The organism is Silvimonas sp., from assembly GCF_031291215.1.
Classification (GTDB): domain Bacteria; phylum Pseudomonadota; class Gammaproteobacteria; order Burkholderiales; family Chitinibacteraceae; genus Silvimonas; species Silvimonas soli.
This window is the reverse complement of the sequence record NZ_JARLJK010000063.1, coordinates 1-57,671: the sequence shown is the minus strand read 5'-3', so window position 1 is coordinate 57,671 and position 57,671 is coordinate 1. Positions and strand designations below refer to the sequence as shown.

Here is a 57,671-nt window from a genome sequence, read left to right as displayed (position 1 = left end):
GGCAAGCGTGGCGTGGAAGGCAAGATTCGCGCAGTGAAATACGCTCGCGAAAACAATATCCCGTATCTGGGTATTTGTCTGGGCATGCAGATTGCCTTGATCGAATACGCACGTGATATCGCCAGCATGCCGGGCGCCAATTCCACTGAGTTTGATCTCGAAACTGAATACCCGGTCGTGGCGCTGATTGACGAATGGGTTAATCACGACGGCAAGATCGAAACACGTGATGCCAATTCCAATATGGGCGGCACCATGCGTCTGGGCGCACAGGAATGCCGTCTGGAAGAGGGTTCGCTGGCCGCAAAGATTTACGGCGAAGGAACCATTACCGAGCGCCATCGTCATCGCTATGAAGTGAATAACTACTACCTGCCGCGCCTGGCTGCAGCGGGCCTGAAAATCAGCGGCAAATCCACCGGCGCCGAACAACTGGTAGAAACCATCGAACTACCAGGTCATCGCTGGTTCTTTGCTTGCCAGTTCCACCCGGAATTCACTTCTACACCGCGTGATGGCCACCCGTTGTTCAAAGCCTATATCGAAGCAGCCATCGCCTATGCTCGTGAGCATGGCCGTGAAGGCGTAAGTTGCTGATTCATCCGTGAAGAGGGCGGGCAGGCCAGGCAATTCTGGCCACCCGCCGTCTCACATCTCACTGGAGCAATTCCATGAAGCTTTGCGGATTTGAAGTCGGGCTGGACCAGCCCTTTTTTCTGATTGCCGGCCCGTGCGTTATCGAAGGCGAGCAATTTTCCATTGATGTTGCCGGTCAACTGAAAGAAATCACCACCGAACTGGGTATCAACTTCATTTTCAAGTCCAGCTTCGACAAGGCCAATCGTTCGTCGGGCAAGACCTTTCGCGGCTACGGCATGGACGAAGGCCTGCGCATTCTGGCCAAGGTCAAAGAACAGGTTGGCGTGCCGGTGTTGACCGACATCCATGAAATCGACCAGATCAAACCGGTGTCGGCCGTGGTCGATGTTCTGCAAACCCCCGCTTTCCTGTGCCGTCAGACCGATTTTATCCGTGCCTGTGCCCAGTCTGGCCGCCCGGTCAATATCAAGAAGGGTCAGTTCCTGGCGCCTGGCGACATGAAAAATGTCATGGATAAAGCCCGCGAAGCCGCTCTGGAAGCCGGTCTGCCGGAAGATGTCTTCATGGCTTGCGAGCGCGGCGTGTCATTCGGCTATAACAACTTGGTGAGCGACATGCGCAGCTTGTCGATCATGCGCGAAACCGGTTGCCCAGTCGTGTTTGATGCCACGCACTCAGTACAGTTGCCTGGCGGTCAGGGCACCAGCTCCGGCGGTCAGCGCGAATTCGTGCCGGTATTGGCGCGCGCTGCAGTTGCGGTCGGTATTTCTGGCCTCTTCGCTGAAACACATCCGAACCCGGCCGTGGCCAAGTCCGACGGTCCGAATGCATGGCCATTGGGCCGCATGAAAGAATTGCTGACTACGCTGCAAACCATTGATGCAGCAGTAAAAGGCAAGCCGTTCATCGAACAAACGCTGTAATACAAATGGGCTATGCTGATAGCCGCAGTCACCACTGGGTCAGAAGTTGCAGTTTTAAGATCAACCACCTACAGAGGTAATGCCAATGAGTGCCATCGTTGAAGTCATCGCCCGCGAGATTCTGGATTCTCGCGGCAATCCGACAGTCGAAGCAGACGTGTTGCTGGAATCGGGTGTCATGGGCCGTGCGGCTGTGCCGTCTGGCGCATCCACCGGCGAGCGCGAAGCACTTGAACTGCGTGACGGTGACAAGAGCCGCTACATGGGCAAGGGCGTGCTGACTGCCGTCGAAAACATCAATACCGAAATTTGTGAAGCCATCATTGGTCTGGACGCTGCCGACCAGGCCTTCATCGACAAGGCCATGCTGGATCTGGATGGCACTGAAGACAAGAGCAAGCTGGGCGCCAACGCGATCCTGGCTGTGTCGCTGGCTGTAGCCAAGGCTGCCGCTGACGAAGCTGGTCTGCCGCTGTACCGCTACGTAGGCGGTTCGGGCCCGATGGCACTGCCAGTGCCAATGATGAACGTAGTGAACGGTGGCGAACACGCCAGCAACAGCCTGGACTTCCAGGAACTGATGATTGTGCCGGTTGGCGCTCCGACTTTCCGCGAAGCACTGCGTTACGGCGCGGAAATCTTCCATAACCTGAAGAAGATTCTGCACGGCAAGGGCATGCCAACTCAGGTGGGTGATGAAGGCGGTTTTGCGCCTGATGTTGCCAACGCTGAAGAAGCACTGGATCTGATCCTGGCCGCGATTGAAAAAGCTGGCTACAAGGCTGGCGAGCAAATCTGCATTGCACTGGATTGCGCTGCGTCGGAATTCTTCGACAAGGCTACCGGCAAGTACGTGTTCAAGAAGAGCGACAAGCGTGAACTGACTTCTGAACAAATGGTTGATTACCTGGAAAGCCTGGCCAACAAGTACCCGATCATCTCGATCGAAGACGGCATGGGCGAGCGCGATTGGGACGGCTGGAAGGTTCTGACCGACCGTCTGGGCAAGCGCGTTCAACTGGTTGGCGATGACCTGTTTGTGACCAACACCAAGATTCTGGCTGAAGGCATCAAGAAGGGCATTTGCAACTCGATCCTGATCAAGGTTAACCAGATCGGTTCGTTGTCTGAAACCCTGGCTGCGGTTGATCTGGCCAAGCGCTTTGGTTATACCTCGGTGATGAGCCATCGCTCCGGCGAAACCGAAGACAGCACCATTGCTGATCTGGCCGTGGCTACCAACTGCATGCAAATCAAGACTGGCTCGCTGAGCCGTTCTGACCGTATCGCCAAGTACAATCAGCTTCTGCGTATCGAAGAAGAACTGGGCGATGCAGCTTACTACCCGGGTATTGACGCGTTCTATCAAATCCGCAAATAAGCGATACGGCGAAATGACGCACTTGTGAACCTGTCATTAGGTTTTCAAGTGCCGCTGTAGTAACATCCGAAACCGGAGCGCAAAGCTCCGGTTTTCTTTTACCTTCCCCCCAAATACATGCGAACACTCGCGATAGCTCTGGCGCTGCTGATTCTGTTGCTGCAATGGCCCCTATGGATCGGCAAGGGTAGCTGGCTGCGCGTCTGGCAGCTTGATACGCAACTTGCGGATCAACGCACCAAAAACGAAAAGCTAAAAGAACGCAATGACGCGCTCGAAGCCGATGTGGTCGATCTGAAAACCGGTACGGCCGCCATAGAAGAGCGTGCCCGAAATGAATTGGGTATGGTTCGCCAGGATGAAGTGTTTTTCCAGATTCTGGATAGCCGCAAACCAGCCCCTGCCGTCGCGAGTGGCGCGCTGACTGCCAGCCCGGTTGCGGTAGCGGCCTCAGCTGCGCAGTAAACAGCCCAGCTGTTAGCTAAACTGTTACCCCTGAGTGCTCTCATTTTTTCGATTTTCTAAAACTGTTCTGTTTTTTGCCTGGCCGCGATATAGTGGAGTTGATATTCCAATGGAATCGACGCCATGAACGACATGACCTTCGCCAGCGGGCGACGCAAGCCCGATACGCTTTACCATCAACTGGCTGAAGAGTTGGCGCAAGCCATTCTGGCGGGGCGGCTCAAGGCGGGCGAAAAATTGCCGTCGGTACGCAAGATGTCGGCACAGCGGCAACTGAGTCTGTCTACCGTAATGGAGGCGTATCGTGAACTGGAAGATCGCGGACTGATCGAAGCCCGGCCGCAGAGCGGTTTTTATGTGAAAAGCACATCGGCTTTTGGTTCGCCTGTGCTGACCCAACCTCCGCAAACCCCCTCAGAAGTAACGACACGCGCCGAATTCTGGCCGTATCAATCCAGTCAGACCACCGAGGTCAAAGTTGAATTTGGTCTGGCGATTCTGAGCCCGGACCATTTTCCGCTGCAACCGCTGCAGCGCTTGTTATCGCAAGTTTCCCGGCATGAGCCCGCCTTGCTGGCCGATTATGGCAATCCGCCCGGCGAGCCCGAATTGCGTCGTCATATTGCCCGCCGGGCGCTAGCCTGGGGCGGCCAGTTTGAGGCTGACGAGGTCATCGTCACGCATGGCTGTCTGGAGGCGCTCAACCTATGTTTGCGGGCCGTAACCAAACCTGGTGACGTGGTGGCGATCGAATCTCCGGCGTATTTTGGCTTGCTGCAGATACTGGAAAGCTACCAGCTAAAAGCACTGGAAATCCCTACGCATCCGCAAACCGGTATTTCGGTGGAAGCACTGGAATTGGCGACGCGCGACGGCCAGGTTAAAGCCGCATTGTTGCTGCCCAATTTCTCCAATCCGCTGGGTTGTTTGATGCCGGACGAGAACAAACGGCGCATGGTCGAGTTGCTGGCAGAACGCAATATCCCACTGATTGAAGATGACCTGTACGGCGAGTTCTTTCATCACGGCGAGCGTCCGCGACCAGCCAAGGCCTTTGATAAAACCGGCAACGTCATGCTGTGTTCGTCGTTCACTAAAACGCTGGCGCCGGGCTTCCGGATCGGCTGGATCGTGGCCGGGCGCTGGCGGCGTGAACTGGAAAAGCTCAAGTTCATCAGCACCTATTCCACCTCAACCGTATTGCAGAAAACCGTCGCTCGCTTTCTGGAAAACGGCGGCTTTGATCACCATTTGCGCAAACTGCGACGAGCCATTGCCGATCAAGTAACCTGCGGTGTGGCGGCTATTCGGCGTTATTTCCCTGCTGGCACCCGGCTCAATATGCCGGCCGGTGGCTTTGTGTTGTGGGTTGAGTTGCCTGTGGGCATCGATACGATGGAGCTATTGCGTCGCTCCATGCTGGAAGGCATTGTGTTTGCGCCGGGAGAGTTGTTTTCGCCCAGCCGCAGTTACCGCAATTGTCTGCGTATTTGCTGCATCGAAACCTGGACGACCCGGCACGAGCGCGCCATTCAACGCCTGGGGCAACTGGCGCAAGCGCTGCTGGACGAGCGCAAACAACCTGCGCCAGCGTTTGCGATTCCAGCGGCCTGACAACCTATAGCCGAGCTAGATGCCTTGGGTGCTCGCCGCAAGCACATCAGGGCTGTCTTGCTGGTCGGTGTCCGCGCTGTCAATGGTGCCCATCACCATCACGCAACTATCCGCCGTGTTGTTCTGGATTTCTTCGCAATAGGGCGAGTAGCTCATCATGCAGGGCGGAAGCTTGTGCTCTTGGTCGACCCAAATAACCTCAAAGCGCTGACCGCAAACGCTATCAAGAATGGCTTCGAGGGTGGCGACATCATCGATCATATCGGCATGGGCCGGGGCCATCAGACTGGCGCACAGCATGCCCGCAAGGGAAAGACGGCATAGCATACAAGCCTCCTTCACCGGCCCGGGAGGGGGAGTCGGGCACGTTTGAAATAGGACCGTTATGCCAATGTCAAGTTTCCACCCCCAGGGGTTTTCATTAGCCAATCTTCATGCGTAACGACGAACGGACGGCCTGTGACTTGAACGGCGACTGCCAGCCATTGAACCAGCCTGAACTCGGCGTAACCAGACTGAAGCGGGCGTCATTCACCCCTTCAATGAGCACCGTACCCGCGTGCGCTGCTTTCCAGCTTTCGCCTGCCCGCAAAATCACATCCTCGCCCGGCACCGACAACCACAACTGACCGCGCTCGCAGCGAATGGTCACCCGACCGGCGCGCTTGAGACTGACAAGGCTGCTACAGGCAATCATGGTGGCTTTCATGGCGATCTCCGGGTGGGGTGTGAGCCTTCCCAGATTAAAGAGAGTACACAATCGCCGAAAGCCACATTCTCTGCCGGACTGCACCCCCGCAGTTGGCTAAATCCTCAAACTGTTATGCTGTTTGATTATGGATTCTGTAATAAGGCAGTACAGATGTCAGGCGTCTTGATCATCATCGTCACTATCGTCGGCAGTGGACTCCAGCGGCCAAGGCGAACCTTTGCGCATGGCGCGCAGCAGAAATCGCGCAGGGTCGATGGCATCCAGCAATGCGCGCTCGAGCGGTGCGGGCTCTGCGTTCAGCTCCGCCGCTAGCACTTCGGCACACAGACTGGCATAGGTCAACCCACGCGAACCCAATCCCAGCAAACCATACAAACCGGCCTGACGCTTGATGTGAAACAGTTGGTGTACTGTGCCTTGCTCGGCATGAGCTTGTGGCAATTCACCCACTAATGGCATGCGATCAAGCGAATTGGGGCGTGCGCACAGTCTGGTGCCGCCGGTTGGCAGATTGACCACTGCCGTTTGGGCAAACAATTGGCCCAGCGCCTGGAGGTTGGCCGATTCCGCCGTCATGACTTCGCCCGGCTTGGCCGCAGCGGCACCGATGCAGTGCCAGCCATCCAGCTGTGGTGTGACGTAACCCGAACCAGACAGACCCGCACTCATCTCGGGCAACGCGCCGGCCGCCACCAGCGTGGTACTGCGCAGCGATGAGGACAGCGGCAATTCCTGCGCCTGCGGCAATTCCAGTGCTGCGGTGGCTTGGGCCAGGATCACGATGGGTGCGCTGGCCAGTTCGTTGCCGGATGCGTCCAGCAATTGCCAGCCGTGTTCAGTGCGCTTCAGTTCCGCAACGTGCGCATTGGTGACCAGACGAATCAGTTGCGGAAAGCGCGCCAGACTGGCGCGGCACAAGCTGGCTGGCCTGGCCCAGGCGCCGCGTGCAAACCACCAGCCACCCCATGGGGCCGCTACGCCAAATTGCGTTTGGGCTTGCGCGGCATCGCGCCAGTCCAGCAAATCGGCTGGCCACTGTTGCGACTGGACAATTGCGGCCTGCGCCTCTGCTTGTTCGGCCGATTTGGCCACCTGAAAGACGCCGGACAACCCCCAAAACGAAGGCACTTGAGTGGTCGCGGAAAAACCGGTCAGATGGCGCAAAGTGTATTCACTGCCCGCGCGGGTTAGTCGAGCTTGCAGATTGTCGTCACGAGAAAAATGCGCGTGCATCAAGCCGACATGATTGCCCGAGGCGGCTTGCGCAGGAGCGCTTTCTTTATCCAGCACCGTCACCTGCCACCCGCGTGCGGCCAATCGCTCGGCAGCAGCGCAACCCGCCATTCCAGCACCAACGATTACTGCCTGACGCGGTCCGTCGTAGACAGGTGCACGGCGTGGTGCGCGCTCAATTTGTCCGGCCAGGCGCTGTCGTTTGCGACCGAACCCGACTTCTTTGCGTACTGAGAAACCAGCCACAGTCAACTCATCGCGCACTGCGCGGGCAACGGTGTAACTCGCCAGCGTGGTGCCCGGCCCACTATTACGCCACAACGCGCGTATGACCGGACCGGACCAGATGTCGGTGTTTTTATCCGGCGAAAAACCGTCCAGGTAGATGGCGTCAATCCGGGCGGTGAGTTGCTGCAACATATCCGCCGCTTCGCCAAACAACAGGGTAAGCGTAACCCGGCCACCATCCAGGTGCAGTCGATGAAAACCTGGGGTGAGCAGCGGCCATTGCGTCAGCAATTCTTGCGACAAGGTGGCCAGCTCCGGATAACGCGCATGCAGTTTAGCCATATCTGCAGCGGTGAACGGGTGCTTCTCCACCGATACAAAATGCAACCGGTCAGAGCGTTGCGGATCATTCTGCCAGGCTTGCCAGGTCACCAGAAAACTCAAGCCCTGACCAAAACCGGTTTCGACGATCGTGAAACTGGACCGCTCCCGCCAGCGCTCGGGCAGGCCGTTGCCCGCCATGAATACTGATCGGACCTGCTCTTCGCCGCCATCATCCGAGTGATAAACATCGCCGTATATGCTGGAATACGGGATGCCGTCGGGCGAAAAAACCAGTTGCGCAGGAACGAGGGCGGGGTAAGGCATGGTGCGGTTACAAGTCCGGCAAAAGTGAAAGGCGGATTTTACGCTGCAGCATCGGTCTCGGCGTCGCCTTGCGCGGTTTGTTTGTGTTTACCCCAGCCCATAAAGCGCATCAGCGTAAGAACGAACGCCACGCCGGTAACCAGGAAGCCAGCCGCAAACCACTGCTCACCGCCAACACGGTAAATGGCCTTGAAGACTTCAATACCCACCGCATAAATCGCCATCATGATCAGCCCCAACGTGGCCGAAACGGTGCCCTTGGCAATTTCGCTGGAGAACAAGGTGAGACGGAAGATCCCGGCGTTGCCCAATCCCAAGCCAAAGGCATACAAACCAAGGCCAATTGCCATACCCTGGAAACGCGTTTCAAACAGCAGGGTAAGCGCAAAGGCGAGGATGGTTCCGGCTGCCACCAAGCCGCCACCCACCGCAATAACCCGGTGAATGGCAAAACGCTGGCCGATGGTGGCCAGGGCGATATTGCCGGCGATCAGTGCGCCAAATACCGGCAATTGCCACAGGCCGTAATCCAGCGCGCTGTGATGCTCGCCTTCCATGATGATCACGGGCGATTGGCCAATCCACGCCAGTAGCGGCAAGCCCGCCAGCGAGATGGCAAATACACCGGCCATAAAGCGTCGATTGGCCAACACGGCGCGGTAGTCATGCCAGACCGATTTGAACGAGAAGGGCGCTTTGCTGCGCGGCGCGGTTTCCGGCATGGTCATGTATAGACCCACGCCAGCCATTGCCGCCAATACGGCGATGGCAACGAAGATCATGCGCCAGGTAGTAAACGCCATCAGCGCCGCGCCAGTCAGCGGGCCAATCAATGGCGCCAGTAACGCCACATTCGCCATTAATGCGGTGACCTTGATGGCGGTTTTTTCTTCAAATGCTTCCTGAATGGCGGCGTAGCCTACAGCCACCAGAAAACACATACCCATGCCCTGCAACACGCGCAGCGCCAGGAACATACCCATGTTCTGTGCTACGAGCGCAGCCAGGCACATCAGCACAAACCAGACGACACCACCAAGCATGACCGGACGTCGACCAATGCGGTCCGACAATGGCCCCAGCAGCCATTGCAGCGAGGCACCGCCGATCATGTACGTGGTCATCGAGGTTGGCACCCAGGCCGAACTGGCATTGAATTCCTGCGTTACGTGCAGCATGCCGGGCAGGATCATGTCGTTGGCGATGTAACACGAGAATTCATACAGCACCAGAAACAGCGGAAACAGCATTACCCGCCAGTGCAGATTGGAAATAGGTTTATGTTTCATTCTTCAATTCAGCCAGCCAGATGCCCGGTACGCATCTGGCACAAAAGTAAAAGGCCCGCGCGGATCGCACGGGCCTTGAGATCAAGCCAGCAACCAGCTTCAGTCTTCGCGCCGCATCTGCGGGAACAAGATCACGTCGCGGATGCTTGGCGCATCGGTCAGCAACATCACCAGACGGTCAATGCCGATACCGCAGCCGCCTGTGGGTGGCAGGCCGTATTCCAGCGCGCGAATGTAATCCGCATCGTAGTGCATGGCTTCGTCGTCGCCTTTATCTTTCAGCGCAACCTGCGCCATAAAGCGCGCGGACTGGTCTTCCGGATCGTTCAACTCGGAGTAGCCATTGGCGTGCTCACGACCGACCATAAACAACTCGAAACGTTCAGTGATGCCGACGTCAGTGTCGCTGGCGCGTGCCAGTGGCGACACTTCGGCTGGGTAGTCGATGATGAAGGTCGGTTCCCACAGTTTTTCTTCTGTGGTTTCGTCGAACAGGCTCAGTTGCAGACCACCAATGCCATCCGTCAACACCGGCTTGGCACCCAGACGAGCCAGTTCGGCTTTCAGGAACGCACGATCATTCAGCTGTTCGCTGGTGTAATGCGGGTTGTAATGGCGAATGGCTTGCTCAATGGTGAAGCGGGCAAACGGCTTGGACAAATCAACTGTCTTGCCCTGATATTCGACCACGGTGTGACCACACACTTCTTTGGCGGCGTAACGGATTACGCCCTCGGTCATGTCGATCATGCGATGGTAATCGGCGTACGCCTCGTAAAACTCCATCATGGTGAATTCGGGATTATGCCGCGTGCTCATGCCTTCGTTGCGGAAGTTGCGGTTGATCTCGAACACACGCTCCATGCCGCCCACAACCAGACGCTTGAGATACAGTTCCGGCGCCACGCGCAGGAACAACGGCATATCCAGAGCATTGTGATGCGTTACAAACGGTTTGGCCGTAGCGCCACCCGGAATAGGGTGCATCATCGGGGTTTCGACTTCCAGATAACGCTCGTTCGTCATGAACTCACGGATTTTCTGGACGATGCGCGAGCGCTTGATAAAGGTGTCGCGTGACTGTTCGTTGGTGATCAGATCAACATAACGCTGGCGTGCGCGTTGTTCCAGGTCGGCCAGGCCGTGGAACTTGTCCGGCAGCGGGCGCAGCGATTTGGTCAGCAAACGCAACTCGGTAACCTGAACCGACAATTCGCCGGTTTTGGTCTTCATCAGCGTGCCTTTGGCACCGACGATATCGCCCATATCCCAAGTCTTGAACGAGGTGTAAATCTCTTCGCCCACGCTGTCGCGCGAAACGTAAAACTGGATGCGACCGGATACATCCTGGATGGTGGCGAAGCTGGCTTTGCCCATCACGCGCTTGAGCATCATGCGGCCAGCAACGCTGACTTCAACGGCTTGTGCTTCGAGTTCTTCTTTTTCTACTTCGCCAAATTTGGCGTGCAGATCACCAGCGAAATCCACGCGTTTGAAGTCATTCGGAAAGGCCGGACCTTTTTCACGCAGCGCGGCAAGTTTGGCACGGCGTTCGGCCATGATCTGGTTTTCGTCTTGCTGAATGACTTGCTCTTGTTGGTCGCTCATTTTGTTTTCCGTTTATGCAAACAACGCGCTCGCGGCGCGACAATGATTCTGGATGGGCCTCAGGCGGGCAATTACACGCCTTGTTTCAGGCTGGCTTCGATAAAGTCGTCGATATCGCCGTCCATCACGCCTTTCAAATTACCGACTTCGTAACCGGTACGCAGATCCTTGATCCGGCTCTGGTCGAACACGTAAGAACGAATCTGGTGGCCCCAGCCGATATCCGATTTGCCCGCTTCCAACTGTTGCTGGGCTTCCATGCGCTTGCGCAATTCCAGCTCATACAACTTGGCGCGCAGCATTTGCCAGGCTTCATCGCGGTTGCGGTGCTGGGAACGGTCGTTCTGACACTGCACCACGATATTGGTCGGAATATGGGTCAAACGTACTGCGGAGTCAGTCTTGTTAATGTGCTGACCACCTGCGCCCGAAGCGCGGTAGGTGTCGGTACGAACATCAGCCGGATTGATTTCAATCTCGAAACTGTCATCTACCTCAGGATAGACGAAGACCGACGCAAACGAAGTGTGGCGGCGGGCGTTGGAGTCGAACGGCGAAACGCGAACCAGTCGGTGCACGCCGGTTTCGGTGCGCAAGAAGCCGTAGGCGTATTCGCCAGACAGTTTGATGGTGGCGCTGGAAATACCGGCGACTTCACCATCAGACACTTCCATCACTTCAACGTTGAAGCCTTTGCGCTCGCCATACCGCACATACATGCGCAGCAGCATGGACGCCCAGTCTTGCGCCTCGGTGCCGCCCGCGCCCGCCTGAATGTCCACAAAACACGGGTTCGGGTCCATCGGGTTGGAGAACATTCGGCGGAATTCAAGCACGCCGATTTCGTTTTCCAGGGCGGTCAGGTCAGCATCGACGGAAGAGATGGTGTCCCAGTCTTCTTCGCCACGGCCCATTTCAAACAATTCTTTGGCATCCGCCACGCCATTGACGACGGTATCCAGCACCACCACGACCGACTCCAGCGCTTTGCGCTCGCGGCCGATTTCCTGGGCCTTTTTCGGGTCGTTCCAGGTGTCTGGATCTTCAGACAGACGCACCACTTCTTCCAGCCGGTCTACTTTGGCGGGGTAATCGAGGTAACGTTTGAGTTCGTCGGCGCGTTCACCCAGAGCGGTGAGACGGTTTTCGATCTGGTTAAGCTGTTCGGCTTCCATGGTCGATCAATTCAGTTCGGAAAACCTGACATTCTAACAGGGAAGCGCCGTCTGGCCGACGTGCAAGATGCATAAAAATAAAAAAATCCGGTAGCGAGCCACCGGACAAAAGGGTGTGGGCCACCCGTTTCCTTGCTGAAACTGCTAGTCAAACCGGTCACGCGGGGCGTTCTGTGCTGACGGCTTGACCAGCAATCTCAGGCTGGATTCGCATTAATCAATCGCCCATCAGGCGGTGCCGGGCCTCGCGCAACGCTGCGGAAATCATGGCCAGATCTGTCGCGCTGGTTTTAAGGTCTTCCAGCATGCGCTGCCACGCTTGCACCGGTAGCTCGTGAGCGGATTGCCACTGAGCAATCCGCTCCGCTGCCGCACCGGTTCCGGCATTCCACGCCTGATCGACCAGACTGGCATGCAAGCGCTGCAAATCATCACGTGAAGCAAGGCGCGCCAATGCTTGCCAACGGTTGTCGCGCGGCAAACCTTCAATAGCGGCAGCCATCCAGTCAAAGCCCAGCAAGCCATCCAGCTGCAGATACAATTGCAGTCGCTCGGTGAGCGCGCCACGCAAACCGGTGTCGCGACCAAGTTCCAGTAGCGGCCCGGCGTATTCGATGGCCAGCACTTGCGCAGCCAGCTGCACCGGCACGCCACTGGCAATCAATTCATCGCGGCGGGCGTGGATGTGTTCCGGATCGCCCAGCCATTGCGCCAGTCCGGCCAGTGCCGAATGCACTGCCTGGCCAAATGCAGCCTCTGCGGCGGCGTCAGGCGCCTGCAATACCCAGCGCGTGGCACGCTCTGTTTGTCGACGCAAGATTTGCAGCAACGCATATTGCACTTGCGCGCTGACGTTGCCCGGCAGCGCTTCGACCTGCTGCGCCAGTGCTTCGCTACCCAGCAAGCCTTCCGCTACAGCCAGCGCCTTGATGACCAGTGCCGGGTGGCGCTCCGCCTCTTCACTCAGGCGAAAGGCAAAGGTAATACCTTGGCGATTGACCGCATGATTGGTGAGCACCGTTGCCACAATCTCGCGGCGCAGCGGATGCTCAGCCAGTCGCTGGCCAAATTGCTGCGAAAGCGTGAAGGGGAAGTAGCCCTGCAGCAGATTGTCCCACTGTGGTTCGTCTGGTAGCTCACTGGCCTGCAGGTCTTCGCTCAGCACCATCTTGGCGTAGGCGAGCAGCACGGCCAGTTCCGGCCCCGTCAGACCTGCGCCGGCTTGCTGGCGATCAAGACACTGGCTGTCAGTAGGCAGATATTCCAGGCGGCGCGACAGCTTGCCGCGAGACTCCAGTTGCTGCATGAAGCGCTGATGTACCGACAGCAGCGACGGAGCCTGTTCGGCCTCCAGTGACAGCGCCAGTGTTTGCAGCTCGTTATCACGCAACACCAACTGGCCGACCTCATCGGTCATTTCTGCCAGCAAGATATTGCGTTGTTTAAGCGTCAGATCGCCGCCACTCATGATCCGGTTCAGCAGAATCTTGATATTGACCTCGTGATCGGAACAATCCACACCGGCCGAGTTATCAATCGCATCGGTAAATACGCGGCCACCGGCCAGTGCAAATTCGATCCGCCCCAATTGGGTCATGCCCAGGTTGCCACCTTCGCCGAACACCTTGCAGCGCAATTCGCGACCGTCGACACGCAAACCATCATTGGCGCGATCATTGGCTTCGGCTTGCGATTGCGTTGAGGCTTTGACGTAAGTGCCGATGCCACCGTTGTACAACAGATCAACGGGCGCTTTGAGCAACAACTGAATCAGCGTGGTCGGATCCAGTGCCTCGGCATCCACTTGCAGCAGGGATTTCATCTGCGCAGAGAGCGGAATGCTTTTTACATTGCGCGGCCACACCCCGCCGCCTTCCGAGATCAGCCGGGCATCGTAATCCGCCCAGGAAGAACGGGGCAGATCGTAGAGACGTTGGCGCTCTTTAAAGGAAAGCGCGGCATCTGGCGTTGGGTCGATAAAGATGTGGCGATGGTCGAACGCGGCGACCAGTTGCGTGGCTGGCGAGCGCAACAGGCCGTTACCAAACACGTCGCCAGACATATCGCCAATACCAATAACTGTGAATGGCTGAGTGGCGACATCAATCCCCAGTTCGCGGAAATGGCGAGTGACTGAAACCCAGGCACCACGGGCGGTAATGCCCATTTTTTTGTGGTCGTAACCTACAGAGCCACCGCTGGCAAAAGCGTCATCGAGCCAGAAGCCATATTCCTGAGCCAAACCATTGGCGATATCGGAGAAAGTGGCCGTGCCTTTGTCTGCCGCAACCACCAGATAAGGGTCATCTTCATCGCGCCGATGCACTCCGGCTGGCGGCACAATTTTGCCGTCGACGAGATTGTCGGTCAGGTCCAAGAGCCCACGGATAAAGCCCTTGTAGCACTCGACGCCTTTGGCCAGATACGCTTCGCGCTCGGTAGGCGGATTTTTGACGATGAAACCACCTTTCGAGCCGACCGGCACGATCACCGTATTCTTGACCATTTGGGCTTTGACCAAACCAAGCACTTCGGTGCGGAAGTCGTCGCGCCGATCAGACCAGCGCAGACCGCCACGCGCCACTTTGCCGCCGCGCAGATGCACGCCCTCCACCTCGGTGGAGTAAACAAATATCTCAAACAATGGTGCAGGCTGCGGAATGCCGGGCACTTTGCCGGAAGCAATCTTGAGCGAGAGATGTCCACGCGGCTGACCGTCAGCATCTGACTGGAAGTGGCTGGTGCGCACGGTTGCCTCAATCGCCGCACGGAAAGCACCCAAGGCTTTTTCATCATCCGCGATCGGCAGGGCGCTGATTGCCGCGAGCAATGTTGCGCTGAGCGCATCCGCAGCTGCGTCATCAATATTGGCCGGGTCGTGGCGCAGGTAAAACAGCCGCACCAGATCGCGAGCGATGGCGGTGTGATTCAGCAAGCAGTCGGCCAACGTATCGACCGCATTGCGCAGACTGATCTGCTTGAGCCAGCGGGCGTAGGCGCGCAGCACCAATACTTCACGCCAGGCTAGACCAGCGTGAATCACCAAGCGATTAAAGGTGTCGTTTTCACTGCGGCCATTGAACACCGCGCGGAACGCCTCCAGGAAGCGCTGCCGGGCAGCGGTGTCTTCCAGGGCACCCGCCAATGGCAACTGAATGCCGATATCGATAATCCAGGCTTGGGTGCCACCATCAAATTTCAATGCGTACGGGCGCTCATCCAGCACCCGCACGGCCAGATTTTCCAGCAGCGGAATGTAGTCAGAAATGGCGATGTCGCTGCCGTGAAACAGCTTGATGCGCCATTGACGGGTGTCGTTATGGCTGGCGGGAGTCAGTGTGGCGGCCAGCGGATTGGTCGGGGTGATTTCTTCCAGCGCATCGACGTCGTACACCGCCACACGCGCACCAAAGTCGCTGGTGTAGGCGGGCGGGAAGGCGCGTTGATAACGTTGATAGCGGGTCGAACCAATCTCTTCGCCACTATGCTGCAACAGGCTCAGACGCAACTCGTCTTGCCAGCGCTGGGCGATCAAAGCGATTTCGGCCTCGATGGCGCGCGCATCGTAGACCGGGCAAACGCCATGCGGCAGACGCACAATGAAATGGATGCGTGCCAGCGGTGAGTCCGTCAGCAAAACATTGAAATCGCAGCTTTCGCCACCCAGTCTTTCCAGTAGCAATTGCTGGATGCGGCTACGTACTTCAGTGGTGTAGTTGTCACGGGGCACATAGAACATGACCGAGACGTAGCGCCGGTAAATATCCTCACGAAAGAACACGCGAACCTGGTTGCGTTCGTGCAAACCCACTACGGCAGAAACAATGCGGGTCAGATCATCGACGCCGGTCTCCATCAGTTCGTCGCGCGGCCAGGTGTCCAGCACGTTGAGCATGGCTTTACCGCGATGACCAGACAGGTCTACGCCGCTCTTTTTGAGCACGGCATCAATCTTGCGGCGCGCCACTGGCACGGCGCGCGGCGGCAGGGTGTACGCACTGGCGGTATAGAGCCCAACCACGCGCAGTTCGCCCGTAACCTTGCCGCTTTGGTCGACTTTCTTGATTACTACGACATCCAGATAAGCCGGACGATGCACGGTCGAACGGATATCTGCCTTCGTCAAAATCAGCAGACTTTTCGGGTCATAAGCCAGAGTGCGCAATTCCGGCGAAAGCGCGGCAAATGCGCGCGACGGGCCACTGGCATTGCCATTGCGCAGCAAACCAAAGCCGGAGCCGGGCTCGCTATCGAGCGTATCACCGTGCTCCCCAAGCCGGTAATCGCGGCAACCCAGGATGACAAAATGGTCGTCCAGCAGCCAGTCCAGAAAAGCGCGGGTTTCGGATAGTTCTTCGGCAGCCACTGGTGGTGGATTGCTGGTGAGTTCATCGCGGCAAGCTGCAATGCGGGCGCTCATGCCGGGCCAGTCGGCCACGGTGGTTGTCAATGTTTTGAGGGCTTGCTCAATCGCTGACTGCAGTTGTTGCAAACAACCCGCGTCTGTTTCCCGGTCGATTTCAAAATGCATCCAGGACTCGGGCTCACCATTGGCACTCAACGCCTTGAATTCGCCACGCTCATCACGCTGCACATGCAAAACCGGATGCAGCAGCAAATGCACGGTGTAACCCAGCCTGGCGATAGCCATGCCCACGGTGTCCACCAGGAAAGGCATGTTGGGCGCAACCAACTCGATGATCGTGTGGGTGGATTGCCAGCCGTGTTCGGGCGGAGTGGGATTGTAGATGCGAATGAGCGATTCATCCTGCTGCCGACATTGCCCCAGTCGCCGGTGGGCCTGCGTTGCGCCAAGCCAGTCTTCAGGCTGATGTGCGGGAAAATCGTCTTCCGGCAAGTCAGCGTAATACGACGCAAGAAAAGGGCGCAGCGCTACATCGTCGTTTGTCAGCAGGAGTACACTTTCCAGCATGCCGGCAGCATTAACTGGAGAGGGTTTATTCAAAGTCATTGCAGCCATCCTTGATCAAAGCAGGACTGTCCTAGTTTTGGAGTATCCCGCAGCCGGGTGCCAAACCACGGGATGTGGCTGACTCTATACTTGGGTGCGGCATGCGCCAAGCGGGTATTCCGCATTGGGAATAGTCCTGATTCGATCTGGATTCAAGCTGGCGGATAGTTGCCGACCCGCTGTATTTGCAAAAACACGGGATTACCGCTGACAACTATCAAAACAGGATGAATGTGCCTTACGAGTCGCTGAGTGGTTAGTGCCCAGAATATAACAATGGGCTAATATGCGTACCATTGCCTGAAACTGTATTCGGAGTGCCCCAATGAATTCCGCCCGCGAGGCCCGGACTACCAATGTTCCCAATAACGACACGCTGGTCGCGTGCCGTGACATGGCATTGCGTCTGCTCTCGCAATCGATGGATGGGTTCTTCACGCAGCTGGAAGAAACTTTCTTCACGCTGGCAGAAAACACGCATGACATGAAATTGCGTGACACCTATTATGCGGCGCGTGCTGAGTCTCAAGCCAAGCGCACGGTGATCCTGTCGGCGTTCCGGCAGCAGTTTCTGGAAACATTTGCCCAACGCATGGAAGGCAAGGGCGGCAATAGCGGCTTCTTCAAGGTTAGCCATTCCCCGGCAGAATTGAGCCTGGTGGCCAACGACGACTACGAAGAAAGCCTGACCGCTACCGGTGTCGCCAATTCGCTCAAGAACATGGGCGGTGACACGCTGCAGCAACTGGAGCAGCGTCTGGCACGGCTTATGCCGCTCAGCGATGACGCTTCCGCCTCCAATCCACTTAGCCCGGACGTGATTTGCGAAGCCGTAATGGCCGCCTGCCGGGTCTTTGAAAGTGGCATTGGCGCTCGTCTGGCCGCCATGAAGGCGTTTGAAACGTCGCTTTCCGGCCAGATCACCCAGGTTTATCAGGATCTGAACCAGTTCCTGATTCAGAAAAACGTACATCCAGCGCCGCCGCGTGTAGCCAATCGCTATCGCGGCCCAGCCAGCCAGAACCAACAGAGTTCACAGGAACAAAGCCAGTCCGCCGACGGCAACTTTACCGGCGCTGGTTATGCCCCTGAACAATACCCCGGCGCCTATGGCAACGCCCAGCAAGGGCAGGCACCGTATGGCAGCGCAGGTTATGGCCAGCAACAGCAGCCGGGCTATGCCATCACGCCCGAGCTGGTTGCCCACTTGCAGCAACTGGCTGCCGGCAATATGCAAGCCCAGGCCCGCACTTCGCTGCGCCCGGACTGGTTCAGCTTCCTGAACAATCTGCAGCGCGATCCACCCAATGCCGGAATGGCTCCCGGCGGACAGCCAGAAAACCTGCTGAGCGTATTGCGTTCAACCCGCTGGGTGAATGAGCTTAACCGCGTTGATACCATGACTTTCGATCTGGTATCCATGCTGTTCGACCGCCTGTTTGAAGATCCGCGGCTGCCCAATGCGGCCAAGAGCCTGCTGGCGCGACTGCAGATTCCGGTGCTGAAAGTGTCGATGCTGGATGGCAGCTTCTTTGCCCGCAAATCGCACCCAGCACGGCAATTGATCGACTTGGTAGAAGACGCCTTCCTCGACTGGGATGGCGAACCCGACGAAACCGATCCGAAATTTGCCAAATTCAGTGATGTGGTTGCCTGGGTAACCACGCACTTTGAAGATGAAGTTGGCGTGTTTGACACCGCCCTGGCCGATATCAAGCGCTTCCTGGCTGAAGAAGCCCTGGAAGTCGAACAAAAAGCCAGCGCCGCCGCCGACGACCTGTTGCAAACCGAGGTTGCGGAAATCGCCAACGCCACCGCGTCGTCATTGGTGCAAGCCAAACTGGCCCGCGCCGGTGAGGTACCGCAACTGGTGACCGATTTCCTGCAGCAATGGTGGGCGCCCGCCATGGCCAAAGCATGGGGCCCGAACGGCGAGGCCGATCCGGTATTTGCCCAGCGCCAGAAATCGCTAGACGATTTGCTGTGGAGCCTGCAAGCCAAGCGCGGCCCGGAAGAACGCCTGCAACTGGTAAACTTGCTGCCAGGCATGCTCAAGGTGCTGGAGAAGGGCGTTACCGATGTCGGCATGGATCAAACCGAATCGCGCGCATTTTTCTCTGAGCTGGTGAATTGCCACGCTTCTGCCATTCGCACCGGTCTACGCCAGTCGGCTATGGGTGTGCCGCCGGTTGAAACCGCTTTGCCAGCACCTTCTGCGCCGCAAGCTGTGGGCGCCAGCGTGTCCATGCATCCGGTGCCACATGCGGTCGAAGCACAGCAATTGCCTACACTGGAAACCATCGAGATCGAAGCTGCGCCTGCAGTGGCACAAGTGGCTGCCGAGGCAGAAACGATCACCAATGATTTCCTGCCAGCCCGTGGTGAATGGGTGCTGTGGCAAGCCGATACTGGCGAAGAGCGTCGTTTGCGCTTGTCGTGGATCAGCCCGCTGGGCACACGCTATTTATTCACCAACCGGCAAGGCGAGAACGGCTTGGCATTGACTCGCGCTGACCTGGAAACACACCTGGAAAGTGGCCGCCTGCAACGACTGCAGCGCGATGGCTCCGCGACCGAGCGCGCACTGAACCAGTTGCTCGCTGCCTGATTTTCGGCGGTTCCGTTCATCCAAAGCCCGATCCATTCGGGCTTTGTCTATTCTGGCCCGCACCACGCACTGCAACATCGCCCGCGTGGCAGGCCGACCATCTGATAAAATGCCGCAATGATACGACTTAAATCCCTGACCTTACGGCGCGGCACCAAAGTTCTGCTGAATCGCGCCGACCTTACCCTTTATCCCGGCAGCAAAGTGGGCATCGTTGGCGCCAATGGCGCCGGTAAATCGAGCTTCTTTGGCTTGCTGCGCGGTGAATTGCATCCGGACGCCGGTGATCTGGAAATGCCGCCACGCGCCACCATCGGCCACGTTGCCCAGGAAACACCCGCACTGTCGTGTTCCGCGCTGGATTACGTGCTGGATGGTGACGCCGAATTGCGCGAAGTGCAGCATCTGCTGGAGCACGATACTGAAGACGGCCTGCGCCACGGCGAATTACTGGCCAAGCTCGATGCCATTGATGGCTACACCGCTCATTCCCGCGCATCCAAGCTGCTGGCCGGTCTGGGTTTCTCGCAAGATGAAATGACCAAGTCGGTTTCGGAATTCTCCGGCGGCTGGCGTATGCGGCTGAACCTGGCACAAGCGCTGATGTGCCGCTCCGACGTTCTGCTGCTCGACGAACCAACCAACCACCTGGACCTGGAAACCGTGGTCTGGCTGGAAAACTGGTTGCGCAGCTATCAAGGCATGTTGCTGGTGATCTCGCATGATCGCGACTTCCTCGATGCCACCATCAACGCCATCTTGCATGTGGGCGACGGCGCATTGACGCTGTACACCGGCGACTACGCCGACTTTGAAAATCAGCGCGCGCAGAAGCTTTCGCAGCAACAACAAGCCTTCGACAAACAGCAGCGCGAAATCGCCCACTTGCAAGGGTTTGTGGACCGCTTTAAGGCCAAGGCATCCAAAGCTCGCCAGGCGCAGAGCCGGGTCAAGGCGCTGGAACGGATGGAGAAGATTGCCGCCGCGCACGTGGATTCGCCATTTACCTTTACCTTCCGTGAACCCGAATCCAGCCCCAATCCGCTGGTGCGCGTGGAAAACGGCAGTGCCGGTTACGATATCGCCTCGCCGATTTTGTCCGAGTTGAACCTGAGCCTGGAAAACACGGCTCGCCTGGGTTTGCTGGGCGTGAACGGCGCAGGTAAGTCGACGTTTATCAAAACCCTGGCGGCAGATCGCGATCTGTTGAGTGGCGAGCGTATCGAAGGCAAGGGCCTGAAGATCGGTTATTTTGCCCAGCATCAGGTGGATGAACTGCGGCTGGATGAATCGCCGCTGTGGCACATGCAAAAGCTCGACCCGAAAACCCGCGAGCAAGAGCTGCGTAATTATCTGGGCGGTTTTGACTTCCGTGGCGACATGGCTTCTACGCCGGTTGGCCCGTTCTCCGGTGGCGAAAAAGCCCGTCTGGCGCTGGCCTTGCTGATCTGGCAAAAGCCCAATCTGCTATTGCTGGATGAGCCAACCAACCACCTGGACATCGAGATGCGGCAAGCGCTGACCCTGGCGCTGCAGGATTTTGAAGGTGCAATCATTGTGGTTTCGCACGATCGCCACTTGTTGCGAGCGACGGTTGATAACTTCTGGCTGATCGAAAACGGCACTGTACGGCCGTTTGACGGCGACCTGGATGATTACACGCGTTACAGCCAGGAAGTGCGTGCGGCCCAACAGGCCGGCGCCAACGAAGCCGCTACCCCTGCCAGCAACGAGCCGAAGGTTGATCGGAAAGCGCAGAAGCGAGCCGAGGCGGAAGCACGGCAACGTTTGGCCAATCAGCGTAAACCAGTCGAGCAAAAGCTGGCCAAGCTGGAAAAGCAACTCGCCACCCTTAACACCGAGAATGACGAACTGACCGTCAAATTGGGCGCTGAAGATCTGTACGAAGCCGCCAACAAAGACAAGCTGCAAGCGGCTTTGCTGCGCAAGGCGGATATCAAGGCACAGATCGACGAGATTGAACTGACCTGGCTAGACCTGACCGCACAACTGGACGAAATGATGGCTGAGTAACAACAGACGTCAAAACATTCTGTGCAACATTGCGGCGACTTGAGTAATCAGGTCGCCGCAGTCACATTCGGTTGCACAACTGTGAACTTGCTTACCGCATCCATATCAACGCAACCCCGCCAGAACCGTTAATTGACTATATCCAGGCAATTAAAAAAGGGGCTGGCAATGACCAAACTACAACGTCTGCTGCACGAATTTGTTCTGCTCGCCAGTTTACTGGTCAGCGCCGCTTGGGCCGATGATCCGCCATCACAAGTTGCCCGTCTGAGTGCGGTCGAAGGCTCGGTAACGTTCGCTCCGGCAGGCAGCAACGAATGGGCCTACGCCCCAATCAATCGCCCAATGACCACTGGCGACCAGTTGTGGGTGGATAAAGCCGGTCGCGCCGAACTGCACCTGGGGTCTACTGCTTTGCGCCTGGGCGACCAGACCAGCTTGTCTTTTCTGGCGCTGGATGATCAGAACACCCAACTCAAAATAACCCAAGGCACGCTGAATCTGCGTGTACGCACGTTGCTCAGCGGCCAGCAAGTTGAAGTCGATACGCCCAACCTGGCATTCGTGGTGAACGGCGCTGGGGATTATCGACTGGATATTGACCCGAACAGCAATACCACGCGAGTGACGGTCTGGCATGGCAATGGCAGCGCGCTGGGCAGCGCCAACAATAGCTTCTCGTTGCATGATGGTGACCAGATTACCTGGTCCGGTACCGATTTACAGGAACAGTCTGCCATTGCAGGTCCGGGCGAGGATGAGTTTGATCGCTGGGCGCTGGCCCGCGACCAACGAGAAGACAATTCGGTCTCCGCGCATTATGTTTCGCGTGAAGTAACCGGCTACGAAGCGCTGGACGACAATGGCTCCTGGCAGACAGTGCCGCAATACGGTGCGGTGTGGGTGCCACGGACAACCATTGTCGGCTGGGCGCCTTATCACTACGGTCATTGGGTCTGGATCGCGCCCTGGGGCTGGACCTGGGTGGACGATGCACCGTGGGGGTTCGCGCCTTTCCATTATGGTCGCTGGGCTTATCTGGGCAGTAGCTGGTGCTGGGTGCCTGGCCCGGTACATCCGCATCCGGTGTACGCACCAGCGTTGGTGGCGTTTGCCGGCGGTAATGCTTTCTCACTGCATGTCTCAGTAAATAGCGGCCCCGGTGTGGCCTGGTTTCCGCTGGGGCCGGGAGAAGTCTATCGACCTGCTTATGGCAGTAGCGCCAACTACATCACCAACATTAATCGTACAACCGTGGTTAACAACACGGTGATCAACAACGTGACCGTCAATAAAGCGGTGTACGTAAACCAGAACGCGCCCAATGCGATTACCGGCATGGCTGCAAGCGCGTTTGTAAAAGGTCAGCCGGTGCAAGGCGCTGCGGCGACAATCAAACCACAGCAACTAGGTCAGGCCCAGTTTGAAAGCGCGCCCCGTATTGCGCCAGTCAACCAGAGCCTGGTTGGTTCGGCCAAACCCGCACCTGCGTTCAGCGGCGGCAATTTCAACAGGCCAGTCATCAGCACCCGCACACCACCACAGCCATTTGCCGCGCACGATGAACTGGCAGGGCGGTTCGCCGCGCATGGTCAAGCTGTTCCAGGTGCAGGCGCACCGCTGACTCAAGTGCGACCCGCGGCAGTACAGCCCCAAGTCAACGTGGTTCACACGGCGATGCCGCGCGCAGCCGCACCGGTTCCTGTTAACGGCAACAGCCAGAGCAGTGGTAATCAGCCCAAACCGGTGGCACAACCGGTGCGCGTGCCGCAAGGACAATCACCAAAAATTGCTCCGCAACCTGATACTCGCGAGATAAACGCCAACGCTGTGCCGCACCCGCCAGCCGGGCGCGCGCCACAACAGGGGTGGCAACAAAATACTGGGCGGAACATGGAGCCCCGCGCAAATCCGCCGATTGCTCCGCATTATGAAAATGCGCCCAACCAGGCACGCGGTCAGCCTGAGTCGGGGCAACAGCTTGCGCCACAGCGTCCGGCGACCATGGAACAGCAACCGGCGAACTACAACCGGAGCGTGCCCGCGCAGAATTTTGCGCCGCAAAAGACGCAGAACAGATCGCAACCCACTCAGTACCCACACGCCCACAACCCACCGACCGGACATCCGGAGCACCAGCACAAACCAGATGAACAGCATCAACAGAAGGACGAGCAAGCTCGTTGAGGCAGGATGACCGGCTGGCGTCGCTATCAGTTGCGTGGCGACGCCAGATAGACCCCGAGCATGGTCAGAGCGATACCCGCCAGCATGAAAGCAGACAATTCATCGCCAAAACACAGCCAGGCAATAACGGCGGTGGTGGGCGGTACCAGAAAAAACAATCCAGATACCTGGCCAGCCTCGCCATGACGCAGTAGCCATAACAGAATGCCAATGGCGCCGATGGATACCACAACAACCACCCACAGTAGCGAGAAAATGAACTGCCCATTCCAGTGGATAGAGCCACTCTCGAACAAGGCAGCAAGCGGCAACAGGATCAGCAACGACACCGCACACTGAATGATCGACGTTGCCACCACATCTACGCCGTTACAAAACCGTTTCTGATAGACCGTTCCCAGGCTGATGCTTACCAGCGCGACAAAGGCCAGCGCGACGCCAAGGCCAGTCACATTGCCGTGCCCCAGCTTGTTCTGGATCACCATAAATACACCGGCAACGCCCAGCGCTAGCCCGATCCACTGCAGGCGGTTGCGTCTTTCGCGCAGCACCAATCCGGCGAAGATACTGACTATAACCGGTTGCAATCCGGCAATCAGCGCCACCATGCCTGCTGACAAACCGGTGTGCATAGCCATAAACACGCAAGTGAAATAGCCGGTCTGCACCAGAAGTCCAGCCAGTGCGGTATGGATAAGCAATTGATTTCGCGGCCAGGTAACGCGCAAGAACGGCGCGGCGGGCAGCATGATCGCCAATACGGCAGCAAAACGGGCCACCAGAAAATGCAAAGGAGGCGCCCACGGCATGCCGAATTTGGCGCCGACAAAACCACTACTCCAAAGCAGCACAAACAAGGCGGGGGCGATCCGGGCAAAGCGATGGGTAGTCACAAACCAGTCATTCAAAGGCGGGCGGGGCATTGATCGTATCAAGACTGTCGGCAAACGCTAATGGTTTTGCCGTCAACAAGACACAAACGAAACAACTGTGAGCTGGTTTGCGTAAAACGCGGACATAAAAAAGGCCCCGACTAATGTCGGAGCCTTTGATTTCAGCACAACGGACAAATTACTTGGCAGCTGCCTTGGCCGATGCTTGTGCCTTGGCGACCACTTCTTCCACCACGGTTTGATCACGCTCGTAGGCCTCTACATAAGCGCGGCCGTAGTAGCTGTCCAGCAGCAGTTGCTTGAGTTCGGCGATCAGCGGATAGCGCGGGTTGGCGCCAGTACACTGGTCATCAAACGCTTCTTCTGCCACGGTTTCGAGCTTGGACAGGAAGATATCTTCCGGCACACCGGCAGCCTGAATGGAGGCCGGAATACCCAGCGTCTTCTTCATGCCATCAATCCACTCGATCAGTGCTTCGACCTTTTCGTCGTCATTCTTGCCTTTCAGGCCAAGATGTTCGGCGACATCGGCGTAACGGCACTTGGCCATCGGACGATCGTACTGACTGAATGCAGCTTGCTTGGTCGGGATATCCACCGAGTTGTAACGCACCACGTTCGAGATCAGCAACGCGTTGGCCAGACCGTGGGCCAGACCAAACTCGGCACCAATCTTATGAGCCATGGAGTGACACACGCCAAGGAAAGCATTGGCAAAAGCGATACCGGCGATGGTGGCTGCGTTGTGCACAGCTTCGCGTGCTTTCGGGTCTTGCGAGCCGTTGATGTACGACGAAGGCAGATACTTTTGCAACAGCTTCAGCGCTTGCAGGGCTTGCGCATCCGAGTACTCGTTTGCCATCACCGAAACATAAGCTTCCAGTGCGTGAGTTACCGCATCGATGCCACCAAAAGCGGTCAAGCTCTTGGGCATGTCCATGACCAGATTGGCGTCAATAATGGCCATGTTCGGGGTGAGTTCGTAATCGGCAATCGGATACTTCATGCCGGTTTTTTCGTCAGTAACCACTGCGAATGGTGTGACTTCAGAACCCGTACCGGATGTGGTCGGAATCGCTACCAGTTCAGCCTTGGTGCCCATTTTCGGGAACTTGTAGATGCGTTTACGGATATCCATAAAGCGCAGCGCCAGGTCTTCGAAGTGGACTTCAGGATGTTCGTACATCACCCACATGATCTTGGCGGCATCCATCGGGCTACCACCACCCAATGCAATGATGACGTCCGGCTTGAACGTGTTCAGGGCATGCACGCCTTTACGCACCACTTCAAGGGTTGGATCGGCTTCAACTTCATAAAACACTTCAACTTCCATGCCCATCTGCTTGAGAATACGGATGGTTTCGTCCGCATAGCCGTTGTTGAACAGATACGGGCCGGTCACGATAGATGCACGTTTTTTGCCAGACAAATCTTCCAGGGCAAATGGCAAGCAACCACGACGGAAGTAGATGTTCTTCGGCACTTTGTGCCACAGCATGTTTTCAGCCCTCTTGGCCACGGTCTTCTTGTTGATCAAGTGCTTCGGACCAACGTTTTCCGAGATCGAGTTACCACCCCACGAACCGCAGCCCAGCGTGAGCGAAGGTGCCAGTTTGAAGTTGTACAAGTCGCCGATACCACCTTGCGAAGACGGGGTGTTGATCAAGATACGGGCGGTCTTCATCTTGTCGCCAAAGTAGGCAATGCGATCGCCCTGCAAGTCCTGGTCGGTATACAGCGCAGAGGTGTGACCAATCCCGCCCAAGGCAACCAGGGCTTCAGCCTTGGTTACAGCGTCGTGGAAATCTTTGGCGCGATACATGGCCAGCGTTGGCGACAGTTTTTCATGGGCAAACGCTTCTTCTTCGCCCACCGATGCAACTTCACCAATCAGCACCTTGGTATAAGGCGGGACCTTGATGCCAGCCATATCGGCAATCTTCAAAGCCGATTGACCAACAATGCCAGCGTTCAGACCGCCATCAATCAAGATAACCTTGCGCACGGCTTCGGTTTCTTTCTTGTTGAGGATATAACCACCCGCTTTGGAGAAACGCTCTTTCGCGGCTTCGTAGACTTCATCAACAATGATGACGGACTGCTCGGATGCACAAACCACACCATTATCGAACGTCTTGGACATCAAGATAGATGCCACCATGCGCTTGATATCGGCGGTTTCGTCGACCACAACCGGAGTATTACCAGCACCCACCCCAATGGCTGGCTTGCCCGAAGAGTAGGCGGCCTTCACCATGCCAGGACCGCCGGTCGCCAGAATCAGATTAACGTCTTTGTGATGCATCAGTTGATTGGAAAGCTCAACTGTCGGAGCGTCGATCCAGCCAATGATGTCTTTCGGTGCACCAGCGGCAACTGCAGCCTCCAGCACCAGACGAGCGGCTTCACACGTGGCTTTTTTGGCACGCGGGTGTGGGCTGAAGATGATGCCGTTACGGGTTTTGAGAGAAATCAACGCCTTGAAAATGGCGGTAGAGGTGGGGTTTGTGGTCGGCACAATCCCGCAAATGATGCCGATAGGCTCGGCAATGGTCATGGTGCCGTAGACATCATCCACCGACAGCACGCCGCAGGTTTTCTCGTCTTTGTAAGCGTTGTAGATATATTCAGAGGCAAAGTGGTTTTTGATCACTTTGTCTTCCAGCACACCCATGCCGGTTTCGGCCACTGCCATCTTGGCTAGCGGGATACGCGCATCGGCCACGGCCAATGCAGCGCAGCGGAAAATTTCGTCAACTTGTTCCTGGCTGTAAGTGGCAAACCGTTGCTGAGCCTGTTTGACCCGTGCAACCAGTTCGTTGAGTTCCTGAAGATTGGATACTGCCATTGTGGATCTCCTGAAGTGAAATTCTCTGCAGCAATAATGCGCCGATATGCGAAATGCATGCTGCCAACTATTTACGGGCCTTTGTATTGAATAGTGGCAAACCGCAGGTTCAGCCACCCCAGACCGACAAATAGTCAAATTGAGATATACGATAACGTCATTAGGACAATGGGAAGTTGATTTCGCTCAGAAGTTTCCTGGTTAATTATCGTTTTGGCAGCCAGACGCAACCCATGACTCGGGGCGAGATTTATACTGGTCAGTTTTGCTGAAAAACCGTGATGGCAGGCGGGGAGAAATACAGGGGAATGCGCAGCAGAAATAGCGCGGGGCAGAGTATTCACTCGTGCCCCTGCTGGCCGCAATGGAAAGAGTTGGGCTTTTGTGCAGCGCAATACCGTTATATGTGACGAATGCAGTCAGGCCTGCCTGGGGAGCCCGCCCAACACCTTGTCCAGAGTGATCGGGTAATCGCGCACCCGCACCCCGCACGCGTTATAGATGGCGTTGGCCACGGCGGCACCCGCGCCACAGATACCCAATTCACCAATCCCCTTGATCTTGAGCGGATTGGCCTTGTCATCCACCTCGGGCAAGAACACCACTTCCAGCGCTGGAACGTCCGCATGGGTTGCCACGTGATACTCGGCCAGATCATGGTTTGCAAACAGGCCAAGCTGGTCATCTACAACCAGCTCCTCAGTCAGCGCCGCGCCAATGCCAAAGGTCATTCCGCCTAAAGCCTGCGAGTGGGCCATTTTCTGATTGAGGATGCGGCCAGCGGCAAACACCGACAGCATGCGGCGCATACGGATTTCACCGGTATCCATATCCACGCCCACCTCGACAAAGTGGGCGCCGTAGGCCTGCTGTGAATATTTTTTAGCCAGATCACCAGGCTGGATATCGCCATTGGCCTGTACACCATCCGACCCGGCCAGAGCCGCTAGCGACTTGCTTTGCTGTCCGTTACTGATCTGGCCATTTGCAAAAATGGCCGTGGCCGCATCGAACCCGGCCAGCACGGCCAGTTTGCTGCGCAACGCGTCACACGCGACATACAAACCCGAACCGGCACTGGCCGCACCAAATGAGCCACCAGAACCGGCCGCGGCCGGAAACTCCGTATCACCCAACAACATTCTGACCCGCTCTGGCGCAACGCCGAGCATTTCGGCCGCGATCTGGGTAAACACTGTGTAACTACCGGTGCCGATATCGGTCATGCCCATTTTTACAGTGACGATGCCGCTACCATCAATGGACACCTGGGCATGCGAAGGGCGCAAAAAATTGCTGCGTATCGCCGCAGCCATACCCATACCCACCAGCCAGCGACCGTCGCGCTGCTGTGCGGGCCGAGCCGAACGCCGCGCCCAGTCAAAACGGCGAGCACCTTCATCCATGCACGGCACCAGTTGCCGCACCGAATAGGGCACGTGTTTTTCCGGGTCTTCGGCGGGTTCGTTGCGACGACGCAATTCAACAGGATCAAGCTGCAGCTTTTCGGCCAATTCATCCATGGCGCACTCGATGGCCAGCAAACCCACGGCCTCGCCAGGCGCGCGCATGGACGAAGCAACTGGCAGATCCAGCGTACTCAGGCGATGCGCCGTTTTGCGATTTGCTGCAGCGTAAAGCGAGCGTGTTTGCGCGGCTGCGGATTCAAAAAATTCCTCGCCTGAGGTATTGCCGCTCCAGCTTTCATGCGCAATCGCCTGCAAATGACCATCTCGATCTGCGCCCAGCCGAATGCGCTGGATGGTGGCGGTACGGTGGGTGGTTGCATGAAAAACCTGTGGGCGCGTCAGCGCCACTTTTACCGGTAGCTGCAGCTTGCGGGCCGCCGCCGCAGCCAGGATAACGTCCGCCTGGATTTGCAACTTACTGCCAAAGCCGCCACCAATATAACGGCCGATCACCCGCACTTGTGCCGGTGGCATTTGCAGGGTTTTGGCGACAGTGTCTTGCGCCTGGGTCAACATCTGGTTGGAGGTATACAGCGTGAGATGATCGCCATGCCAGACCGCAAGCGTTGCGTGCGGCTCCATCATCGCGTGCGACTGATGCGGCGTGGTGTAGGTCTCATCCAGCTGAACGGCCGCGGCGGCAAATGCGCTATCAAACTGACCTTGAGTGCTATCCGCTGGCTGAATGCCGGGCTTGGGCATACGCGCTTGGGACAGTGCCTTGGCAAGGTCATATACGCCAGCCTCTTGCTGATAAACCGGCTGCACCAACGCCGCTGCTGCGCGGGTACGCTCAAAGCTATCTGCCACCACAAACGCGACCGGTTGGCCGTAATGGGTGATCTTTTCATCAACCAGTTGCGGCGAGCTTTCCTTGCTCTTGGGAGCTTGATCCAGCATGTTTTTATACGTCAGTACCAGCTTGACCCCGGGCGCACGTTCGGCGGCGCGGGTGTTGATGTCGCTGATCCGGCCCTTGCTGATGCCTGAGCCCACTACATACCCATACAGTGGCTGACCCGCGTCGGCGTATTCATAAGCGTAGGTCGCTCTACCAGTTACCTTGAGACGACCATCCACGCGATCCAGCGGCTTGCCGATCAACCCTTGGCGGTTGTCGTCAATGGGGTTATGCGGGGCAGGGCTGGACATTTCCATGGACGGCTCCTCAGGCGCGCTGGCTGGCAGCGAGCACCGCTTGCAGGGTGCGGCGGGTCAAATCGATTTTGAAGTTGTTATGGCCATGACCAGTTGCACCCGCCAGGACCGCGTCGGCCGCACGATCAGCACTCACTGCAGTACCAGGCGCCTCGTGCAACGCTTGTTCTGCCGCCGGCACCCGCCAGGGCTGCGGGGCGAGGCCGCCAAACGCCAGTCGTGCACTATTGATCTGATCGCCGCTGCGCTCTATCACCGCCGCCACCGACACCAAGGCAAATGCATATGAAGCGCGGTCGCGTACTTTACGATAAAGGTGCACACCACGAACGGGCGGCGGCAAGGCCACCGAAGTGATCAATTCGCCAGCTTGCAGATTGTTCTCCAGGTGCGGGGTGTTACCCGGCAAGCGATAAAAATCGGCGATCGGGATCACCCGGCGTTTGCCCTCGCCATTCATTGTTTCGATTTGCGCATCCAGCACCCGCATGGCCACGGCCATATCGGACGGATGGACCGCAATACACTGATCACTCGCGCCGACGATGGCATGCATCCGGTTAAACCCCAGCAACGCAGAGCAGCCCGACCCCGGATCGCGCTTATTGCAGGGTAAACCTGGCGTGTAAAAGTAATAACAACGCGTGCGCTGGAGTAGATTGCCGCCGGTGGTGGCCATATTGCGCAGCTGGCCAGAGGCGCCAGCCAGCAGCGCCCGGCTCAGTACAGCGTAATCGCGGCGAATGCGTGTATCCGCGGCCAGATCACTATTGCGGACCATGGCGCCAATGCGCAGGCCGCCTTGTTCCGTGGGTTCAATCCGGTTGAGTGGCAAGTGCGTGATATCAATCAAGTGCTGCGGTTTTTCAATTTGCAGTTTCATCAGATCCAGCAGATTGGTGCCACCCGCGATGAACTTGGTGTTGCTGTTGCCAGCTGCGGCGCGCGCAGCGGCGGCTTCGTCGGTGGCACGCTCGTAGGTAAACGGAATCATGAGTGCTCTCCCGCAGCATCCTGAATGGCGGCGACGATATTGGGGTAGGCCGAACAGCGACAGATATTCCCGCTCATACGCTCGCGAATCTCCAGCGCGGTGAGTCGCGGTTGCGCGGTTAGATCAGCACTGACATGACTAGGCATGCCGCTGCGGACCTCATTGAGCATGCCCAGCGCAGAGCAAATCTGGCCCGAGGTGCAATAACCGCACTGAAAGCCATCGTGCTCAATGAACGCCTGTTGCAGCGGATGAAGTTGATCGCCGTGCGCCACACCTTCGATGGTGGTGATTTCGTCGTCGGTATGCATCACCGCCAACGTCAGACAACTGTTGATACGCCGTCCGTTAACCAGCACCGTACAGGCGCCGCACTGACCGTGATCGCAGCCTTTCTTGGTTCCGGTCAGATGTAGATGTTCCCGCAGCGCATCCAGCAAGGTGGTACGCGTATCCAGCGAGACATCCATCCGATGGCCGTTGATCGACAAGCGCACTGGCATGGCCGGCGGCGTGGGCACAGCAGGGTCACCAGCTGCCTGCGCCGCCTGTGCTGGCGTTAACTGCAATGCGCCGGGCACGCCCAATGACGCGAACGCAGCGCCTGCCTTAAGCAGCGAGCGACGGCCAGGGTCGGTGTTTTTTGGGGAAAATGCGCTCATCGAATCATCCCTTCATGCCCATTGACGTAGCTGCGCTGGATTGATGCAGACGGCGTATCCGCATTGAGTGTCGTACGCTCGTCATAACGCGCCAGATCAGCCAGAGTATCAATATCCAGATGAATGCCCGAATCATTCACCGGCACGTACTGCGCCAGATGCGCATCCTGCTCGATCAATGCTCGCGCGCCAGTGTCACCCTGCAAGCCAGCCAGCTGCCCGAAATAGTGATGAGCAAATCCCACCGGGTGGCCACGCTTGCCGTTATACGTGGGGAGCACCAGTGCGCCGCCGTTCGCCAGTCGCCGCGCCACCAGCCGGATGGTAGATGGCTCAATGAAGGGCATATCAGCCAGCGCAATCACCCAGCCAGCGGCGTTGTGCGTGTTGCGAATGGCAAAGGCCAGGCTCTCGCCGATACCCAAATGGGCGTTCTCGCATTCCAGTACGTGCAATCCGGCCGCTTGCAGTAACGACTTCAACAGCACGCGCTGGGGTGACACCACGGCGACCGACCAAGGCAAGGCATCAATCAGGTTGAGCGCGCTTCTGATGCCCACGCGACTCCCATCCGCCAACGCATGCAATAACTTGGGCGAACCAAAGCGACTGGATGCACCTGCCGCCAGCAGCAAACCGACAATGCGTTGTTGATTGGCTGGCTGCCAACGTGGATCGCTTAGACTCATGCGGTAGTTTCCATGGTCATGGGCGAGTGAATCGCGCCGGAGCGACGCAGCAACATGCCGCCATCGCGCCCGCTGATCGCGGCTTTGATTTCGGCCAGTATCGCCAAGGCGACCTCTTGCGGATTGTCCGCGCCGATATCCAGCCCCACCGGGTAATGCAAAACACCCGCGTCGATCAGCGTCCGCGCCTTGCTGCGCGCACCAATCTCATCGAGCATGCGTTCGGTACGACTGCGCGGGCCGAGCTGGCCGATATAACGGGGCTGAACTTCCAGTAGTTGTTCCAGCAGGCGTTGATCTTGTTCATAACTGTGGGTCATCAGCACCACCACGCTTTGCCGGGTAACCCCGCAATCGGGCAGCGCATCATCCAGATCGGCCACGATGACTTGATCCGCCATCGGAAAGCGATCCGCCCGGGCGAAATGTGAGCGCCCATCCGCCACCGTGACATGCCAGCCCAAGTCGTGGGCCATTTGCGCGAGTGGCACAGCGTCCAGCCCTGCGCCAAAGATCACAAGTTGTGGTGGAGGGACGATGACTTCCAGGAAAAATTCAACCTCGCCGCCATCTACAAAGTACGCGTACTGGCGGGAAGAGCCGGTTGTGAGCGCTTGTGCCAGATCGGCAAACACCCGGATTTGCAGATTGCGGTCGGACAATTCACCCACCTGCGTGCCATCCGCCGTGATAAACAACCGCTGTCCGACATCAACGCTGCCGATGCCGGTTCGGGCAATTACCACTGCGCAGGCGGCCGGGCGGCGCAGTTCGGCCACCTGGCGTAACCAATGAAGTTGTGGGGAGTGTTTATCTACGTGCTCCAGCAAGATGTTGATTGCGCCATTGCAACCCAAGCCAAATGCCCATTGCGCCTCTGCGCCCGCGCCGGTGTCGTAACGACAAACTACCGGTGCGCCGCCGGAGGTCAGCCACCATGCCTTGCGCACAATTTCGCTTTCGAGGCAGCCACCACTGACAGTGCCGGCATGCTGACCATCGGCACACACCAACATACGGGCGCCTGGCCGACGATAGGCAGAGTTTTCCACCTTTACCACCGTCGCCAGCACCACTTCTTCGCCTCGCGCCAGCGCGTTATCAATGGCCTGCACAACCCCGGGAACAGTATTCACGGCGCAACCCCTGCAAATGAGCGCACTCACCGGTGTACCCAACAGCTTTACTCTGTGCTTTTACGGTGGCTGCTTGCTGTAATCCCGCTACGGGGCTTGTTGTAGGTTGATTCCCACGGGTGCAACCAGGTGCTTGCGCTCGTCGGTTGCGACGGCAATCCAAGCCCATGTTTTATGCCTTTCTGCTACCATCCAGAACGTTCGTTCTAAATGCCGTCGTAGCACCAACAAGGGTTGAAATGAATGCAGTTGTTTTTCCAGCGGCCAAACGCACACTTGATGATCCGTTCTATTACCTGAGCAATTTCAAACGAGTTCTGGACTGGATCGATACGCGTTATGCCGACCTGCTTGAGGCGGATGAACTCGCCTTTTTGCAGCAATTTGCGCAACTACCCCAATCCGCCCAAGCGCTATTGGTGCGGATGGTGATGCGCAAAGGCACGTTGTTTCGCCGCAGCAAACTGCGTTATCCAGAAATAGGCTGCATAGATACGGCCATTGCCGCTTTGCTGGCGCAGGGCTGGGCGAAAAGGCAATCCGAACTGGATGCTTCCCAGCTATTCGGCCTGTTCATCAAAACCGAACTCACTCCATTAACTCGCCAGGCGCCCGCCAATCTGGCCCGCAAAGACCAGCTTCGCGACTGGGCCATGGCAAATGTGCCCGCTGCGCAATCCTTGGCCGCATGGGGCCTCGCGATTGAGGACGATGTGTACCAGCTGCAAGTCGATGCCTTCTGCGAGCGTTTGCGTTTGATGTTTTTTGGCAATTTGCGGCAAGACTGGTCCGAGTTCGTGCTGGCTGACCTGGGCATCTACAGCTATGAGGCAGTCGAAATTTCCCTGCAGAGCCGGGCATTTCAAACCCGCAAAGAAGTGGATCTTTATCTGCAGTTGGCGCAATGCCGTGAACAACTGGAAGAGGGCGCCGCACCAGCGGATATCTTGCGAGAACTGGCCACACTCAGCAGTGACAATCCGTGGATTGAGCGCCGTCGTTGCAAACTGGTTTTCCAGATTGCACAACAACTGGAGCGCGCAGGAGCATTGCATGAGGCATTGCGGCTATACGGCGAATGCGATTACCCAGGCGCACGCCATCGTGCCGTACGCGTACTGGAAAAACTCGGGCAACCCGCCGCAGCCTGGCATCTGGCCGAGCAAGCATTGAGCGCGCCGGAAAGCGAAGCAGAGCTGCAGCAATTGCAAAGGATGCAGCCACGGCTACAACGTGCACTGGGATTGGCTCGACCCAAAGTCGCCCCGCCAACGGCAGTGGAAACACTGAATCTGGCACTCGCGCAAATTCCGGGGGCATCCGTTGAGTGCGTGGTGCGTGATCACTTGAGCACTACCGAAGCGCCGGTTTTTTATGTTGAGAACATCCTGCTGAATGGCTTGTTTGCGTTGTTATGCTGGCCCGCCATTTTTCATCCCATGCCGGGCGCGTTTTTTCATCCATTTCATCACAGCCCAGCCGACCTCAACAGCCCCGATTTTTACCCGCGTCGTGCCGAACAATTTGCGGTGTGCCTGGCTGAACTGAATAGCGGCAGCTATCGGCAAACCATACTTCAACGCTTTGCCCAAAAATTTGGCATCCAGTCCAGCTTTGTTGCCTGGTCGTGGCTTGATCAATCGCTACTCGAACTGGCCTTGGCCTGCATTCCGGCTACGCATTTGCGCAGCATATTCGAACGCATCCTGGCCGATATCCCGGCCAACCGCGCCGGCTTGCCCGACCTGATCCGCTTCTGGCCCGCCACCCGGAGCTACCAACTCATTGAAGTGAAAGGGCCGGGCGATCGATTGCAGGACAACCAGGTACGCTGGCTCAGTTACTTTGCGCAGCACGACATTCCAGTCGCCGTTTGTTATGTGACATGGGCAGAAGGCGCCCAATGACCTACACGGTTGCAGTGCGTGAGTTGTGCGAGTTCGTCGCCAAACAAGGGGATCTGGATTTGCGTTTTACCCCGGCACCCACCGCACAGGAGGGCATCGCCGGCCACAACACGGTGACTGCACGGCGTAGCGCGGGCTACCAAAAAGAAATCGCCCTGAGTGGTACCTACCAGCAACTGCTGGTGCGGGGGCGGGCGGATGGCTACGACCCGACACGCAATCAACTGGAAGAAATCAAAACGTTTCGTGGCGACCTGGCGCGCATGCCGGAGAACCACCGCCATTTGCATTGGGCGCAGGTGAAGATTTATGGCTGGTTGCTATGCCAGCAATTGCAGCTTTCCGAGCTGAATGTGTCGCTGGTTTATTTTGATATCGTCACCCAGAAAGAAACGCTGGAATGCGAAAGTCACAGTGCATTGGCGCTGCAATCTTTCTTTGAGCAGCACTGCAGCACATTTCTGACGTGGGCAGAGCAAGAACTGGCGCATCAGCAAACGCGCAATCAAGCGCTCCAGGTACTTGGTTTTCCGCATCCCGCATTCAGAGCGGGGCAGCGTGTACTGGCGGAAAACGTATACAAGGCGGCCCATACCGGGCGCTGCCTGATGGCTCAAGCACCGACCGGCATCGGCAAAACCATGGGAACGTTGTTTCCGCAGCTGAAAGCGGTTGGCGCGAACAAACTCGACAAAGTGTTTTATCTGGCGGCCAAAACATCGGGCCGGGCGCTGGCGCGCGAAGCTATCGGCAAACTAGGTCACGCCAATCCAGGCTTGCCCCTGCGCACATTGGAGATGGTGGCACGAGACAAAACCTGCGAGCACCCGGACAAAGCCTGCCATGGCGAATCATGTCCGCTGGCCAAAGGTTTTTATGATCGGCTACCCGCAGCGCGCCAGGCCGCACTGACGCTAACGCAAATGGATCAACCCAGCCTGCGCGAAACCGCTTTGGCGCACCAGGTTTGCCCGTATTACCTGAGTCAGGAAATGGCGCGCTGGGCCGACGTAGTGATTGGAGATTACAACTATTACTTTGACGCCAGCGCCTTGCTGCACGGCCTGAGCGTTACCAATCAATGGCAAACCGGCGTACTGGTAGATGAGGCCCACAACCTGCTCGAGCGCGCCCGCAGCATGTATAGCGCGCAACTGGAGCAAACCAGCCTCAAGGCTTTGCGCAAAACGGCGCCGGCATCGCTCAAAGCGCCGCTGGAGCGGGTTAACCGCTTATGGAGCGCGCTGGTACGCGAGCAAACCGAGCCCTATGCCGTTCACTGCGCGCCACCGGACAAGCTACTGCTTGCCCTGCAAAATTTGATTGGAGAAATCACCGAGCATTTAACCGAGCAGCCCGCTGGATTGAGCCCACAACTGCAGAGTTTCTATTTCGATGCCATGCAGTTCTGCCGTATCGCCGAAACCTTCGGTGATCACTCTCTGTTTGATATCACCCGTCGCGTTGCCCAGGGTAAACCGGCCACCACGCTGTGTTTGCGCAATGTGGTGCCCGCGCCGTTTTTGCAGCCCCGCTTTGCGGCCAGTCAGACCACCGTTTTGTTTTCAGCCACGCTGAGTCCGGCCGGGTTCTATGCCGATACCTTGGGCCTGTCGCCGGATACCGCCTGGGTGGACGTGCCGTCACCGTTTACGGCAGATCAATTGTCGGTCAACCTGGTCGAGCAAATTTCCACCCGCTTTCAGAACCGCGCAGCTTCGGTGGCGCCGATTGTGGCGTTGATTGGGCAGCAATACGCCAGACAACCGGGCAATTACCTCGCATTTTTCAGCAGCTTCGAATACCTGCAACAAGTGGCCAGTGCGTTGGCGCTACATCATCCGGCCATCCCGCAATGGGTACAGCAAAGACAGATGAGCGAACCCGAACGCGCACAGTTTCTGGCGCAGTTCACTGTTGATGGGCGAGGAATCGGCCTGGCCGTATTGGGTGGCGCGTTTGCCGAAGGGATTGATCTACCCGGCAATCGCTTGATCGGTGCGTTCGTGGCTACGCTTGGCCTGCCACAAGTGAATCCGGTCAACGAGCAAATCCGCCAGCGCATGACCGCCATTTTTGGCGATGGTTATGACTACACCTATCTTTATCCGGGCCTGCAAAAGGTAGTGCAAGCGGCTGGGCGGGTGATTCGCACTCAGCAAGATCGCGGGATTATCTATCTGATTGATGACCGCTTTGGCTGGCCAAAGGTACGCCGCTTGCTGCCGGATTGGTGGCACATCAACACCGCTGCATCAGCGGCGCGCGCCCTTGAGCCGCAGCCAGCCGGGCAGGGAGATTAACCCAAGCCATGTCCGTCTCTGACCGTTAGCTGTTCGCGCTTTGACATTTTTGTCCAATATAATGCAAAATTAATCCAGTATATTGGATTTTGAGGTGCGCGATGGATATCAATACCCGTATTGCTGCCCGGGTCAGCGGCCTGCGCAAAGCCCGCAATATGTCACTGGATGCGTTGGCCAGCAGCAGCGACGTCAGCCGCTCGATGATCTCGCTGATTGAGCGCGGGCAGAGCAATGCCACCGCCGTGGTGCTGGAAAAACTCGCGGTGGCTTTGGGGGTGACGCTGGCCAGCCTGTTTGAAGATCAACCTGCTACGCCCGCGCCGTTAATTCGCCGCCACGAACAACCGGAATGGCGCGATCCGCAGTCTGGCTATCTGCGCCGCAATATCTCACCACCCGGCGTGCAATCGCCAATCCAGATTGTTGAGGTGATTTTTCCTGCCGGTGCCCGTGTGGCTTATGAGAGCAGCACGCGCGAGCCGCGAGTGCATCAGCAAATCTGGCTACTGAAAGGGCGGATCGACGTCACCGTGGGCGAGGAGGTCTACGCCATGTCTACCGGGGATTGCCTGGCTTTCGAACTCAAGCAGGCCACCGCCTTTTTCAACCCACACCACGAAGACGCGCATTACGCCGTGGTCATCAGCAACTGATTTTTCATGCCCCTGGATAACGTGAGCAGAACAATGTCCCCAAACTTTACTATTTCCCGCGCTACGAACCTGGAACAGGCCGAGGTTATAGCCGGGCTCGGCCGTTTGCTGGTCGATTGCGTCGAAGGGGGCGCCTCGGTGAGTTTCATGTTGCCGATCGATCAGACTCATGCCGAAGCATTCTGGCGCAAGCTCGCCCCGGATGTGGCCTCTGGCAAACGCATTTTGCTGTTGGCACGCGATGAGCAAAATAGGATCGTTGGCACGGTGCAAGCTGTGCTTGATCAGCCAGAAAACCAGCCGCACCGGGCTGATATCGCCAAACTACTGGTCCACCGCAGCGCGCGCAAGGCGGGCGTCGGCGCAGCGCTCGTCCAAGAGATCGAACGTGCAAGCGCGCAGGCACAAAAGACACTATTGGTGCTCGATACGGTTACCGGCGGCGATGCGGAGCGGCTCTACAAACGACTGGATTGGCAGATTTGCGGCGAGATACCCGGCTATGCATTGATGCCGGATGGCGCTCTGTGCGGCACCACGGTGTTCTACAAAAACTTGTGATAACCACGCAACCGATTGATATATCGGCATATCAGTTCTGAGAACGACAACGCCCAGCTAATGCCGGGCGTTGTCGTATGGAGTCGCAATGACCGCGTAAAAGTCAGTGCGCTGCGGACACCTTCAAGGTAAAAATCGCAAAACGGGGTTCATCGCTTACCCAGTGATGCACCACCGACCAGCCCGCTTGCGCGACCAGATCAGCAAACGATGTCGGCGTGAACTTGTATGAATTCTCGGTATGCAAGCGCTCGCCTGCGCGGAAGGCAAAAGTATGGCCAGCCGCGTTTACGATCTGGTCAATCCGGCTCACCAAATGCATCTCCATGCGGCTGTGCCGCTCGTTCCACAGCGCAAGATGGTCAAATGCATCCAGATCAAAATCGCCATTCAGTTCGGTATTGATGCGCCGTAGCAGGTTCTTGTTAAAGCGCGCCGTCACGCCCTGGCGATCGTTATACGCCTGGTGCAGCGTGGCTTCATCCTTGGCCAGATCAGCGCCGATAATCATCAGCGCATCTTCACCTAACAACCGACGCACCGAACGCAACAAAGTAACGGCTTCTTGTGGACTGAAGTTGCCAATGGTGGAGCCAGGAAAGAAGCCAATCTTGCGGCAGTCATGGGCTGCGTCTGGCAATTCGATGGCGCGAGTGAAGTCTTCTGCCAGCGGGGCAATCGTTAGCCGCGGGTAGTTCTTGTTCATGCGCGTGATTGCGCCTGCCAGTGCGTCTTCGCTGATATCAATTGGCACATACAGCTTGATTTGCGGCGCAGCATCCAGCACCAGCCGGGTTTTATGGCTGGCGCCGCTGCCAAATTCGACCAGCGCGGCATTGGCCGGAATATCTGCCGCCACCTCGCGCGCCACGCTTTCCAGCAGGGCGGTTTCCGTGCGGGTGAGGTAGTACTCGGGCGTATCACAGATGGCCTCGAACAAGTCGGAGCCGACCGCATCGTAGAAATACTTGGGCGAGAGGTTTTTCTCCCGCGCAGACAGTCCCGCCACCACGTCGGCAGCAAATGCATTGTTCTGGTCTACATGCGCGCCAACGTCGCGCGCCAGACGCAAACCGGAAAACATCCAGCGCTGTTCCGGGCGGAAGAAATTGCGGTAAGTGGGGCGGGCATGGCCCGGCGGCGTAATGCTGGCGCCACCACGCAAGACCATTTGGCTGACCATGAACTTGCCGTTGTATTCGCCAACGGCGCTACTGGAGGGGCGAAAGCCCGGATAGGCGCTGTACGCGCTTTGTGTCCACTGCCAGGCCACGTCGTCGATCTGTTCGAGATCACCACTACAGGCAGCCAGCTCCCATTCCGCTTCGGTCGGTAGACGGGCATCGGCCCAATGGGCAAAGGCAGCGGCTTCGTAGTAGCTCAGGTGAGTCACCGGTGCATCAGGCTCAATGGGACGCATGCCCGCCAGCGTCATTTGCTGCCAGTGTTGTCCGGCCCGTTCCCAATAAAGTGGCGCTTGCCAGCCTTCGTTCTGCACCAGCGTCCAGCCATCAGACAGCCAATACTCGGCACGACTGTAGCCGCCATCCGCCATAAAGGTCAGCCATTCATCGTTGGTGACCAAGCGATCGCTAATCTCAAATGGTTGTAGCCAGACCGAATGCCGCGGTGTTTCGTTATCAAAGGCAAAGCCATCGGTAGCGGCACCCAGTTCGACCTTGCCGCCTGCCAGACGCTTGAAATGCCCACGTCGCCCCGGCGCATTGCCCGGCCAGTCTTCATCGTAGGCTGGCTTCAAACGGGACATACCGAACAGATGCAGGATATCCATCAGCAACAATTCCTGGTGCTGCTCTTCATGGGCCAGCCCCAGTTCGACCAGCTCCGTCACCGTCCCGGATTGATCGGATTGCAACAGCTCAGTCATGTATTCATCGACATGACTGCGATAGTCGAGCACCTGAGTGAGCGTGGGCCGTGTCAACAAACCCCGTTGCGGGCGCGGCTGACGGGGTCCGAGCGCCTCGTAATAGGAGTTGAACAGATAGCCAAACTGCGGATTAAACAGCGGATAGTCAGGCAGCAGCGCCGACAGCAGGAAAGTCTCGAAAAACCATGTGGTATGCGCCAGATGCCATTTACCCGGACTGGCGTCGGGCATGGATTGAACCACCATATCTTCGGCGTCCAATGGGGCAACCAGGGCCAACGTGCGAGCGCGCACGGCCAGATAACGGTCCTGCAAACTTTCACAGGCCGCTTCGCTCAGTGCCGGTTCTATCTCGGGATTCATCTGTTTAACCTCACTCCAGTAATACAGGCGATGCGGATACAGCTTAAAGACCGGACACACATTCGCTGTCAGTGCCACGCTGATTTGTTTGCAGGCGGCCTGTAGTTATCTCTGGCGCATCTTTTGTCAGTTGTGGGCACCTGGTGCAGCAGCAGACTGCAAGGTTGCCAGCAGCACCGGTAAAACTAGCAGCCAGCCATGCTGACGCAAGCACAAATCCATATGGGCAGACCAAAGGCAGGCATACGGCAACGGGGCCAAGTCGCATTCCAGCCAGTAAGGGCGGCAGTTAAGCCCAGGTGCCAGCTCCTCAATGCCCGAACTGCATTACAACCGTCAGCACTGACAGTTGAATTAAAAAGGCATTTTTTGAGATTATTTCAATTAAGCTCAACTTACGATCCTGGTCGCATGAACCGCACACCCAATCCCGCCTGCTGCCGCCAGCCTGATCAAAACAATATGGCGGACACAAAATCGGTATTCATGGTTCGGGAATACCTCTGACGATAGCCGTGAGCACCTGCGTGCTCTCATTGTTCGTGCAGCACAATTTCGCAATTCCACATCAGTAAAACGCTGGGGCGGACATGGGCAAAACCTTGAATGGGCTTGTGGGGTGGGGCGGTCTATTGGGAATGGCACTCGGATTACTGAGTGGCTGTGGCGGCTCAGATGGCAGCGATCCACCTGTCACACCCTTGCCTGACCCGCAAGCCATGTTTTCCTGGAATACCCAGCAAAAAGTGATCGGCTTCAGCAATAGTGCAGCGCTATTCCCGGTTCAAACCATGGCGCACGGTAGCGTGACTTACCCATTGCCGGTGGCGTCGGGTGGCATCCAGAAACAGGCGCTCCAGGTTACCTATCAATATGGCAGCAATGCCGATGGCTCTGCCCACACTGGCAATACCGTCAATGACTTCATGACCCACAATCAGGTGACGGGGCTACTGGTCATCAAAAACGGCCAGATTGTGCTGGAGAAGTACGCCATGGGCATCAACGCCGCGACGCTTTGGGATGGCAAGTCGGTTTCCAAATCCGTCACGTCCACGCTCATGGGCGCAGCTATCAAAGACGGCTACATCGGCAGCTTGAATGATCCGGTCGACAACTACGTACCGGAACTCAAGGGCTCAGCCTATGAAGGCGTGAGTTTGCGCAACATGCTGCATATGTCTTCAGGCGTGGCATGGAACGAAAACGAACTGGACCCGACTGCCGATTTGCCCGCGTTGCTGCGTTGCGTAGACACCGTGGGTGATAACGTGAATTGTGTGCTCAATTTAATGAAAACCCGGCCTCACGCCATCGATCCCAGTACTGGCCTGCCAGCCGCACCGGGTGCCATTTTCAATTACAGCACCGGCGAAGCTTTTTTGAGCGGCCTTGCCATCCAGCGCGCAACTGGCATGAGTCTGGCCAGTTATATGCAAAAGAAAATCTGGCAACCCTTTGGCATGCAGAGCAATGGCAACTGGTGGACCTGGAATGGCGTTTCGTTCGGGGCGGGAGGGTTTAACGCCACGTTGCGTGATTACGGCCGCTTTGGTTTGTTCGTGCTGAATAACGGCGTTTTGCCTGACGGCACACACGTACTGCCGGACAACTGGATCACCGACGCCACGACCTGGACCGCCAATTCCGCATTACCTGGCTACGCCGACAACGGCCAGTACGGTTATATGTGGTGGTTCAGCCCGGCCTATGATGATGATCTGGTTGGCGGCACCAATCAGGCCAGCCCGATTTTTGCCGAGGTCGGCGCGCCGCTGCAAAACACAGACAACCCCGCCGGAGCAATACCGGTGCAAGAGCGTGCTCCGGTGCAAGGGCAACCGGCCTCGGTGAGCGACTGGACCTTCGCTGCCATTGGCATTTACGGCCAGATGATCGCGATCAATCAGCGGGAAAACCTGGTGGTGGTGCAGTGGTCGGTATGGGACAAACCCAGCCCCACCTGCTGCAACCCGGCCGACCCAGAATATGCGGCGAGCGACCCCTACAACGAGCAGTCGGTGTACCTCAATGCGCTACTGATTGCGCTGCATTGAACCTGCGAAAACACTCGCTCTGCCACGGAGACTGGAACAGATGTAGGATTTTTCCGCGCGCAAGTTAAGGGAAATCCTATATGACCTGAATCAATAGTCGGCTTAAATGATGAGTGCATAAATTTGGGTATTCATCGTGCGTAAATGTTTTGAGTGTTTCGCCAGACGGCAAATCGATCCGCAAGAGTGTCTGACCATCGTCCGCATCGAACCGTCCCAGCCCACGGAGCAGGGCATCTCTCGCTGGGTTGTGACCCAGTCTTGTGCTGATGGTGTTGTTTCGTTAAAGACTGACGTACGCGGCAATTACATCACCGCCATGAGCCATGCCGACGCGATCGTCAGTCGCCGTCGACTGCGCCCGGTGCAATCGCATACTCCGGCTTGAACTGACCCGCCTCCTCGCATTACCCACTACGATTGCTGGCCAGTTGCAACGTCTTACCCCCATCCGCCCCGACCCGTCCCACCGCCAACTCCGGCGAACAGCAAACACTTAACTGCGTTGCGCTGATCCAGACCGGGATCAAATCTCCTTGCAACCCCTCGCTATAGCTCATTTTTTTTCGTAAGAACGATGCTTAATCCAGGCTTCCGCTCATCGATTCATTTGTCAGCACCTGAAAATACGCAAAAACAGTATTTGCGCTCCCCAATACGCGAATAAATGACCACAAACCGCATCTGAAATACAACATAGCCATTTCACCCAAAAGAAAAAATCCTGCAGGGACGCCGTCCGTAGGAATTTCCTGTCATCGCTTTAAGATTTGTCTATCCATATCCGTATAACACTCTTACTTTTTTGGTAATCTGTTATTGCGGGTATTGAGCACACCCGCATACCGAGCTGGCGGACATCCTGCTGGCGTTTGCGACGACTTGCTCGGTGAATACAAGACGGTCTTGCCGAGTTAACGGCAAAGACGGTCACAAGCCTGCCGACACCGCAAGCCAACTGCTGCGGATGTACGGCAGAAAACTGGGTTACATAGACAAATTGTCTTGGGGGTTGATGATGGGCTGGGTAATCTGCGTTTTCCGCAGCTTGCGGCTGCAGTGCTGCGCGCTGTTTTTGTCGAGCATACTGGCGACGCTGGCCTATGGTCAGGTGACTCAGGTAACGACATACCACTACGACAATGGCCGCACTGGTACAAACCAGAACGAAACCATCCTCAATACTTCAAACGTAAACGCCCAAAGCTTTGGCAAGCTGTACTCGCTGCCGGTAGACGGCCAGGTTTACGCGCAGCCGCTGTATATGGCCAACGTCAGCGTTCCGCAACAGGGCACGCACAACGTCGTATACATCGTGACCGAACACAACTCCGTGTTTGCTTTTGATGCCGATACCGGCGGCAGCCCGTTATGGCAGGTCAACCTTGGGCCACCCATGCCTGCGTCGGTATGTTGCGTACTGCGCGACCTTTATCCAGAAATCGGCATTACCGCCACCCCTGTTATCGACCCAGCTTCGCAAACGATTTATGTGGTTGCCGAAACCTACGACAGCGGCGTGGCGCACTTCCGGCTGCACGCGCTGGATTTGGCCACGGGCGCGGACAAGCTGACTCCGACGCTGATCCAGGGGACCGCACTGGGCTCTGCCCCCAGCAGTGTCAATGGCGTCATAACCTTCTCGGCCATGCAGCACTGGCAACGACCAGGGTTGCTGTTGATGAATGGCAATATCTATATCGCATTCGGCTCGCACCAGGACACCGAACCGTACCAGGGCTGGATCTTTGCCTATAGCGCAAGCACGCTCCAGCGCACCAGCGTACTTTGCATTTCTCCCAACGCGGGAGAAACCGGCATCTGGCAGGGCGGGGTGGGTTTGACGGGAGACGCGAACGGCAACATTTATGTGGAAACCGGAAATGGCGACTTCACCGCCAGTACGGGGGGCATTGATTACGGCGACAGCATCCTGAAAATCGCCACCAACAATGGCAGCGGGATGGCGATCGTGGATTACTTCACGCCTTCAACCCAAGCCGCAGACGCGTTAAATGACTGGGACCTGGGTAGTAGCGGCATCTTGCTGATCCCTGGTACGTCACTGGGTATTGCCGGAGCCAAGGACGGCAAGTTCTACGTCTTCAATACTAACAATCTGGGGCAATACAACCCCGCGGGCGACCAGATAACGCAGGAATGGCAAGCTACTTTTGCCTATTCGGATCAGGCTGCGGGCGGCTTCTGGGGCGGCAACTACATCTTCTACAATTCAACAATCTACGGGTTTGGTGAGCGCGACATCTTGAAGATGTTTGCCTTCAACGGTTCGAGCTTTATCACCACACCCATGTCGCAAGGTACGTTTATCGTGCCAGCGGGGATCAGCAACGACCCGGGCATGTCCATTTCGGCCAATGGCCTGGCGGGAGGCTCCGCTGTTTTGTGGGCAGCATTTTCGTCAACCGGCGTCGCCAACGGCAGCCAGCAAACTGGCGTGTTTTACGCGTTTGATGCAGCGGACGCCAGCAAAGTGCTATGGACCAGCAACCAGAATCGCGGCCGCGATTTCTCTGGCAGCTTTGCCAAATGGGTCCCACCTATTGTCGTGAACGGCAAGGTTTATCTGCCGTCTTTCTCCAACTACGTCAGCGTGTATGGGCTGCTGCCTTCAGGTATTGGCGGCGGCTCCATAACGGGCTCCGGCACCAGTGCAACCACGACGGCCAATCTGACCACAGAAGGCACAGCAGACTGGGTGCACTGGGGTGACGCCGCAGTGACACGCAAAGCTGGCGTGAGCGCCCAGATCAGCAATTATTCGGTGATCGGAACCGGCACCCCAAAGGCTTACGCCAATGATGTCAGAGGGCTTAGCTGGACCGACGGCACACCTACCGCCACCGGTAACAACAAAAATGGCCTCTTTCTGAATAATGCGGGCAACGGTTATTCCTTTACCGCACCCGCAGGTCTCACGCCAAGAACATTGACTGTGCACGTTGGTGGCTATAACACCAGCGGCTCGCTGGTCGCCCACTTGTCCGACGGATCGGCTCCTGACTTTGTCGATACCACCCCTCAGGTTGCTGGCCAGTACGACCGCAATTACACCCTGACCTACACCGCCGCTTCCGAAGGCCAGACGCTGACCGTCTATTGGGAAGCATTGGGTGGCTCGGGCAACGTCGCGCTCAGCGGCGCGGCACTGTCGGCCCAGTCGGCAGGGACTATTGCGGCAACCGCTGGAACACCGCAAAGCACCACAGTGAGCACGGCATTTGCCACGCCATTGCAAGCAACAGTCAAAGACGGCCAGAACAACCCGGTTAGTGGTGTTACGGTCACCTTTACTGCGCCTGCATCCGGTGCGAGTGCCACCTTTAATGGCGCGGCTACGGCCACTGCCACCACCAATGCCAGTGGGGTAGCGACCGCACCGGCGCTCACTGCCAACGCGCAATCGGGCAGTTATGTCATTGCCGCCAGTGCGCCTGGCGCCAATGTAGTCGCCAGCTTTAATCTGACCAACAACGCCGTTGTCGGTGTCACCACCAACATCGCAGCCACAGCCGGAACACCGCAGTCGGCCAATACGGGTGCTGCGTTTAACACAGCACTGCAAGTCACCGTAACGGGTAATGGTGGCACGCCAGTGAGCGGGGTAGTGGTCACTTTCACCGCACCTGCGAGTGGAGCGAGTGCAACCTTTAGCGGCTCTGCCACAGCAACGGCAACCACCAACACCAGCGGCATCGCAACCGCACCACAACTCACGGCGAACAGCACTGCAGGCACGTTTGCAGTTAGCGCAACTACACCCGGCGCAACCACACCCGCGAGCTTTGCACTTACCAACACCACAGCGGGTGGCGGCGGAAACACCGGCGCGGCAATAACGGGTTCGGGCACCAGCGCGGCCACCACCGTTAGCCTCAGCGCAGAAGGGCTGACTGACTGGGTACACTGGGGCGACGCGGCGATCAATCGCAAGGCTGGGGTAACTACGCAGATCAGCAACTACACAGTTACCAGCACAGGCGGGACCGCAAACGTTGGTCAGGTCTTGAGTTACAACAACGATCCGCGAACCCTGACCTGGAGTGGCGGCACACCAACCGCCACCGCCTCGAACAAGAACGGTATTTATATTGCCGGCACCGGCAATGGCTTCTCCTTCACCGCCCCGGCCGGGACCACAACCCGCGTACTGATTGTCCATGTAGGCGGCTGGAAGAGCAGCGGTACGCTAACTGCACATCTATCTGACGGCTCGGCAGCGGACTTTGTCGACACGACAACGCTGGCCACTGGTCAATACGATCGCAATTACACCTTGACCTACACCGCCGCCAGCTCCGCCCAGACCCTCACCGTTACATGGGCTATGGCGTCCGGCACTGGCAATGTCACTCTGAATGGTGCAGCACTAGTGCAACAAGCGGGGATTACGACCACGGCGGGCACACCGCAAAGCGCTGCGGTGAATGCAAGCTTTGCCACTGCGTTGCAAGTGCTGGTTAAAGACAACACCAATACACCGGTGAGCGGGGCAAGCGTCACCTTTGCCGCACCAGCAACTGGCGCCAGCGCCGCATTTGGCGGAGCAGCCACCGCCACAGTGACGACTGACGCGAATGGCCTGGCCACCGCACCGACATTAACCGCCAACGGCCAGATCGGCAGTTACACGGTGACAGCAAGTGCAGCCGGCATCAGCAATCCGGGCCGATTCAGTCTCACCAATACGGCCAGCACTGGCGCTTTGACGGGTTCGGGCACTTCCTCCGCCACAACCACTAGCCTCACCAGCGAAGGAACCGCCGACTGGGTGCATTGGGGCGACTCAACCACCACGGTGAATCGCAAAGCAGGCGTAACGGCACAGCTAGGCAATTACGTTGTGGTCGGCACAGGCAAGGTGCAGACATACGTCGACGATCCAAGAACGCTCAGTTGGTCTGATGGCGCGCCAACCGCAACCGGTAGCAATAAAAACGGCATATATATCGCCAACACCGGCAATGGCTTCTCGGTAACCGCTCCGGCAGGACTGGCAACGCGCACGCTAACCATTCATGTGGGCGGCTGGAAGAGCAGCGGCACGCTAACGGCGCATTTGTCTGATAGCTCGGCGGCGGACTTTGTCGACACAACGACACTGGCCACTGGTCAATACGATCGCAATTACACCCTGACCTACGCCGCAGGCAGCAGCAGCGCGACCCTGACCGTGAGCTGGGTCATGCAGTCGGGCACCGGCAACGTGACCTTCAATGCCGCTACATTGCAATGAGGGCACCCATAAAATAGCAGGGTAGAAAAGGGCGCCCGTCGCCACCGGCAAAACGCAGCAAGGCAATCACGAACCAGACACGTGATTGCCTTGCTGCGTTTTTTGCGCAACGGCCAGAGTGTCTCTCGCAAAATTTCTTTGGGAGAGCAAATCAAGGAGACGGTCGGGTCGTTAAGCGGGCGAGGGTGGTTTCTGAATCGCGTAACCCGGCAAGACCTTTATCTGCCGCTATCGAATAAAACAGTATTTAGACGCAGGGACGTTGCCTGGCGCCCAGACCAAAGCTGCATCAACGAATGCCATCATCGAACAATCTGAAAGCCAGACCCCAGGCATTGGCTTCACCGTGTGTTATGCCATTTTTGTTGCCGCATCCTGACGGCCAACCACCATGCGAAGCGCCATCAAGGGCGAAACAGCTGCTCTTTTGCAATACTGCGGCGCGTGCCGGTTTTGAGATGCTTGATCATGATTGATTCGATCCCATAGCGCGCCATCGCATCGCCAATGGTTTCTTCGCCGGATGCTGGCGCGTTTTCCACGACCCCCGAAGGGCTCCCCAGACTGCGCTCGTCCGGGAAAGCCTCTAGAATAACCAGCAGCAATATCGCCGCATCGAGTGACTCGCCCAAGTCGCCATCCAATTGACGGATAATGATTTTTTCATCGTCTTGCTGAGCGCGATAAGCAATTTTGTACGTGAACATGGGTTGCACTGACTCAGGCGATTGCACCCACTTAACGGTAGCTTTGGCCGTCCTGGTTTTCAATGCTGATCACGAAAGCTCCCGTCCAACCGGCCCAGCGCAGGCCGGATATGACCACCCGAAGTCGTCCGCAAGCGTGAAATGATCAACGCCACCTTGATCCTGGCAAGCCCATTCAGGGCGCAACTGCGCTTTCCCGGTACAATACGCATTATGGAAAACGATCTAGATCTAGTGGTTAAACGTGTCACAGCGGCGTACGGCAAAGCCGGCACCAAACCACAACCCGGTTTCATCGAGTGCCGCGTGGAATCCTACCCGGGCCGGACACTGGCTTATCTCTTTGCCACCGGCGCAGACGCATTGCGATTTCAGGGAGAGATAGGAATGCTGGGGCTGCGCGCAATAGTCGCTCCATACGACCCCAAAGAAGTCATCGTCCTGCATTCAAGATAACGAAGTAGCGCTGCGAGTACTCATACTGGAAGGCAACCAGACCCCGCAATTGCGGGGTTTTCCTTTGTGATCTTCATCGACTTGGCAAGACCGATCCAAGTCGTGCTGCGACAAGCGTTGCGGAGAGTGTTCAAAAGACCGGGTACGGGGTATGAAGCAGTATCTCTGTGCAGTTATAATTACTTCGTATAATGTATATTATGTAAAGTAAGATACGTTAGAACCAGAAGTGCTAGAACGACCTCCGCCGCACTGGCCACCTTGGCCGTAAGGTTCGACCCGCTACCTTCTCCGAAGCCTGACAGCGCCGCCGTCATTGTCAGGCACAGCACCAGCGCCACGGACGCGGCGGACTTCCCAAAACGCTGGTTCAAGAAATTTCGCCAGAATCCTGCCTTCTCGTCGCTCTTGGCACGGTCTAGCTCCACGATGGCGATGACCTGCATCGGATCACACCCGATGATGTCGGCCAGCCTGCAAGCGGTTAGATTGTCGATTGCTCGTTTTTTGTCTCGGAGCTCCGACATGTGGCCGGGCTTAATTTCGAGCGCTTTTGACAACTTGTAGTCTGTATCTAGGCCGCGCGCCTTTTTGGCTGCATCTAGCACTTCGTTGATCGTTTTCATCGAGTTCTCCTTTGCTTGTTGCTCACGGTCTACCGTAGCGTCTGTCGCGCTTCAACCGGTCAAACGCGTTTTCTATGGCCTGCATCCGGGTCTTTGAGCCCTTCTTGAATTCGTAGGCGATTAACCGCTCGACGATGGATAGATCGCCGTTGCATGCGGTTTTTAACTGCCTGAATGCCGGTGATTGATCCTCCCTACGTGGCGGTCTTCCCTGGCTGATTGTCGAGTTTGGTCTTTTTTCTTTTCCCAGCGGCCTTTCGTTGGCTTGCGCCCGTTCCTGCCTGAATTGCTTGGGATCGTACGTGTAGTCAGCCTTGCCTCGTTCGCCGGGCTTGCTTGCCTTCCGGAATGCCTTGTACTGGTTTTGTGTGCGCTTTGTCTTGTACCAGTCCCAGCCCATTTTGGCCGCAACCATGATCAGACCTATCGGCACGAACACCGTGTTCATCGGCTCGTTCATCTCTTGCAATTCCCCGTTGAGGTTGTTGTTTTTTCTTTCTCAATATTGACTAAACCCATTTTTGGGCATAATTTCCGCTATGCCCAAATTTGGGTTTATTCACATAGCGAGCAAACCATGCGAGTCCTACTTTGTGGCGTCGTCAATCGCAAAGGCGTAGCCAAAGCGTCCGGCAAAGCCTACGACATGACCCAAGTCCTTGCCCTCACCCCTGTTGCCGAAAAATCCAGCCAGACCATGGACATCTCCGGTGTTGGCTTTGAGTGCAACGAGCTGGACGGAGTTCAGGGCCTTGTTGCCCTGGCCAAGTCCTACAACCTCGACTTCTCACGCGGTCCGATTCACGTTGATTTGCAGGTTACGCAGATTATCGAGTTCGGGAAAATGAAAACCGTCATTCAGGGCTTTACACCCGTCCAACGCGCAACAGCGCCGGACGTTCACACCGGCGAACTGAAAAAAGTCGCCTGATCATGCTGATTGACTGGCTCACGCTCAAGCTGCCCCGGGAACACGTCCCGCAAGCCGTTTATGACCGCGCCGCCAATCTGAATGATCGCGTTATTTGCATCAGTCCGGATGGTGAGCTTCGCTGGCAAAAGGTTGGCCGCGAATCAATCCGTTCGGACTCGCATCAACTCGTTGTAGACCCCACGCCGCATTTTCTCACGCTGTCCGGCTCTCCGGCTCGCGTCGTGAACGGTAATAACGTCTTCGGCAAGTTCGATATCCGTGAGTGTGCAGCCGACATGATCCGGTTCGCGTCGAAACATCTCGAATGCATTCTCCCGCTGGATGGCTCGTACCTTTTTCGGCCCGGCATTGAGCTTTGGAACTGCACCCGTGCAGACATCACGGCCAATTACGACCTCGACAGCCTGTCCGAAGTGAAACAGGCGCTGCTGTACCTCGGTAAAGCCGAAGGTGGCCGCTACAAGGTCCGCAACACCGCAGAAACGCAGTACTTCAACCACGGCTCCGCCCTGCTCTCCGGCAAGGCCTACGCCAAAGGCCCGCATCTGGCCTATCAGGTAAAGAAATTTCAAGCAGAAGCCACCCCGGAACAAATGGAGCTGGCCAATCGCATTTTGCGTCTGGAACTGAAAATCGGGCACCAATGGTGGCGAGAACGCTCACCGAAAGCCTGGTACGAAATGACCGCTGACGACTTTCAGAAAATGCACCAGGACTACTTCGCGCATTTCGTCGGCAAGGTGGAGATCACTGAAATGGATGATTTGCGCACGAACTTTATCGAAGCCGCCAAGCGTGTTGGCTACACGGAAGGCGTTGGCATGGCCGCATACCGCACGTGGTGCCAGATCAAGGCCATGGGCCTGCGTGAGGTCGAGGACACCATGAGTAGCCCGACATGGTCACGCCACCGCAAGGTCATGTTTGAGGCAGGCATGACCTACGCCGACTTTAACGAGCAGAACATCGTGCCGTTTCGCCGCCGCACCATTGAGCTGGGCGCACCTGTTTATGGCTGGGAAGACATCCGGAGGGCGGCATGACCGATTGGCTCATCTTCGTTTTTGGCGCTCTCGCGTTCGGCTTTTTCGTTGGCCTGCCGTCGATCCTTCATTACCGCTCTATCAAAAGGACTTTGAAATGTTCACCGCACACAGCATCGGTTACTTCGTTCTCGGCCTCGTCGCTGTTCTTGGCTTCCTCTGGTTCAAGTCCCGTAAGGGCTGAGTGATGGACGCCTCTACCATTGCCTCTGCTGTCGCTTCAGCCCCCGCTACTGGTGATAGCTGGCAGATGGGCACGTTTTACGCCGTCATGGTGCTGTTGTTCGCCATCGGCTTTGTATCAGGCCAACGCTATGCCTGACATGAGTTCGGCAATGTTGGTCGGTTGGTTGCTTGGGGTTTGGGCCACTGGTTTTACCCTGGGCTTTTTCGCGCAGTACGTTCGTCGTCTGTTTTTTATTCTTTAGGAGATTTGAGCATGTTGACCAAGAAAAACCTTTCCTACGTTTTGGCCCTCGGTGCTGTCGCTGCTGGCGCCATCGCTCCGGCCGCTTTTGCTGACGCTGGTGCTGTCGATTACTCGGCGATCACCAGTGCCGTACAAACCGGCATGACCAATGTGGCCACTGGCGCTATTGCCATGCTGTCCGCAGTGGTTCCTGTCGCTATTGGTGCCCTCGGTGCCATGGCGATCTGGAAATGGGGCCGCAAGCTGATCGGCAGCATCTAAGACCGGCCCCACGCCGGTTGCGCTGTGGGGGCTTCGGCCCCCTTTTCATTTATCGCAACTGTTACGGTAAATCACTATGATCCGCGTACGGTTCTTTGCCGCTTTCCTTGCCCTTCTTATCCCCGGTTTCCTCTTCGCGTCTGCGCTTCCTTCTGGCATTACTACGTGGAATCAGACGCCTTCTGGCGGCACATTTTCAACACCTTCTGGTACGACTTGGGGGCAGGTCGCCAATCAGACCACACCGTCCCGCATTGGTAACGCTGCGAATGGTGCCGAGTATCTATACAACTCCGAGCAGCGTCTCGCCAGTGTCGCCAACGGCGCTTCATTTGCTTCTGAGGTTGAAACAGGGATCGCCAAAGCCGACGTAGTTAATATCCTCAAAAACGCGGTTAAGACTGGCAAAGTTACCCCAGCCGGCATTGTGGGTGGCATTGCTGCCACGTTTATTGTTGGTGCGCTGATTGACCAGGGTTTCAAGTGGCTTGATTCGGCAAAGGATTGGGAAAAGAACAATCCAGCTAACGGCGATCCGGTTTGCTATCTCGTTAATAGTGATAAGACGTTCTGTTCTGGTGATTTGCTGGCCAATGTCACCACGTATGGACAACAACGCGGTAATTGTCCAGCAGGTCGCGTCGTTACTGTTCCCACTCTTTCTGTGGGTCAATATGGTTCAAGTACCTGCAATGGTTCGACTATGTACAGTATCAAGGCATTTCAGAACCCGGCATATGGAACGTCCACTGTGCCTTTAACTGATGCCGATTTGGATACCGCCCTAAATGCGGAAATGGCAGCTAAGCACAATGCAACCGATTGGGGGCATGCTTTTGATGACGCTGCCGCAATTGCGCCGCAGACCGCGTTAAATCCCGATTCCCCGCAGTTCGTTTCTCCCGCGACAAATCCTGCTACGCATACCGTTACCAATCCGGACGGCAGCAAATCAACTAGCACGACAACAACGCAAACTACGACCAACGCCAAGCCTTGGGGTAATACGGTCAACGATACTGGCATTGACGCTACCAGTTCCGACACAACCACGACCACGACTACCAATCCAGACGGTACGACCACCACTACAACTGACAGCACACCCGAATCCAAGCCGACGCCAGCCCCTACTCCCGAACCGAGTCCCGTGCCGCCTCCTGACACAACTTTCCCGCCGGTTCCGCCGCCTACACCCGTTCCAGATTCGGCACCGTCATCACAGACTGGTTTCTTGTCATGGTCTCCTTTTGCGACGTTTGCCTTTACCTGCACCGATCCGAGCATGCCGATTCTCGATAAAACGGTTTCTATTCCGTTATGCACATGGATTGAGCGCATTCGGTCGTTTTTCTTTTGGTTCTGGAACGTGGCCACCGCAATTGGCATTTACTTGCTTGGTCGTGCGTTCAACATCAACACGGCTTCGGCCAAGACTGAGGAGTAACTCATGGGCGCAATCATGACGGTGGTCATGGGCTTTCTGGGCACCTTTTTTAGTGGCTTTGTTGGCTGGCTATTTACTTTTTTCACGCACAAGGTTGCTCGTGCCGCCCTTGTTGTTTCGTTGGCGGTTAGTGCTGTCGGCGCTTTCTATGCCGTTTGTTCTGCTGCGCTGTCTGGTCTTTCTCTGGCTTGGCCGGGCGTTATGTGGCAAGGCTTCGCGTACATGATCTTTACCGACAACCTGCCCGCCTGCCTTACCGCTTACGCCTCTGTCTGGGCTGGCCTCAAGGTCATCCAGTGGGCCCGCTTCACTTGGGAGAACATCACATGAGTATTTATGTCGTCACAGGCACGCTGGGCTCCGGCAAATCACTCATGACCGTCAAGCAGCTCGCTGAGTACGCCAGAGAGGGCCGCCGTATCGCTGGCAACTTCGATATCGACCTTTGCCACCTGACCGGCAACAAACGCAGCAAGGCCACTTACAGCCGCGTTCCGGACCTGCCAACTGCAGCCGATCTCGATGTGATCGGCAACGGCAATACCAGCTATGACGAGAGCAAGAACGGCGCGCTCATTCTCGACGAGCTGGCCGTCTGGATGAACGCCCGCAGCTTCAATGATCCCGGTCGCAAGGAATTGATCCGCTGGTTTGTGCATGCCCGTAAAAAGGGCTGGGATGTCTTTTTTCTCGTGCAACACGTCGGCATGCTGGATAACCAGATTCGCGAAGCGCTCTGCGAGTTCCACGCCGAATGCTTTCGCCTGGACAAGGTATCGGTGCCCTTTATCTCTCCGCTGTATCGCATGATTACCGGCAAGCGCTTTCTGCCCCTACCAAAAGTCCACACGGCACGTGTGACCATGGGCAGATCGGCACGCCCTGTCTCTGTTGATCGCTGGTTTTGTTCTGGCGGCTCACTCTACAAGGCCTACGACACCAAGCAGATTTTCGACCCCGAATATCCGCACGGTGCGCATACGCTGCTTTCGCCCTGGCACACCCACGGACGCTATCTGCCCCCGCGCCTGTCGCCGCTGTCGATGTTGTGGCGCTTTCCGCTATGGCTGTACATCAAGGCCTTCTGCGCCGTATCCGGTTACTCCTACGACTTCGCCAGTCGTGACTGGAAGAGCACACCCCGGCCCCACCGGGCCGGGGTGTGAGATGAAAGTCATGACCGGCTTCCCTACTCTTTCCCGCTTCGCCGCTGTGGCGTTGCTGTGCTGCCTCGGTGGGTGCGCCACAACAACGCACTTCGACGGTCTGGCGCGGCACTCTGCCTACGTGGACTGGTTCAATTGCACGTACACCCATGCTCTTTTGGAGTGTGCGTAGCGTTCATGCAAGTCTCGAAGTACCTGCACCGCCCTTTTGCTGACTGGATGCATGGCGTGACCCCGGAAGAGGTGTGCGCCGTGTCTGATGATGAAGTGGATCTGTGGCTCCTGATCATTGCGAACATCGGGCCACACGTCCGCTTTTCCCTGCGCGCTGACTATGTGAAAAACTTCTACGTCCGCTACAAGGTCGCCAGGGCAAAAAAAGAAGGCCACGCTCTCTACAGTCGTGGCCTCCCTTATGAATCGATTTTCAGCGTCATGGCACTTTTGGTCGACCTTGGCAAGGTCTAATACGCTGATTTCAGTTTTTCAATTAATCCCACCAGCTCCGGTTTCCAGCTTTCCACGCAATCAATTCCTGAATGTAAGTGCTGTAGAGATTCAAATATCAAAGCCAATTCTCTTGTTGAAAAATTCAGCGTTTTTACCCCATCTCTTTTCTGCCTGTACCTCAATAGCTGCATGCGTTCTGCACTGCTTTTGGCTTTGCCCGTCACGGGCCGACCACGCCGTTTTGGCGCCTCGATCAATTCAAGAGTTTTCGTGTCTTCAGTTTGCTTGGCCATGGCGATTACCAATTAACGTAACAGTGACGTTATTATAACAAAACAATTAACGTCATTGTGACGATAAATAGGCCGTCTATCATATCGGCATAAACTTTCAGCGACGCTTACAACCCGGGGAAAGCTTCGGTTCTTTACTGCAAGCCGAATACAGAGGGGGAACCGGCTTTGCCGGGGGAGAGTTTCATCCTCCCCAAGGGGGCGATCCAGACGAGCGAAGCGAGTGAGGGGGACCGTGGTCCCCCGCTGGAGGGGTGGTTTTTGACTTCGCCCCGCCGGTGGCGCGCATGCGCCCCGGCCTCATGTGCGGGTAATTAGTAACACCCGCACTTTACTTCATGGGTGAAGTAAACCCCCATAAACCGCCCCAATTCCAATTCCGGTTTTTGAATTGGTTTTTAGCAATCAACCGCACTTCTCTTCCCAAGTTTTATATAAATACATTTATGTAAAGTGACATACCACTGCTTTGTAAGGTATGCATCATCCCTCCCGGTTGTGTTCAGGAAACGCGTTGGCACAACAGCAGTACCGGCGATGTCGATTTCCAAGGCGACCGCCGAGACACCGGCAGCAGTGGAAAGCGCGCCGATTTTCTGGCCGATCGCGTCCCGTGCAAAAATTTCGGTCAGGTCCAGCGTGAGCAAATTCGGGTCTGTCACCATGCCCGTAAATGCGTTCATGGCGTCCAGGTCAACCGCCGAACACTGGTGAATCACACGACCATTCACCCGCAAGCGGATGTCAGTCATGTATGCTTTGTAAATGTGGTGCCGCCCAGCTGGAACACTCAGCGCTCGTAGGTTGGCCCGAGTGGCAGATTGACGGTAGCCGTCACCCCTGCCGCCACGTTCATAAAGCTCAGTTGTTTCTTGAGCATGCCCATTGTTGTTTATCCCTTTGTTATTGGCAGAAAAGGTGAAACCGGCTCAGGAGCCGATAACAATCTTTTTCAGCGGTTCAACGCGGACAACAACGACAATGGCAACAATCGCGACCAGTGCGGTTTTGAGATAGGAATTCATTGTTTCGCCCCCCTTGGGCTTGGTTGATGTGTAAACACAACTTGCAAGCCCGGAGAATCGACCAAAACAAAACGCCCCGCAAAGGGGCGTTGTACACCGGGCAACCGGGGGTGTTTTACCCGTAGGCGACGCCCGTCGCCGTTTGTCTGATTCGCACAAATATGTCGAAAATTGGTCTGGCCCGGCCTCAACGGACACCGGGTTAAGCACTGAGTGCTGAATTACGCAGCTCGAATTCCGCCGGGGTCAGATACCCCAGCGTCGAATGGCGGCGATGATGGTTGTAAAACCGGATGTAATCGAACACAT

General features: G+C 56.9%; 44 protein-coding genes (1 of these 44 running past the window's edge). 23 read left to right on the top strand and 21 right to left on the bottom strand.

Going from position 1 to position 57,671, the window contains the following annotated elements; all coding sequences use genetic code 11:
• From P4L78_RS05860 to P4L78_RS05840, 5 genes are all read left to right on the top strand, one after another.
• Positions 1-597, top strand: partial view of a CTP synthase gene (locus P4L78_RS05860; protein WP_283149458.1) — the final stretch only. 1,056 nt of this gene lie to the left of the window's left edge; the window shows 597 of its 1,653 coding nt (coding positions 1,057-1,653); its start codon lies off the left edge, out of view; the stop codon is at positions 595-597.
• Between the two features lie 74 nt (positions 598-671).
• Positions 672-1,523 carry a 3-deoxy-8-phosphooctulonate synthase gene (gene kdsA, locus P4L78_RS05855; protein WP_283149457.1) on the top strand — a complete coding sequence of 284 codons (852 nt, stop codon included), beginning with the start codon at positions 672-674 and terminating at the stop codon, positions 1,521-1,523.
• 85 nt (positions 1,524-1,608) lie between these two features.
• On the top strand, positions 1,609-2,904 hold the full coding sequence (eno, locus tag P4L78_RS05850) for a phosphopyruvate hydratase (RefSeq protein WP_309327249.1): 1,296 nt from the start codon (positions 1,609-1,611) through the stop codon (positions 2,902-2,904).
• 117 nt (positions 2,905-3,021) lie between these two features.
• Positions 3,022-3,369 (top strand): cell division protein FtsB, encoded by a 348-nt coding sequence (ftsB, locus tag P4L78_RS05845; protein WP_309327248.1) that lies wholly within the window; start codon positions 3,022-3,024, stop codon positions 3,367-3,369.
• Between the two features lie 123 nt (positions 3,370-3,492).
• Positions 3,493-4,983: a PLP-dependent aminotransferase family protein gene (locus P4L78_RS05840; RefSeq protein ID WP_309327247.1), complete on the top strand. Its 1,491-nt coding sequence runs from the start codon at positions 3,493-3,495 to the stop codon at positions 4,981-4,983.
• 15 nt (positions 4,984-4,998) lie between these two features.
• Here P4L78_RS05840 and P4L78_RS05835 read toward each other — a convergent pair whose 3' ends face one another.
• The 7 genes from P4L78_RS05835 to P4L78_RS05805 form a co-directional block, all read right to left on the bottom strand.
• Positions 4,999-5,310 (bottom strand): hypothetical protein, encoded by a 312-nt coding sequence (locus tag P4L78_RS05835; protein WP_309327246.1) that lies wholly within the window; start codon positions 5,308-5,310, stop codon positions 4,999-5,001.
• 94 nt (positions 5,311-5,404) lie between these two features.
• Positions 5,405-5,692: a DUF2917 domain-containing protein gene (locus P4L78_RS05830; protein WP_283149452.1), complete on the bottom strand. Its 288-nt coding sequence runs from the start codon at positions 5,690-5,692 to the stop codon at positions 5,405-5,407.
• Positions 5,693-5,848: 156 nt separating this feature from the next.
• Positions 5,849-7,804, bottom strand: a complete 1,956-nt coding sequence (gene mnmC, locus P4L78_RS05825) for a bifunctional tRNA (5-methylaminomethyl-2-thiouridine)(34)-methyltransferase MnmD/FAD-dependent 5-carboxymethylaminomethyl-2-thiouridine(34) oxidoreductase MnmC (protein WP_309327245.1) — start codon at positions 7,802-7,804, stop codon at positions 5,849-5,851.
• A gap of 38 nt (positions 7,805-7,842) precedes the next feature.
• Positions 7,843-9,093 (bottom strand): MFS transporter, encoded by a 1,251-nt coding sequence (locus tag P4L78_RS05820; RefSeq protein ID WP_309327244.1) that lies wholly within the window; start codon positions 9,091-9,093, stop codon positions 7,843-7,845.
• A gap of 99 nt (positions 9,094-9,192) precedes the next feature.
• A complete protein-coding gene (gene lysS / locus P4L78_RS05815; protein WP_283149449.1) occupies positions 9,193-10,701 on the bottom strand; it encodes a lysine--tRNA ligase in 1,509 nt (502 codons plus the stop codon).
• 71 nt (positions 10,702-10,772) lie between these two features.
• Positions 10,773-11,876, bottom strand: a complete 1,104-nt coding sequence (prfB, locus tag P4L78_RS05810) for a peptide chain release factor 2 (protein WP_283149448.1) — start codon at positions 11,874-11,876, stop codon at positions 10,773-10,775.
• A 217-nt stretch (positions 11,877-12,093) separates the two neighbouring features.
• The gene (locus P4L78_RS05805) at positions 12,094-16,848 is read right to left on the bottom strand and encodes an NAD-glutamate dehydrogenase (protein ID WP_309327243.1); all 4,755 of its coding nucleotides are present in this window, start codon (positions 16,846-16,848) and stop codon (positions 12,094-12,096) included.
• A 325-nt stretch (positions 16,849-17,173) separates the two neighbouring features.
• On the opposite strand from P4L78_RS05805, the gene P4L78_RS05800 reads away from it, so the two are divergent.
• From P4L78_RS05800 to P4L78_RS05790, 3 genes are all read left to right on the top strand, one after another.
• Positions 17,174-19,456: a DUF1631 family protein gene (locus P4L78_RS05800; protein ID WP_309327242.1), complete on the top strand. Its 2,283-nt coding sequence runs from the start codon at positions 17,174-17,176 to the stop codon at positions 19,454-19,456.
• A 117-nt stretch (positions 19,457-19,573) separates the two neighbouring features.
• On the top strand, positions 19,574-21,490 hold the full coding sequence (locus tag P4L78_RS05795; RefSeq protein ID WP_283149445.1) for an ATP-binding cassette domain-containing protein: 1,917 nt from the start codon (positions 19,574-19,576) through the stop codon (positions 21,488-21,490).
• 168 nt (positions 21,491-21,658) lie between these two features.
• Positions 21,659-23,677, top strand: coding sequence for a DUF6600 domain-containing protein (locus tag P4L78_RS05790; RefSeq protein WP_309327241.1), 2,019 nt, complete (start codon positions 21,659-21,661; stop codon positions 23,675-23,677).
• A 26-nt stretch (positions 23,678-23,703) separates the two neighbouring features.
• Here the strand turns inward: P4L78_RS05790 and P4L78_RS05785 are convergent, their stop codons facing one another.
• From P4L78_RS05785 to P4L78_RS05755, 7 genes are all read right to left on the bottom strand, one after another.
• Complete coding sequence (locus tag P4L78_RS05785) at positions 23,704-24,600, bottom strand: DMT family transporter (protein WP_309327240.1); 897 nt, start codon at positions 24,598-24,600, stop codon at positions 23,704-23,706.
• A 148-nt stretch (positions 24,601-24,748) separates the two neighbouring features.
• Entirely contained in the window at positions 24,749-27,421 is a 2,673-nt protein-coding gene (gene adhE / locus P4L78_RS05780; RefSeq protein ID WP_283149442.1) for a bifunctional acetaldehyde-CoA/alcohol dehydrogenase, read from the bottom strand.
• A gap of 419 nt (positions 27,422-27,840) precedes the next feature.
• Entirely contained in the window at positions 27,841-30,048 is a 2,208-nt protein-coding gene (locus P4L78_RS05775) for a xanthine dehydrogenase family protein molybdopterin-binding subunit (RefSeq protein ID WP_309327239.1), read from the bottom strand.
• 10 nt (positions 30,049-30,058) lie between these two features.
• Positions 30,059-31,042: a xanthine dehydrogenase family protein subunit M gene (locus P4L78_RS05770; protein ID WP_309327238.1), complete on the bottom strand. Its 984-nt coding sequence runs from the start codon at positions 31,040-31,042 to the stop codon at positions 30,059-30,061.
• A complete protein-coding gene (paoA, locus tag P4L78_RS05765) occupies positions 31,039-31,704 on the bottom strand; it encodes an aldehyde dehydrogenase iron-sulfur subunit PaoA (protein WP_309327237.1) in 666 nt (221 codons plus the stop codon). Before paoA ends, P4L78_RS05770 begins: the two co-directional genes overlap by 4 nt.
• Complete coding sequence (locus P4L78_RS05760) at positions 31,701-32,393, bottom strand: nucleotidyltransferase family protein (RefSeq protein WP_309327236.1); 693 nt, start codon at positions 32,391-32,393, stop codon at positions 31,701-31,703. Before P4L78_RS05760 ends, paoA begins: the two co-directional genes overlap by 4 nt.
• A complete protein-coding gene (locus P4L78_RS05755; protein ID WP_309327235.1) occupies positions 32,390-33,529 on the bottom strand; it encodes an XdhC family protein in 1,140 nt (379 codons plus the stop codon). The genes P4L78_RS05760 and P4L78_RS05755 overlap by 4 nt, the downstream gene beginning before the upstream one ends.
• A gap of 239 nt (positions 33,530-33,768) precedes the next feature.
• Here P4L78_RS05755 and P4L78_RS05750 point away from each other — a divergent pair, with 239 nt between their 5' ends.
• The 4 genes from P4L78_RS05750 (at position 33,769) to P4L78_RS05735 (ending at position 38,956) form a co-directional block, all read left to right on the top strand.
• A complete protein-coding gene (locus P4L78_RS05750) occupies positions 33,769-35,436 on the top strand; it encodes a VRR-NUC domain-containing protein (protein ID WP_309327234.1) in 1,668 nt (555 codons plus the stop codon).
• The gene (locus P4L78_RS05745) at positions 35,433-37,739 is read left to right on the top strand and encodes an ATP-dependent DNA helicase (protein ID WP_309327233.1); all 2,307 of its coding nucleotides are present in this window, start codon (positions 35,433-35,435) and stop codon (positions 37,737-37,739) included. Before P4L78_RS05750 ends, P4L78_RS05745 begins: the two co-directional genes overlap by 4 nt.
• Positions 37,740-37,840: 101 nt before the next feature.
• Entirely contained in the window at positions 37,841-38,395 is a 555-nt protein-coding gene (locus P4L78_RS05740) for a helix-turn-helix domain-containing protein (protein ID WP_283149434.1), read from the top strand.
• Positions 38,396-38,428: 33 nt separating this feature from the next.
• Complete coding sequence (locus P4L78_RS05735; protein WP_309327232.1) at positions 38,429-38,956, top strand: GNAT family N-acetyltransferase; 528 nt, start codon at positions 38,429-38,431, stop codon at positions 38,954-38,956.
• A 103-nt stretch (positions 38,957-39,059) separates the two neighbouring features.
• Here the strand turns inward: P4L78_RS05735 and egtB are convergent, their stop codons facing one another.
• On the bottom strand, positions 39,060-41,210 hold the full coding sequence (egtB, locus tag P4L78_RS05730) for an ergothioneine biosynthesis protein EgtB (protein WP_309327231.1): 2,151 nt from the start codon (positions 41,208-41,210) through the stop codon (positions 39,060-39,062).
• Between the two features lie 638 nt (positions 41,211-41,848).
• On the opposite strand from egtB, the gene P4L78_RS05725 reads away from it, so the two are divergent.
• Together P4L78_RS05725 and P4L78_RS05720 are read left to right on the top strand one after the other, a co-directional pair.
• On the top strand, positions 41,849-43,267 hold the full coding sequence (locus tag P4L78_RS05725; protein ID WP_309327230.1) for a serine hydrolase: 1,419 nt from the start codon (positions 41,849-41,851) through the stop codon (positions 43,265-43,267).
• 1,015 nt (positions 43,268-44,282) lie between these two features.
• Entirely contained in the window at positions 44,283-48,524 is a 4,242-nt protein-coding gene (locus P4L78_RS05720; protein ID WP_309327229.1) for an Ig-like domain-containing protein, read from the top strand.
• A 404-nt stretch (positions 48,525-48,928) separates the two neighbouring features.
• On the opposite strand, the gene P4L78_RS05715 is transcribed toward P4L78_RS05720, so the two are convergent.
• Complete coding sequence (locus tag P4L78_RS05715; RefSeq protein WP_283149429.1) at positions 48,929-49,231, bottom strand: hypothetical protein; 303 nt, start codon at positions 49,229-49,231, stop codon at positions 48,929-48,931.
• Between the two features lie 141 nt (positions 49,232-49,372).
• On the opposite strand from P4L78_RS05715, the gene P4L78_RS05710 reads away from it, so the two are divergent.
• A complete protein-coding gene (locus tag P4L78_RS05710) occupies positions 49,373-49,687 on the top strand; it encodes a hypothetical protein (RefSeq protein ID WP_309327228.1) in 315 nt (104 codons plus the stop codon).
• A 179-nt stretch (positions 49,688-49,866) separates the two neighbouring features.
• Here the strand turns inward: P4L78_RS05710 and P4L78_RS05705 are convergent, their stop codons facing one another.
• On the bottom strand, positions 49,867-50,313 hold the full coding sequence (locus P4L78_RS05705; protein ID WP_309327227.1) for a hypothetical protein: 447 nt from the start codon (positions 50,311-50,313) through the stop codon (positions 49,867-49,869).
• A gap of 22 nt (positions 50,314-50,335) precedes the next feature.
• Entirely contained in the window at positions 50,336-50,773 is a 438-nt protein-coding gene (locus P4L78_RS05700) for a hypothetical protein (protein WP_309327226.1), read from the bottom strand.
• 3 nt (positions 50,774-50,776) lie between these two features.
• On the opposite strand from P4L78_RS05700, the gene P4L78_RS05695 reads away from it, so the two are divergent.
• From P4L78_RS05695 to P4L78_RS05660, 8 genes are all read left to right on the top strand, one after another.
• Positions 50,777-51,244: a hypothetical protein gene (locus tag P4L78_RS05695; protein WP_309327225.1), complete on the top strand. Its 468-nt coding sequence runs from the start codon at positions 50,777-50,779 to the stop codon at positions 51,242-51,244.
• A 2-nt stretch (positions 51,245-51,246) separates the two neighbouring features.
• On the top strand, positions 51,247-52,290 hold the full coding sequence (locus P4L78_RS05690) for a phage/plasmid replication protein, II/X family (RefSeq protein WP_309327224.1): 1,044 nt from the start codon (positions 51,247-51,249) through the stop codon (positions 52,288-52,290).
• Positions 52,291-52,477: 187 nt separating this feature from the next.
• Entirely contained in the window at positions 52,478-52,612 is a 135-nt protein-coding gene (locus P4L78_RS05685) for a hypothetical protein (RefSeq protein WP_309327223.1), read from the top strand.
• A gap of 117 nt (positions 52,613-52,729) precedes the next feature.
• Positions 52,730-52,981, top strand: a complete 252-nt coding sequence (locus P4L78_RS05680; RefSeq protein WP_309327222.1) for a hypothetical protein — start codon at positions 52,730-52,732, stop codon at positions 52,979-52,981.
• A 76-nt stretch (positions 52,982-53,057) separates the two neighbouring features.
• Positions 53,058-54,428 (top strand): hypothetical protein, encoded by a 1,371-nt coding sequence (locus tag P4L78_RS05675; RefSeq protein WP_309327221.1) that lies wholly within the window; start codon positions 53,058-53,060, stop codon positions 54,426-54,428.
• A gap of 3 nt (positions 54,429-54,431) precedes the next feature.
• Positions 54,432-54,758, top strand: a complete 327-nt coding sequence (locus P4L78_RS05670; protein ID WP_309327220.1) for a DUF5455 family protein — start codon at positions 54,432-54,434, stop codon at positions 54,756-54,758.
• Positions 54,755-55,594: a zonular occludens toxin domain-containing protein gene (locus P4L78_RS05665; protein ID WP_309327219.1), complete on the top strand. Its 840-nt coding sequence runs from the start codon at positions 54,755-54,757 to the stop codon at positions 55,592-55,594. The genes P4L78_RS05670 and P4L78_RS05665 overlap by 4 nt, the downstream gene beginning before the upstream one ends.
• Before the next feature lie 177 nt (positions 55,595-55,771).
• Entirely contained in the window at positions 55,772-56,062 is a 291-nt protein-coding gene (locus tag P4L78_RS05660) for a hypothetical protein (protein ID WP_309327218.1), read from the top strand.
• Here the strand turns inward: P4L78_RS05660 and P4L78_RS05655 are convergent.
• The 3 genes from P4L78_RS05655 to P4L78_RS05645 all read right to left on the bottom strand — a co-directional run.
• Positions 56,059-56,337, bottom strand: coding sequence for a hypothetical protein (locus P4L78_RS05655; RefSeq protein WP_309327217.1), 279 nt, complete (start codon positions 56,335-56,337; stop codon positions 56,059-56,061). The two genes, P4L78_RS05660 and P4L78_RS05655, sit on opposite strands and share 4 nt — an antisense overlap.
• Before the next feature lie 398 nt (positions 56,338-56,735).
• Positions 56,736-57,089: a major capsid protein P2 gene (locus tag P4L78_RS05650; RefSeq protein WP_309327216.1), complete on the bottom strand. Its 354-nt coding sequence runs from the start codon at positions 57,087-57,089 to the stop codon at positions 56,736-56,738.
• A gap of 475 nt (positions 57,090-57,564) precedes the next feature.
• Positions 57,565-57,671, bottom strand: a 107-nt coding sequence (locus P4L78_RS05645) for an IS3 family transposase (RefSeq protein WP_309327294.1), incomplete at its 5' end; no start/stop codon positions are given.

Excerpts from the sequence above, each read along its gene's own strand:
- adhE (WP_283149442.1), bottom strand. The coding sequence starts at position 27,421 with ATGGCAGTATCCAATCTTCAGGAACTCAACGAACTGGTTGCACGGGTC.
- P4L78_RS05820 (WP_309327244.1), bottom strand. The coding sequence starts at position 9,093 with ATGAAACATAAACCTATTTCCAATCTGCACTGGCGGGTAATGCTGTTT.
- P4L78_RS05655 (WP_309327217.1), bottom strand. The coding sequence starts at position 56,337 with ATGGCCAAGCAAACTGAAGACACGAAAACTCTTGAATTGATCGAGGCG.
- mnmC (WP_309327245.1), bottom strand. The coding sequence starts at position 7,804 with ATGCCTTACCCCGCCCTCGTTCCTGCGCAACTGGTTTTTTCGCCCGAC.
- P4L78_RS05795 (WP_283149445.1), top strand. The coding sequence starts at position 19,574 with ATGATACGACTTAAATCCCTGACCTTACGGCGCGGCACCAAAGTTCTG.
- egtB (WP_309327231.1), bottom strand. The coding sequence starts at position 41,210 with ATGAATCCCGAGATAGAACCGGCACTGAGCGAAGCGGCCTGTGAAAGT.
- paoA (WP_309327237.1), bottom strand. The coding sequence starts at position 31,704 with ATGAGCGCATTTTCCCCAAAAAACACCGACCCTGGCCGTCGCTCGCTG.
- P4L78_RS05700 (WP_309327226.1), bottom strand. The coding sequence starts at position 50,773 with ATGAACGAGCCGATGAACACGGTGTTCGTGCCGATAGGTCTGATCATG.
- P4L78_RS05690 (WP_309327224.1), top strand. The coding sequence starts at position 51,247 with ATGCTGATTGACTGGCTCACGCTCAAGCTGCCCCGGGAACACGTCCCG.
- P4L78_RS05740 (WP_283149434.1), top strand. The coding sequence starts at position 37,841 with ATGGATATCAATACCCGTATTGCTGCCCGGGTCAGCGGCCTGCGCAAA.
- P4L78_RS05660 (WP_309327218.1), top strand. The coding sequence starts at position 55,772 with ATGCAAGTCTCGAAGTACCTGCACCGCCCTTTTGCTGACTGGATGCAT.
- P4L78_RS05685 (WP_309327223.1), top strand. The coding sequence starts at position 52,478 with ATGGACGCCTCTACCATTGCCTCTGCTGTCGCTTCAGCCCCCGCTACT.
- P4L78_RS05745 (WP_309327233.1), top strand. The coding sequence starts at position 35,433 with ATGACCTACACGGTTGCAGTGCGTGAGTTGTGCGAGTTCGTCGCCAAA.
- P4L78_RS05675 (WP_309327221.1), top strand. The coding sequence starts at position 53,058 with ATGATCCGCGTACGGTTCTTTGCCGCTTTCCTTGCCCTTCTTATCCCC.
- P4L78_RS05770 (WP_309327238.1), bottom strand. The coding sequence starts at position 31,042 with ATGATTCCGTTTACCTACGAGCGTGCCACCGACGAAGCCGCCGCTGCG.
- P4L78_RS05665 (WP_309327219.1), top strand. The coding sequence starts at position 54,755 with ATGAGTATTTATGTCGTCACAGGCACGCTGGGCTCCGGCAAATCACTC.
- P4L78_RS05715 (WP_283149429.1), bottom strand. The coding sequence starts at position 49,231 with ATGTTCACGTACAAAATTGCTTATCGCGCTCAGCAAGACGATGAAAAA.
- P4L78_RS05680 (WP_309327222.1), top strand. The coding sequence starts at position 52,730 with ATGTTGACCAAGAAAAACCTTTCCTACGTTTTGGCCCTCGGTGCTGTC.
- prfB (WP_283149448.1), bottom strand. The coding sequence starts at position 11,876 with ATGGAAGCCGAACAGCTTAACCAGATCGAAAACCGTCTCACCGCTCTG.
- P4L78_RS05785 (WP_309327240.1), bottom strand. The coding sequence starts at position 24,600 with ATGCCCCGCCCGCCTTTGAATGACTGGTTTGTGACTACCCATCGCTTT.
- P4L78_RS05760 (WP_309327236.1), bottom strand. The coding sequence starts at position 32,393 with ATGAGTCTAAGCGATCCACGTTGGCAGCCAGCCAATCAACAACGCATT.
- P4L78_RS05720 (WP_309327229.1), top strand. The coding sequence starts at position 44,283 with ATGATGGGCTGGGTAATCTGCGTTTTCCGCAGCTTGCGGCTGCAGTGC.
- P4L78_RS05790 (WP_309327241.1), top strand. The coding sequence starts at position 21,659 with ATGACCAAACTACAACGTCTGCTGCACGAATTTGTTCTGCTCGCCAGT.
- P4L78_RS05830 (WP_283149452.1), bottom strand. The coding sequence starts at position 5,692 with ATGAAAGCCACCATGATTGCCTGTAGCAGCCTTGTCAGTCTCAAGCGC.
- P4L78_RS05840 (WP_309327247.1), top strand. The coding sequence starts at position 3,493 with ATGAACGACATGACCTTCGCCAGCGGGCGACGCAAGCCCGATACGCTT.
- P4L78_RS05805 (WP_309327243.1), bottom strand. The coding sequence starts at position 16,848 with ATGACTTTGAATAAACCCTCTCCAGTTAATGCTGCCGGCATGCTGGAA.
- P4L78_RS05750 (WP_309327234.1), top strand. The coding sequence starts at position 33,769 with ATGAATGCAGTTGTTTTTCCAGCGGCCAAACGCACACTTGATGATCCG.
- P4L78_RS05800 (WP_309327242.1), top strand. The coding sequence starts at position 17,174 with ATGAATTCCGCCCGCGAGGCCCGGACTACCAATGTTCCCAATAACGAC.
- P4L78_RS05710 (WP_309327228.1), top strand. The coding sequence starts at position 49,373 with ATGATCAACGCCACCTTGATCCTGGCAAGCCCATTCAGGGCGCAACTG.
- P4L78_RS05670 (WP_309327220.1), top strand. The coding sequence starts at position 54,432 with ATGGGCGCAATCATGACGGTGGTCATGGGCTTTCTGGGCACCTTTTTT.
- kdsA (WP_283149457.1), top strand. The coding sequence starts at position 672 with ATGAAGCTTTGCGGATTTGAAGTCGGGCTGGACCAGCCCTTTTTTCTG.
- P4L78_RS05775 (WP_309327239.1), bottom strand. The coding sequence starts at position 30,048 with ATGGAAATGTCCAGCCCTGCCCCGCATAACCCCATTGACGACAACCGC.
- P4L78_RS05650 (WP_309327216.1), bottom strand. The coding sequence starts at position 57,089 with ATGACTGACATCCGCTTGCGGGTGAATGGTCGTGTGATTCACCAGTGT.
- P4L78_RS05705 (WP_309327227.1), bottom strand. The coding sequence starts at position 50,313 with ATGAAAACGATCAACGAAGTGCTAGATGCAGCCAAAAAGGCGCGCGGC.
- lysS (WP_283149449.1), bottom strand. The coding sequence starts at position 10,701 with ATGAGCGACCAACAAGAGCAAGTCATTCAGCAAGACGAAAACCAGATC.
- eno (WP_309327249.1), top strand. The coding sequence starts at position 1,609 with ATGAGTGCCATCGTTGAAGTCATCGCCCGCGAGATTCTGGATTCTCGC.
- P4L78_RS05735 (WP_309327232.1), top strand. The coding sequence starts at position 38,429 with ATGTCCCCAAACTTTACTATTTCCCGCGCTACGAACCTGGAACAGGCC.
- P4L78_RS05725 (WP_309327230.1), top strand. The coding sequence starts at position 41,849 with ATGGCACTCGGATTACTGAGTGGCTGTGGCGGCTCAGATGGCAGCGAT.
- ftsB (WP_309327248.1), top strand. The coding sequence starts at position 3,022 with ATGCGAACACTCGCGATAGCTCTGGCGCTGCTGATTCTGTTGCTGCAA.
- P4L78_RS05835 (WP_309327246.1), bottom strand. The coding sequence starts at position 5,310 with ATGCTATGCCGTCTTTCCCTTGCGGGCATGCTGTGCGCCAGTCTGATG.